Genomic DNA, 54757 nt, shown 5'->3' with positions numbered 1-54757 from the left:
AGCGGGATCAGTCTTATTGTCGCATTTATCCGCGCAATAAACCTGACCCCGCTCTCCCCGGACCTGGATCCGGGGCGGTGTGTGCTAGGACTTACTCAGGTTGAGCTTCGTCTGGCTGAGCTTCGTCCGGCTTGGCATCAGGGCCCGGTTCCAGCTCGACTTCGTCGATGTCGGTCTCCACCACGCGCTGCAGGCCGGACAGCTTGGTGCCGTCTTCGACCGCGATCAGGGTCACGCCCTGGGTGGCGCGGCCCATCTCGCGGATCTCGGACACGCGGGTGCGGATCAAGACGCCGCCGGTGGTGATCAGCATGATCTCGTCGGTCGAATCGACCAGCGTCGCCGCCACCACCTTGCCGTTGCGCTCAGAGGTCTGGATCGCGATCATGCCCTTGGTGCCGCGGCCGTGGCGGGTGTACTCGATGATCGGAGTACGCTTGCCGAAGCCGTTCTCGGTGGCCGTCAGCACCGACTGCTGCTCGTTTTCCGCCACCAGCAGCGCGATCACGCGCTGGCCTTCGTCCAGGTTCATGCCGCGCACGCCGCGGGCGTTGCGGCCCATCGGACGCACGTCGTTCTCGTCGAAGCGCACCGCCTTGCCGGCGTCGGAGAACAGCATCACGTCGTGCTGGCCGTCGGTCAGCGCGGCGCCGATCAGGAAGTCGCCCTCGTCCAGGTCGACCGCGATGATGCCGGCCTTGCGTGGATTGCTGAAGTCCTTCAGCGGCGTCTTCTTCACGGTGCCCAGGCTGGTCGACATGAACACGTAGTGGTCCTCGGGGAAGGTGCGGTTATCGCCGGACAGCGGCAGGATAACGGTGATCTTCTCGTTGTCCGCCAGCGGGAACATGTTGACGATAGGCTTGCCGCGCGAGTTGCGCGAACCCTGCGGCACTTCCCACACCTTGAGCCAGTACATGCGGCCGCGGTTGGAGAAGCACAGGATGTAGTCGTGCGTGTTGGCGATGAACAGCTGGTCGATCCAGTCTTCCTCTTTGGTCGCCATGGCCTGCTTGCCGCGTCCGCCGCGCTTCTGCGCGCGGTACTCGGAGATCGGCTGCGCCTTCATGTAGCCGGTGTGCGACAGGGTCACCACCATGTCCTGCGGCGTGATCAAGTCCTCGGTGCCCAGGTCGGTCGCGTTGTGCTCGATGTTGGAGCGGCGCGGGTCCTTCTGCGGGTCGCCGAATTCGTTGACCACGTGGGTCATCTCGTCGGTGATGATGGTGGTCACGCGCTCCGGCTTGGCCAGGATGTCCAGCAGGTCGGCGATCTCGGCCATCACGTCTTTGTACTCGTTGACGATCTTGTCCTGTTCCAGGCCGGTCAGGCGTTGCAGGCGCATCTGCAGGATTTCCTGCGCCTGGTCGTCGGACAGCTTGTACATGCCGTCGGCCTGCATGCCGTAGTGCTTGGGCAGGTGCTCGGGACGGAAGGCGTCGATGCCGCCGGCGGTGGTGCCGTCGCCGGTACGGGCCAGCATCTCGCGCACCAGCGACGAATCCCAGGAACGGTCCATCAGGCCGGTCTTGGCGACCGGCGGCGTCGGCGCCGCCTTGATGATGGCGATGAAGTCGTCGATGTTGGCCAGCGCCACGGCCAGGCCTTCCAGCACGTGGCCGCGCTCGCGCGCCTTGCGCAGCTCGAACACGGTGCGGCGCGTGACCACTTCGCGGCGGTGCGACAGGAAGCAGCTCAGCATTTCCTTCAGGTTCAGCAGGCGCGGCTGGCCGTCGACCAGGGCCACCATGTTCATGCCGAAGGTGTCTTGCAGCTGGGTTTGCTTGTACAGGTTGTTCAGCACCACTTCCGGCACTTCGCCGCGCTTCAGTTCGATGACCACGCGCATGCCCGACTTGTCGGACTCGTCGCGGATGTCGGAAATGCCTTCGAGCTTCTTGTCGCGCACATTCTCGGCGATGCGTTCCAGCAGCGATTTCTTGTTGACCTGGTAGGGCAGCTCGTCGACGATGATGGCGGTGCGGCCGCCGTCCTTGCCGTATTCCTCGTAGTGGGTCTTGGCGCGCATCACCACGCGGCCGCGGCCGGTGCGGTAGCCGTCGCGCACGCCCGACACGCCGTAGATCGTGCCGCCGGTCGGGAAGTCCGGCGCCGGGATCAGTTCGATCAACTCGTCGATCGTGCACTGCGGATTGCGCAGCACGTGCAGCGCGCCGGCGATCACTTCATGCAGGTTGTGCGGCGGGATGTTGGTCGCCATGCCGACCGCGATGCCGGACGAGCCGTTGATCAGCAGGTTCGGGATGCGGGTCGGCAGCACCGTCGGCTCTTTTTCCTTGCCGTCGTAGTTGGGCTGGAAGTCGACGGTTTCCTTGTCGATGTCGGCCAGCAGCTCGGCGGAGATCTTGTCCAGGCGGCACTCGGTGTAGCGCATCGCCGCGGCGCCGTCGCCGTCGACCGAGCCGAAGTTGCCCTGGCCGTCGACCAGCATGTAGCGCAGCGAGAAGTCCTGCGCCATGCGGACCAGCGTGTCGTAGATCGACGCGTCGCCGTGCGGGTGGTACTTACCCATCGTCTCGCCCACCACACGGGCGCATTTGACGTAAGGGCGATTCCACACGTTGTTCATTTCGTGCATCGCGAACAGAACCCGGCGGTGCACCGGCTTGAGGCCGTCTCGGACGTCAGGCAAGGCGCGGCCCACGATCACGCTCATGGCGTAATCGAGGTAGCTCTTGCGCATCTCTTCTTCGAGGGAAATAGGGATTGTTTCTTTTGCGAATTGATCCATTGGCGGGTCGACTGATCTTTGACTGTGGTTTATTAAGCAATGTATGCCGCACGTACTGCATTTCTAGCGCCTCTCACTACGGACAGGCAAGCGTGCGATTTTAGCATGCGCGCACAGCAACCAGCACAATTCCGGCGCGCCGCCCGCCGCTGCGGGCCACGGCACGTTGTAACGCCATGTAATAGTCATGACACATTACTCAATTATTATCGATAATCACGTTGCAACAAAACAACATTTTGGTCGGAATCAAAAAGGACTCATGTTGTGCCCTTTTCACGCCCAAAGATAGCTTGTGGCAAAATGGATTAGAAGTTAATTGCTCGTTTCGCAATCGGGAGACAGGCGCGCCGTCCCTGCGTGGTAGAATTCGCCCCACGTATCACTACGTCGCGCAGTTTTTCTGCGGATATCACCCCCGAAAGGAAGAAAAATATGAAAAAACTGATTTCGATGTTGGCCGTATCGGCTGCATTCGCTGGCTCGGCTATTGCACAAACCGCGCCTACCGCTCCTCCGTATGCGCCTGTTACCCAGGACATCAAGGCAGCAACCCCTAAGAGCGCCTACGTGCAAGACGCACGCGGCGTGATCGCCCGCGACCCGTTCGGCCTGTGCTGGCGCACCGGCTACTGGACCCCGGCCGATGCCGTTCCAGGTTGCGATCTGCCACTGTGCGTTGAGCCAGAGAAACTGGTGGACGGCAAGTGCGTCGCTCCAGCAGCCCCGGCAGCACCGGCTCCAGTGGCGCCTACCCCGGCACCAGCACCTAAGCCAGTCGCACCAGTGCCAACCGCACAAAAAGTCAGCTTCGCAGCCGACGCGTTCTTCGACTTCGACAAAGCCGTTCTGAAACCAGAAGGCAAGGCGAAACTGGACGACGTGACCTCGAAACTGGGTTCGATCAACCTGGAAGTCATCATCGCCGTCGGCCACACCGACTCCGTTGGTAGCGATGAATACAACCAGAAGCTGTCGGTACGCCGCGCTGAAGCCGTCAAAGCCTACATCATCTCCAAAGGCGTTGAAGCTAACCGCGTGTACACCGAAGGCAAGGGCGAGAAACAGCCAGTTGCAGACAACAAGACTGCAGAAGGCCGCGCCAAGAACCGTCGCGTAGAAATCGAAGTAGTCGGCACCAGCAAGTAATTGCGCGTTCCGTGACTCGAAGCCCCGCTCCGGCGGGGTTTTTTTTTGCCCGCTGCTTTAGAATAGCGGGATTAGTCCCTATGAGCTGAACCGATGAACGCCGATCCCTTAGAACTGCAAAAATTCTCCGACCTCGCCCATCGCTGGTGGGACCCGACCTCCGAGTTCCGTCCGCTGCACGAGATCAACCCGCTGCGCCTGGAGTGGATCAACGCGCGCGCGCCGCTGGCCGGCAAGAAGGTGATCGACATCGGCTGCGGCGGCGGCATCCTGAGCGAATCGATGGCGCGCAAGGGCGCCACCGTGACCGGCATCGACCTGTCGGAAAAAGCGCTGAAGGTGGCCGACCTGCACAGCCTGGAATCGGGCGTGGCGGTGCGCTACAAGCTGATCGCCGCCGAGGAAATGGCGGCCCAGGAGCCGGGCCAGTTCGACGTCGTCACCTGCATGGAAATGCTGGAGCACGTGCCGGACCCGAGCGCCATCGTGCGCGCCGCCGCCACCCTGGTCAAGCCGGGCGGCCATGTGTTCTTCTCCACGCTCAACCGCAATCCCAAGGCCTACCTGTTCGCCATCCTGGGCGCCGAATACCTGCTGCGCATGCTGCCCAAGGGCACCCACGACTACGACAAGTTCATCACGCCGGCCGAGCTGTCGCAATACGTGCGCAGCGCCGGCCTCGACCTGCAGGGCTTCAAGGGCATGGGCTACAACCCGCTGACCAAGATTTACTCCCTGAACGACGACACCAGCGTCAACTACCTGGTCGCCACCACCCGTCCGCTGTAAAGACCGTTTATGACCCAGATCAATCCTCCGCGCGCCATCCTGTTCGACCTCGACGGCACACTGGCCGACACCGCCCCCGACCTGGCGGCCGCCGTCAACCTGCTGCGCACCGAGCGCGGCCTGGAACCGGCAGCCTACGAACTGCTGCGCCCGACCGCCTCGGCCGGCGCGCGCGGCATGATAGGCGCGGCCTTCGGCCTCAAGCCGGAGGACGAGGGCTTCATCCCGCTGCGCGACGGCTTCTTCGCCAACTACCAGGCGGCCATGGCGGTGCACAGCTCGCTGTTCCCCGGCATCGTCGAGCTGCTGGCCGGCATCGAGCAGGCCGGGCTGCAATGGGGCATCGTCACCAACAAGCCGGCGCGCTTCACCGATCCGCTGCTGCCGCAGATCGGCCTGGCGCACGCGGCCTGCGTGGTGTCGGGCGACACCACGGCGCACGCCAAGCCGCACCCGGCGCCGCTGTTCGAGGCGGCCGCCCGCCTCGGTCTGGCGCCCGAGCAGTGCTGGTACGTGGGCGACGACCTGCGCGACATCCAGGCCGGCAAGGCCGCCGCTATGCCCACCATCGCCTGCGGCTGGGGCTACTGCGGCGCGGTCGAACCGCAGGGCTGGCAGGCTGACTATCTGTTTGATAGTCCTTTGCAACTATTGGTACTGCTGCAAGAAACATTGTCCGGCAGATCCGAACTGGCCGCGTAAAATTAGCGATTTTGCATTTGATAACGCTAACTGTTGTATAGACGACTCAATGAAAACGCTACCATTTGAACAAGCACACTAATCGGTTGTTCAACCAGTTTAACTACGTATAATCGGCCCCGACTGCGTAGTATTACTTATTTCCTGCAAGCCACAAACTCGCTGAATGGGAAGGGAGACAGTCACCACTATCTCAACTTTCCTTTCAGGAGTTTTATGACTTTTCCTGAGCTGGCTGCCCCATCGTCGCAGCCTTACTCCGAGCAGTCCGAACCGGGCACGCCGCAAAGCTGGATGGTCGGCGTGGCCAATGCCAAATACCACTGGTACGACCTGGTGGCCGGCTTCCCGCAAAGCCCGGACATCCGCGATCCGATCGGCCGCTACCAGCGCCGCATGCAGTTCGAGCTGGAGGCCGCGTCTACCCAGCGCCACCTGTTCTTCGCCGTGATCCGCCCGCGCGTGCGCTTCGACATCAAGGGCGCGATCCAGTGGGGCTTCTTCTCGCTCAAGCTGACGCTGCCGCTGCTGCTGGGCGCGGACGAGGCCAGGGACAGCATCACCGTCGAGCTCAAGGTGCCGTTCGCGGCCACCATGAAGAAGCCGTCCGTGACGCTGACGCCGAACTTCGTCACCCTGAACTGGGGCGGCCTGATCGAGGCGTTCTCGGTCCACGACATCCTGCAAAACTATGCCCACGCGCTGAAGATCCCGAGCAAGGTGATTTATGTCGGCCAGACCCGCGACGACGAGGCGCGCCTGAGCAAGGGCCGCCTGCCGGCGCTGCAGCGGCTGCACGCGCAGCACAGCGAGCATTTCGACACGCTGCTGCTGGTGCAGCAACTGCAGGTCCAGGTCAGCTGTGCCGGCGGCGATCCGGCCGACGCCCCGCACAACGCCGATCCGGCGGCGGCCGACGCGCTGCAGGACGGGCGCATGGAACTGATCGAAGCGGCGCTGGTCAGCTACTTCGAGGGCGCCGGCGCGCGCAGCCGCAACGCCGAGCAGCGCACCCTGCGCGCCGCCCGCCTGTCCGCATTGCAGGCCGAGCACCAGCTGACGCAATACACCATCGACCTGCAGTACGAGGACTCCGGCCGCTACAACTACCTGTGCTCCGACCATGTGGCCAGCGCCCGCCACCACTTGCTGAGCTGCCACGTCGCCGACGGCCAGGCCATGGTCGCGTCCATGGCGCCGCCAGCGGCCGCCAAGAACGCCAGGAACGCCAGGAACGCCAAGGGCTGAGCGCCGCCAGCCGTGCGCGCATGCCGGCTGGCGTGGTGTTACATTGTGTGTAGAATTGTCACGTCTTTAACTTGCAATATGGAAATATCCGCAGGGACGTACTATACTGTGTGCAACAAATACACGAGACCCTGGAGCGCACGCCATGACGAGCGATTACAAAGCCATAATCGCTGACGAAGACGACTATCCCGATCCGTCGCCGGACGAGTTGGGCGTGGGCGCCTTGTTCGCCGAGGCGCCGGAGCCGTTCCATGACCTGCTGGCCGCGCCGGCCGAGCAGATCGACGAGCTGCTGCCGCTGATGCCGCAGCGTACCGCAGCACCGCAAACCTGGGTGGTGACGGTGGCCGACGCCAAGTTCCACTGGTACGACCTGGTGGCCGGCTTCCCGGAAATCCCCGACATCCGCGACCCGGTCGGCCGCCATCTGCGCCGCATGCAGTTCGACCTGGAGGCGACGATGGAAAAGCGGCTGATCTATTTCGCCGTCAACCGTCCGCGCGTGCGCTTCGACCCGTCGCGCAATACCAGCTGGGGCTTCTTCTCGCTCAAGCTGACGGTGCCCATCCTGGTGGGCGCCGAGGAAAAGCGCGACAGCATCACCATCGAGCTCGAAGTGCCGTTCGCGGCGACGCTGAAAAAGCCCAGCGTAGTGGTCACCGACCGCTTCATCACGCTGAACTGGGGCGGCCTGATCGAGGCGCTGTCGATCCACGACGTGCTGCAGCAATACGAAAATCCGCTGACCTTCCAGAGCAAGGTGCAGTACGTCGGCCAGACCAAGGACCCGCTCGGCCGCCTGGCCCGCGCGCGCCTGCCGGCGGTGCAGAGGGTCCACCAGCAAAACAACGAAGACAACGACATGCTGCTGCTGATCCAGCGCATGAACGTGGAAGTGATTTCCGACGACGGCGACCCGGCCGAGCTGCCCGCCAACGAGAATCCGGTGGCGGCCGACGTGCTGCTCAAAGACCGCATCGACGCCATCGAATGCGCGCTGATCCGCTATTTCGAAGGCCCGCAGATGCACGGCCGCAGCGACAAGGAAGCCGACATCCGCAAGCAGCGTGTGCTCCAGGTCAAGCAGGTCAACAACCTGGAGAGCTTCCGCATCGACCTGCGGCTGGAAGATCCGGGCAAATACCACGACCTGTATTCCAGCCACGCGCCCGTGTCGCGCAGCCACATCATCGACTGCACCATCGCCGCCGACGGCGAGGTGCTGGTCACCCGCGTGCCGGTGCCGGACAAGACCAAGCCTTAAACCGCGGCCGGCGCCTGTTCCACAGGGTGGCCGCGCTCGGGTATGTCAGATGTCACAAAAGGAGCAGCTGGCCCGTCTACGCCTGACGACCACTACTTTTTATCAGCCATGACCGATACCGCCTCCCCCGCCGAACTAGCCACCTTCGCCGCGCTGCGCCCGCGGCTGTTCGCCATCGCCTACCGCATGCTCGGCACCCGCGCCGACGCCGAGGACGTGGTGCAGGATGCCTGGCTGCGCTGGCACGGCAGCGATCGGCAGGCGGTGCAATCGGCCGAGGCCTGGCTGGTGACCGTCGCCACCCGCCTCGCCATCGACCGCCTGCGCGCGCGCATGGCCGAGCGCGCATCGTATGTCGGCTGGTGGCTGCCGGAACCCATCGTGGAACTGGACGAGCACACGCCGGAGAGCAGCGCGGAGCTGGCGAGCGAAGTATCGATGGCCTTCCTGTGGGTGCTGGAGCGCCTGTCGCCGGAGGAACGCGCGGCCTTCCTGATGCGGCAGGTGTTCGACCACGATTACGCCGATATCGCGGGCATGCTGGGCAAGAGCGAATCGGCCTGCCGGCAGATGGTGCATCGCGCGCAGGAGCGGGTGCAGCAGCAGAAGCCGCGCTTCGAGGTGCCGAAGGAGCAGCACCGCGAGCTGCTGGTGCGCTTCATGGAGGCGGCCAAGGTCGGCGACCGCGCGGCCATGAAGGCAATGATGGACGGCGACGTGCAGCTGGTGGCCGACGGCGGCGGCAAGGTCCGGGCCTTCACCCACATCCTGCACGGCGCGGGACGCGTGGCCGGCATCTACTGGGCACTGGAAAACGAGAACCCGAACCGCGTGGTCTATCGCCCGGCGCGGGTCAACGGCACGCCGGGACTGGTGCGCTATGTGGACGGCAAGCTCGAATCGGCGCAGTCGTTCCAGGTGGAGGATGGCCGCATCGTGGCGATCTTCGTCATGCGCAATCCCGACAAGCTGACCGCGCTGCCGCAATTTATTTGAGTTTTTTTCGGCGGGCTGTCACAGAACGCGAAGCCTGGGCGTCTTGAAGGTATGGAGGGCGCAATGGTGCGCCCCCGCAGACCGAAAGGCACTCATCATGAACCACTCCCCACGCATTCCATTCTTCCAACTGGCGCAAACCCAGCTGCACGCCATGATCGCGATGTCCGGCACCATCAAGAAAAGCTCGCTGGGCGCGCGCCTGGTGGAGCTGATCAACCTGCGCGTGTCGCAGATCAACGGCTGCGGCGTGTGCATCGACATGCACTGGCGCGACCTGATCAAGCAGGAGGCCGATCCGCGCCACCTGAACGCCATCGCCGGCTGGCGCGAGGCGCCGTTCTTCAGCGAGCGCGAACGCGCGGCCCTGAACTGGGCCGAGGCGGTCAATGCGATCCCGCACCGTCATCCCAGCGACGACGATTTCGCGCTGCTGCAGCAGCATTTCACCGACAACGAAATCGCCGAGATGAGCTACTCGATCGCCGTGATCAAGGGTTGGAACAGCATCAACGCCAGCCTGCGCAACCAGATCCCGGAAGTGCCGGCGCCCGGCATGTAATCAGGCCTTGAGGACTTGTGCGACCACGGCGCAGACGTGGTCGACGTCTTCCGGCGTCATCGCCGCGTGCAGCGGCAGGGTGACGGTTTCGCGCGCGATGCGCTCGGCGATGGGGAACTGGCCGTCGGTGTAGCCGAAGCCGCGGCCGACGGTGGTCAGGTGGCAGGCTTCGTACGACATGCCGGTGCCGACGCCCTGCTCCTGCAAGGCGGCGCGGAAGCTCTTGCGCGTGAGGCCAAACTGCTGGTACGGGATCAGCACATTGAACATGTTCCAGCTCTGGCGCGGCACGCCTCGCGGCGGCAGCACCACGCCGGGCAGCGGCGGGAATTTTTCGAAGTAGCGTTCGACCAGCGCGGCGCGTTGTTCCAGGAAGCGCGGCAGCTGCTTGAGCTGATGGACGCCGATTACCGCCGACACATCGGACATGTTGAATTTACCTGCAGCCATGGCGACGTCGCGCGTGTCGTCCGGCAGGCGCCGGATGCCGTGGAAGCGCAGCAGGTCCACCAGTTTGGCCTCGTCCTCGCTGGCGACGACGATGGCGCCGCCTTCGATGGTGGTCATGTTTTTGTTCGGGTGGAAGCTGAAGACGGCGATGTCGCCGAAGCCGCCCACCGGCTGGTCTTTCCAGTACGAGCCTTGTACCAGCGCGGCGTCTTCGATCACGCGCAGCTGGTGGCGCTTGGCCAGCGCGTACAAGGCGTCGATGTCGCCGAGCGCGCCGGGGAAGTGGGTCGGCATGATGGCCTTGGTGCGCGGCGTGATGGCCGCTTCCACTTGCGCCAGGTCGATGGCGCGGGTGTGCAGCTCGCAGTCGACGAACACCGGCGTGGCGCCGGCCTTGACGATCATGTTCATCGCGGAGAAGAAGCTTTGTGCGGAGGTGATCACCTCGTCGCCGGGACCGATGCCGCACACTTGCAGCGCGATCTCCATCGCGCCCGTGGCCGACGTCAGCACGCGCGCCGGGCGCCCGCTGAAGCTCTCCGACAGGGCGCGCTCCAGTTCCGTCACATTGGGTCCGGTGGCGATCCAGTTGGAGCGCAGCACGGCGGCTACGGCCTGGATCGTCTCTTCATCGAGTTGGGGTTGGGCGAATTTGAGCATGCGGGAATTCTACCAGCACCGCGCAGTATCATCCCCGCCTTTGCTCTACAAAGCCGCTTCCAGCTCGGCGAGCTTTTTCTCAAGCATAGTCCGCTCCCTCGGGACGCTGATTTTTGGCAGCAGCTGACGCAGGGCCAGTGCATTTGCTTTGGTCAGCGCCTTGTCCGACGCGACGGCAACATCAGGTTTAACGCCAGTCCCTTCCCAATCGCCTTTTGTGATCAGGTTGATCGAGCGTCCCACCGGTATCCCGGCGACCAGGTTCGGGGCGATACGGAACGGTTGGACCGGATGCGCGCCGCCTCCGGTTGTTTCACCAACCACAGTGATGCGCTTGATGGCTTGGAGGTTGTACGTGAAGTCTTCGGCCGCTGAGAAAGTCTCACCGCTGGTCAACACATAGACAGGCTTGTCGACGCCAAAGCGCGCTCCGGGAACGGTTGGATCGCTCCAGAAAGAACGGGTTTCATTCTCAGGCCGGAAATAGATGTCCGACAGATGAACCTTCTTATCGCCAAGCAGGTAACTCGCCACATGCGCCACCATGTGCGGGTCGCCGCCCCGGTTTTCGCGCAGGTCGATGATCATCGCGTTGCCATTGGCCGCCAGATTCATGGCGGCTGTAGCGGCTGCCCTGCCGATATCCGCTTCAAAGAACCCGTTGAACTTGACGTACATGATATTGCCGGGCAGGCGTTCTACCTTTTCAAAGGAGAAGTTCAGGTATTGCCCCACTTCGGTCATGCGCTGCTTAACCTCGGCAGGCACGGGCTGGCTGAGAGAGGGACGAGGACGATCAGGTGGCGCATTGGGGATGTAGCGGATGCTCAGGTGTTTGTCCGGGTGGGCAGCCTGGATATGGGTCGTCAGCAAGCCCGCGAATTCCGCATCCGTCGCAACCTTCTCGTAGTCGCCCTTGAGTAAATGATCGCGGACGGCGGCGGCCATCTTGCTGCCCTCGTCAGCGTAAACATATTTGTCGGACAGGCGTTGGGCCAACAGGTCTACAGCGGCGGTCTTGTCCGCCGCGCTCAACGTCTGCGACCGTTCTTGCGCGCCGGCGGTGGGAAGGGCGATGACGCTGAGGATCAAGACTGCTGCGGGAAGGAGGTGTCGCATGAGGATTGGGCTCCATAAAATGAATAAATCACAAGGTGCAAACGCAGCTTCGCCAGTCCAGCTACATCTGGCGGAACTGCCTGGTAAAAGCTTCACTAACAGCCAAGCGCTCGGTTCGGCCTCGGAGGATCACCTCCAGGCCGGCGCCGCCGCGCACCCCGTTTTCACTGCGCTCGATCCGGTCGACAGCCTGGAGGTTGACGATGGCGCTGCGGTGGATTTGCGCGAACAGCTGCGGGTCCAATTGTTCGAGCAGGGACTTGATAGGCAGCCGGATCAGCGCGTCGCCTTTCTCCGTCACCACCCGTGTGTACTTTTCGTCCGACTGGAAATACAGCACTTCGCTCACCATCACCAGCCGCACCGTATTGCCGCTCGAAGCCTTGATCCACTTGAGGTAGACCGGCGCGCTCTCCTGCTCGAACAGCTTTTCCCACACGGCCGGCGGCGGGCTGGCGGCCGCGCGCGACTTCAGGCGGCGGATCGTCTGCAGCAGGCGCGCGCTCGTCAAAGGCTTGACCAGGTAGTCGGACGCGCCGGCATCGAAAGCGGCCAGCGCATAGTCCGCGTAAGCCGTCACGAACACCACCTGGCAGGACTCGGGGATATGGCGCGCCACCTCCATGCCGTTCAGGCCGGGCATCTGGATGTCCAGGAACACGATGTCCGGTTTGAGCGCATCGATGCCCGCCAGCGCGTCGATGCCGTTTGCGGCCTGGCCGGCGATCTCCAGCTCGGGCCACAGGAGGCGCAGCTGGTCCGTCAGTTCCGCCCGCAACAGAGGCTCGTCTTCGACGATCAGGGCGCGCGGCATCAGGCGTACTCTCCTGCCACCGGCACCGTCAGCACGGCGCGCACGCCTTGTCCGTCGCCGGGCTCCACGACCAGGCTGGCCTCGCGCCCGTACAGCAGCAGCAGGCGCTCGGTGATATTCGCCAGCCCCGTGCCCTGCCCGGCCTGTTCGGTCAAGCCGACGCCGTCGTCGAGCACGGTCACGCTCAGCTGCTGGCCTTCCGCCTTGGCGCTGATGGTGATCAGGCCCGGCCGGCTGGCCCGCTCCAGCCCGTGCTTGACGGCGTTTTCCACCAGCGAGATCAGCATCGCCGGCGGGAACGGCAGGCTGCGCAATTCGTCGTCCAGGTCGACTGCGAAACGCAGGCGCACGCCCATGCGGATGCGCATCACCGCCAGGTAGTCGCTGACCAGATCCATTTCCCGTCCCAGGGTCGAGGACACCGAGCGCATATCCGGCAGCGCGTTCTGCAGGTAGCCGACCAGGTGGTCGAGCATGTCCTGCGCGGCCTGCTGGTTGGTGCGGATCAGGTACTTCAGATTGGCCAGGGTATTGAACAGGAAGTGCGGCTCGACCTGGGCCTGCAAGGCCGACAGGCGCGCCTGCAGCGAGGTGCGTTCCAGCTCGCGTTCACGGCGGGCCGCGTCCAGTGCGCTTGCATGGCGCGCGAGGTACTGGCGCAGCTGGACGCACACCATCTCGGCGGCCTTCAACGACTCGCCCTGCTGGATCGCGAACCAGGCCAGGCCCGGGCGGCAGCGCAGCTCGATGTGGCAGCTGGGCCCCAGATCGGGCGATACCCGCACCTCGACATGGCGCCCCAGCGCCAGCGGACGCCAGCGGGCCAGCACGATGCGGCCCTTGAACGGGTCGTGGAAGAACGCCGGCGGGCCGGAGTAGCCCAGCGCCGTGCCGAGCGCGAGTCCCGACAAGCATTCGGTGCACAGGTCGAAGGTGGTGTAGGGATTGAACGGCGCATCGATGCGGCGCGTCACCGAGGATGCCATCTGCTCGGCACACAGCGCCTTGCCCTCCTCGCCCAGCCGGGCAAGAAAGCTGCGGGCGATCCCGCTCGACATCAGCGCGAACCAGGCCATCACCACCAGCACGCCACCGCCGACCATGTACGGATTCAGCTTGCGGGCCGCCAGTTCGCCCGGCGCGGCCGTGCCGAGGTTCAGCCAGAGCGGCATCAGCGCGACCGCCAGCGACAGGAACAGCAGCGAGCCGGCGTTGAAGCGCAGCGCCGATTGCAGCAGGTAGCGGCGCACCAGGCGGCGGTCGTGCCTGACTTCCGGTACGGGAGGAGCGTTGAAGGGCAGAAATCCGGAAGAGCTCATGACATTCCTCGTGTTGAATTTGCAACGCCATTCTAGCGGCTCCGGTGAGCCTGTCTTCCCCCATGCGACGAATGCCCGCAAATCGGAGAGGAATCCGGCGCCGGCGGGATGAATGCCGCACCGAGGATGGACTCGGCGTTCTTGTCCTGAACTTGGGCCTGCAGCTGGTTTCTTTGCAGCGGCGCTACATGCAGCTCAGACCTGCGGTCGCTGTATGAAACTGAGCCGACCAGGCTCTCTGCCGTGATCAACTGAGCGGGAGCCCAGCCTCCCAATGAATCACGACTCATCCACCACACTTGGGAACACAATCAGCCAGAGCGATTTTTTCGCGAGTCGATTTGCGCAGTTTGGCGCTGCGCCAACGCGAGCCTATAAAAAAAACCCGGCGCTCGCGCGGCGGGTCTTTGTGATCCAAGAGACGGCAACTCAGCGCCTTTCTCTTTCTTCTTTTTCTCGTTCTTCCCGTTCAGCCAATCGATTTTCTTTGGCACGATTCCCTTTCTCAATCAATTCTTGAGCTCGACTTACTTGCTCCTCGGTCATCAGATGACGTTTTTCATTCAGATGTTTTTCAGCATGATCACCAGCGACTTCTGGGACTCTCTTGATTGCCTCAGAGCCGATCTCAACGGCGGCCATTCCTGCATTAGCTACAGATTTCCCCAGCAATTTTGCGGTCGCCGCCAATTTATCACCTGCACTGCCATATGAAAAACTATCGCGAGCCTCGTTAAAAGCCTCTTTCAATTTAAAATATGGCAGCTTCATATCATCTCTTTTCTACTTTTTTCAGATTAAAATCATAACCTGGTTTATCTTTGCGACCTTGGCCTTCTGCAATCTGGATCGCGGTCGATTCGCTTTCGCACTCGGCGGTCTTTGAATAAGATGCGGAACTCGAACCTTTCCGCATTTCGTAGTGAACCACGTATTTCGCCATAAAACCTCCAATGAAAAATAACCCTAGAGCACGCAACCGTTCCAAATAATATCAAATTGCCGGCAGGGAAAAATCACACTTTGTCACAACATATTGCAATTGTCGCTTCAAGAACGGTTTCGGTAGCTTCAGGCTAAAAGCTGCAGACAAAAAACCGCTGACGAATCAACGGCTTTCGGATTTTCAATGGCGGCTGTATCGGAGCGAAGAGCGCGTCCAACCGTTTTGCGCCCCCTCAAATACCCCGTCAAAATCGAAGGTCAAAGCCAATGAAGCAGCGGTACCCTTCGCTTGGGCCCTGCCTTGATTCCATCAATGAATAGGTAAACGTCGATTGCCGTACAACCTCCGAAATCCGGCAGTTCTAGAAATATCACGATTTGGAGCGCAGCGATTTAGTGTAATATTCGAAAGTATTTGTGTGGAAACACTGAAGAAACATTCGACGAACGAGTGTTCCTTGCATACCAGCGTGACTCATAGGCCGCAAGCTTTACATCACCTCGGATACACATTATTTTGCCTAATTTTTAGGAGCCCTTCTCCAATAGGGGGGGGGCGTCAGAGGCGCCGCCTAAGTTCTGGAGATATTTCAATGAATTTTTTGAAGATTACGATGATTGCCGCTTTGTTTGCTGCCGCGCCCACACGTGCCACCGATTTGACTGGGCCTCAGAATAATGCCGTTAGATCGGCAAAGCAGTATCTTAATATGCAAGGGTTCTCACGGAATGGACTTATTCAACAGCTCTCTTCGGATGCCGGGAGTGGTTACAAGATTGCCGATGCTACGGTAGCAGTGGACAGCCTGAACATTGACTGGAATCAAGAGGCGGTGAGGTCTGCGAAGCAGTATCTCAGTATGATGGGCTTCTCCTGCAAAGGCCTCATTCAGCAACTTTCCTCAAGTGCGGGAAGTGGCTACACCGTGAACCAAGCAACTTACGGGGCGAAACAGGCGGGAGCTTGCTAAAAGTTGTTGCAGCAAAGCGTTTCATCGCTCCGATGAAAAATGCAGTATCTGAATGTTAGCAAAGTTCTACGTGGAATTTGATGCTGAGAGGAAAAAAATCGCCTTCGGCGATTTTCCTGATCAGACGAATCGGAGAGGGTTGCGCTTGCAAGCGCAACCCGCTTCGCGCGGTTTCGATTCCCGACCAGCGCCAACAATAGGATTCAAAACAAAGCCCCGCCAGGCTTGCGCCTGGCGGGGCTTTGTTTTGAATCCAGTGGTGGGACGGCGTCAATCGAACTCATTAAATAAATCTATTTAAAATCAATGTGTTAGAGAGAAAACATAAGGGTCTTGAATATAAATATCCCCATCAATACCCCCTCAGCAATAGGAAGGGATGGGACCGGCTTGGTTCCAGATAAAAGCTGCGAATCGGGTCTCGTCGCAGAACCTCAAACAACATGCCTACCGCTCCCAAAACACAATACTCAACCGAAAATCAGCAGGCGTATCGTAGCTAGGTGGATTGAGTTGCCACGTTTTACATTTTCGTCATCGAAACGAGCGCCCATGCGCTGCTGAAACCGATATAGGCCTACCCTGTTACGATACCGACCTCCGTCGGTTTTGTCCGGCACAACAGCACAAGCCTAATGCTGCACTCGCCCTGACAGTACAGACTCGCGCCACTTTGCGATGCTTTCGGCATCAAACCTACTACCGTTAAATTCGATTTGTGTGACCTTTTTGCCGCTTTTTCGCTTCTCCCTCAAATACCCTCGGATCTCCATCCATCGAATTTCCCCATCGGAGTTTCTAATCACCAGCATAACGGGCGCGACTTGGTTTGCCCAATACTCGGAATGCCGAGGATTCTTAATGGTAAATATCTCGCGGCCGTCGACTAATGTACGAATGTACGAATCGCCAGATTTAAGTTGTAGGAAAATGAGCTGTCCTGAGGCCGTCCCATCATCTTTTTTAAATTCAATTTCCATGTCGATGCCATGGTCCCCGACCGATTTCTCGCGAGAGATTTGTCGTGCCAAGGCCACTTTGGACATCACATCGCCGACAAGTAGCCGCTCTTTGCTTTCGTTGTCCATCTCCCCATGTGCGAGACTTTCCAACCGTTTGACCTCGCGATTTGTTTCGTCTGAGCTGTAGAGCTTCTCTAGTTCGTCGAGGAGCTCTACTCGAAAGTCGCAAGTTGCGCATCCAATATCGGCCATGCCGCTGGCGAGGCGCCTCCCCGCTGCGGCCAAATCTGCGATCGGGTGGGCACAATTGGGGCACACGTAATGACGTCGCCTGGTCACATTTCCAGCACGCTGGGTCAGGTGATCGTGAACGTACTTCACGAAAATTATTTTTTCGCCTAGCAATGCTTTCGGATCGCAATAGATTTCAACAGCATCCGCCCCACCACTGAACTGTCGAACCAGCTTCACGCCAATTCGCTGGCCGCTATCTGTTGAAAACTCCGCAGCATCCTGCCAGAGGTGCTCGCGTTTGAATCGATGCGTATGGTCTAACTGGACGACCAGAGTCGAATAAAGCTCATCGGTAATCCCTTCAAAAAGGTAGCTGACCAGCACTGCCGGATGTCCAGTCAACGCTGGTCGGCTCTTCTTGTAATAGCTCGGGAAAACGAGCAAAACATCTTTTTCAGTAAGCTCGCGGGCACAGAGCCCACGCTGCAGCAGTTTCCGGTGCATCGCAAGCAAAACAAATCGCTCGTCCTCGGGATCAATTCGTTCGAAGCCCCCGTATACAAGGTCTCCACTTAATACCCGCTGTTCGCTAACACAGCCAAGTTCACTCGGATCATCGCGCATCGTTGCTATTACTGCTTGACTATAGGCATTAATCAATTCCGGTTGAAACAGCACCCAGGCGCCAAAGTCAAGCTCAGCGACGACACCGGGTCCGGCCAAGAGACTTAGCACTGCCTTCAGTTCGGCGTCGGTGAAATTGATCTCAGATGCTGGCAGGCGAAGGCGCAAGGAATCCCGGAGTTCATTGAACCGCATCAGGACCCGCCCCTCGTCCTTTAGTCGTACTATTTCTTCCTTCAGCCGCTTGAACAATATTGGGGAGGATCGCCACGGGATGCTCGTCCAGTCAATATTGTTTACGATGGCTTCCTTTAGTTGAGCACAGTTCTTCCCCGTCAGCGCGCTAGTTTCCAGGTAATCTGTGTAGCCGTACTGTTGCACGAACTCTTGAATCTCCTTTTGACTTATCGGCACGGCACTGGCGTCTGTCCGACCGGCTACTAACAGTTTAACGACCGGCCTTTCTGAAGAGCGGGATAAGTCACGGTCCCACTGGGCAAGTGCTTGGAACACGTGGGGCTTCTGTGCATCGAAAACGAGTACAGCTAATGCTGTCTCGTCCATATAAAGCTGGTGAATGAGGCGCTGATCAGCCTGGCCACCGAAGTCCCACAGCCAAATTTCGCGATCACCTTGTTGCGTTCCGGTAGCGGGAATCGACCACTGCGTTGCCCAAGCTCCTACGGTTGAGGCAGGGCTTGACTCCCACGTACCGTCAGCCAACCGTTTTGATAGCCCTGTCTTTCCTGCACCGCTGTCGCCGACGAGTAGTACTTTCGCGTTCGTATATTGCACTTGCTCTTCCCTCTGGATGGCGCTAGTGTTGGCCGCCCCCTGAGACTGAGGCATGAGGCGTGAGGGCAGCTGCCATCGATAAAACGTCTCGGAGTCAGCTGCAACGACCCAGCCTTCGCCAAGAGCTATTCCGCATAGGTCGCTAGCGTTGCCTTCCAAGATGGTTATCAAGGTGCCGGTCTCTACTCCCCAAAGTCGCACATCGCGGTCATCCCCAGCCGAGGCAAAAACGCGCTCCTCTGGGTGCCAAGCGAGATGACGAATGGTATCGGTGTGGGCGTCAAAAGTGCTCAGGCATAAGCCGGAATCGAGGTCCCAAAGTTTTACAGTGCAGTCACGTGATCCACTGAGTAACAGTGTGCCTTCCGCATTTGGTTTTAGTACATGCACACTTCCAGTGTGCCCTTCTAAGACGCGAATGCACTGGCCTGTCTTCCAATTCCAAACGCGAACGGTTCCGTCAGCACCGCCTGAGACCAGTGTCGACTTAGCAATAGCAATACAAAAAACATCTCCGATATGCCCCCGTAACTCTCGGGCAAAGGGGGTCGTTTTACTATCCCATACATGGATGGGTTCCCCCTTTGCTGATGAAATCAGCGTCTCACCCGCCAACACCACAGAGGTGATGGCACCGGCGCTTTGCGGAAAGGTTCTCACACATTGTCCAGTCAGCGTGTCCCAAAGGTGAAGGGCTCCGTCATTTGATCCGGACACGAGTAAGGCGTTTTCCGCATTTACGTTCAACGCGAACACCACCGCACGATGACCTGAAAACTGTCGCTTCGCCACATTCGGGGAGTCGAATTCGACTTCCTGAATCGTGCCATCCCGCGAACCGATAATGACGGTTTGGAGGTCGGCAGCAAATACGGCAGATCGCAGGTGGGCTGTTAAATTTGGCTTGTAGCGATTCTTGGGAGACGTCCGGGGGGCGCCTGCGCCGCGCGCGGTCGGTTTAGCCTTCGGCGGCGTGCACACAGCCACCAGTCGCGCTAAAAGATCCGGTTGGCCGTCTACCCATTCCAAAAGCTCGAGATGTCGGAAACTTTCGGGTATCGGAGCGTTTCCAACACGAATAGGGATAAAGCGTCGTTCCTTACTTACCGGATCGCGAAATTTGAGTGAGCGCTTCACAAGCTGACTCCACTCGTCACTTACCGGATGTTGAGGTGCAAAAAACAGCATGACGCGCGACTCATCTATCGCATTTTCAATGTCATGCGATGGCTCGCTCGCTGGACGTCCAACACGATCAATGAAAGCCACGCGTAGAGCGCTAGCACGCAGACTTTTCGCGAACTCTTTTACCGTTTCCTGGTCGGTCTGACTGTAGTTCAGAAAAACATCGAATTTGTAGTTTTTGTCGGTCAAAATTGGCTTTCAAAATGCAGAAGCACGATGGATATTAGCGCTCCCCTCCCCCCAGATTGACCCAGGCCGCTGGAAACAGTTGACCCGCCTTCGTACATGGCAAACTTAGGACCAGGGTGGTAGGTAGCTGCCGAGGGTGGGTCAGTTTCCATCAGCAGCGCGTGTCAATTCGGCGCCAGCGCCAACAGGCAGATCCTATTTCAATTTTACTATGCATTGATACAAGTACAACAAACCCACAAATCGCGCAACTAGTTGAATGTCGGCTTCTGGCCGATTACAGCCGCGTCGACACGGCCTCATTTCTTGTTGCGCCCAGTCGTCGAGTGAATATCACGCCAACAGCCAGCATAACATTCTTGCCACCAAGTAAAATTCACAGTTTGTCACAGCAGGCTGTCTAACTTAGGGCTGAGAACATAACGTCCTGCTCTAACGGCCCAAGTACACCGCCGTAATTTGTTCACGACCGTGGCCCATTTCTTCTGACAATAACAAGCGTGCCGAATGATCCCGTTGTCGTTGCTCCGGCCCCAGCTGAGATGATCGAGGGCCTCCTCGCGCCGGACTTTGCCAGCCGGTGAGCTGGCGGTAACGTTCCTGCGCATAGTTGTGGCGTAGTCCATGAACTCCGTGAATTCCCTCCTTATCGCACTGCGCGCGAAAGCGCTAAAGCTGATCGCGGTAGCGCAAGTTAGCCATGATGAGACTACCGCCAGCAACAAGCCGCTTGGCCTCATTGAGCACGGTGCGTTGTTCCGGCGTGCGAATGGCGATTTCGCGATACTTGCCGCCCTTGGTCCACGTGTCCTTGAGCTTCAGTCGATCGCCGCCGTCGGCCCACGCGGGAACGATCTTGATGCTCTCCTCTCGCCTCAAGCCAAACACGGATTGCAGTCGCAGCGACATCGCCGTGTAGGCATCCGTTATCTTTGCAAGACGCGCATCGTCAAGCACCTTGGCCTTGGAGATGTTGGTGACAAAGGTGCGCTTGTCGATATCGTAGCTGCCGTTATTGCGCGCGATGATGTTGTCCTTGCCGATCTTCTGCGCCCACCATCGCATGGCGCTCATTCGGTTCTTCATCGTGCCGGCGCTGATGCCATCGGCCTTCCACTGCTGCACCAGCGCGTCCACATGCTTGGGACGCAGACTGTCAGCATTCATATGGCGATATCCGAGATCGTGCAACTGATTGGCCACGTGCGAGAGTATCCGCGCGCGGTCGGACTGCGTGGCATAGCTACCATCGCGATTGCGGTCGCACAGCTGCTTGAGTTGATAGTTCAAGTCGCGCATCGCATGCTCCTAAAATCAAACTTGGTGTGATCAAGTCAGGTGAGTGTTTCTGGCCACCGTGCTTGCCGCAGCAAGGACGGTTTGTAAAGGCCCCGGGACACCACTCCCGTGTATGCGGTATGTTCACTGCTTGCCCGCGCCGCATGCGCGTATGGCGCCGCGATCCGCTCCTTGTAGAGGCCTGATCGCGGTGGGACCAGTTATCCAGGGTCCATGGGGTGTGCCTCGCACACGTTGTCGGCCCACGAAGGGCAAGGTTGGCAAGCAGCGTTCTGCTGCGCTGATGGCGGTAGATCCGCTGTCACTGGCCGCCGTCACTGAGAAAACAGCGGCGGAGCCCATATAGCGCTTGGTTGCTAGCGCGTCGTCACTGGCAGCAGGCCGCCAGTAACGACGCGCGGTTTGCACCGCGGACTAGGGCGGCGTATCGACATGCACGCGGCGGCAGAACGCCGCGTGAGGTGGGGACGGTGCGTGAATGCGCACGATGTGACGCGCATCGTCCTCGGGGGAAGGATGCGCAATATGGATGCAGCCCGTCATGGGCTGATCACGGGCTCGCTCAAAGGCGAAGCCAATCTAAGATGCAGCTATGCACGAATGCATTATCTAAGGGCGCGTGACGAGCGCAGACGCTTGGCGCGATGCCAAGTTGCGCGAAGGGCGATCCCTTCGCGTCGAAAAGCATATTGTCCTCCACCTGGCACCGTGCCGACATCACCGGCATAAAATATTCGCCGATTGATTTGTCGAACGCTGATGGGAAAAGGCCCACGATAAACCCGCTCATTTCGACTGGCACTTGCACGGACAACGGCGCATCGTATCGTATCCAAACAAACAAACGAAGGAGGTAATCATGGGACCTACGAATATGCACCTGATACGTTTACCCGAAGTGCTAGCGATCTGCGGACTTTCGCGCAGCACGGTCTACGCTTACGCGAAGCGCGGACAATTCCCTAGCCAGATCAAAATCACACCCAATGCAGCGGGATGGGTGAAAGAGGAAGTGCAGGCATGGGTCGAGAGCCGTGTTCGCGCAAATCGTGGGCCCTAGTGGCGTGCGGCGTCGAGCGGGATAATCTGAGCACCACTTTGCGCGGCGTGCAGCATATCGCCCCACCAACGATAGAGCAGAACCCGCTGCGCGAAACGTTCGCCCCGGTCGTAGGCGCGTACAACTTCGTTGTCGTGGGCGTGATCCAGCGCCAGCTCCACTACATCGCGCTCAAAGCCGTTGTCGCGCGCCAGTGTAGAGAAGGCGCTGCGCCAGCCATGCGGTAAATGCTTGCCAGCCAGGCCAAGTGTCACACGGTAGACCTTCTCGACGGATTCACGGCCTATATGACGTGCTCCCGTTGGTGACGTGAACACGTAGAGATTTTTGCGCGAGCACGTCATGGTCTGCCACTGGCGCATCTCTTCAGCGATCTGCGTGCACAGCGGGATGCGATGATCAATCGCCCTGCTGACTACCTTCATTTTAGAACGCGGAATTATCCAAGTCGGCTGTTCATCGTCGAGATGAAATTCGCTCCACTCTGCCTCAACGATATTTCCGATGCGCGCGGCAGTGAAGGCGCATAGCCTGTGGGCCAGCCGCACGGCGTTCGACAGCCGGGCCAGTTCTGCACGACGCAGGACATCCCCAAGCGATGGCCAATCAAGCAAGGCAGCCATATGGCTGCCGTTCTTCTTGCGCGGCAGGATCTCTTTGACCGGCGCGGCCGGGTTGTCGCGGCATAGCCCTTTTGCCTGCGCGTAGCGAAATACGCCGTTGAGATGCTGCAGGATACGAGAGGCTGTTTCCAACACGTCCCGATTCTGGATCGTCTGAATGGTCGTCGCAACCATGGCCGGGGTGACGGCGCTAATCGGCAGTTTGCCCAGCAAGGGAAAAACGTCGCGCTCGAACGCACGAGCGGACTTGACGTGGTGCGTCTCGCTCCACTCCGTCCGCTTCATGTTCAGCCAATCTCCGGCCACCACTTCGACGGTATGGCCGGCAGCGGTGGCGCGGGATACGCGCGCCAGGCGACGGCTATCAACAGGATCTTTGCCTGCCAAAATTTTTGCCTTGACCTCGCCCCATTCCAGCCGGGCAGCGGCAAGCGATATCAGCGGGTACGGGCCTATGGAATAAACCTTCTCCTTGCCGTCCAGCCGATACTTGATGCGCCAGGTTGGGTTGCCGGCTTGCGTGATGAACAGGTACAGGCCGCCGCCGTCGGCTAGCTTCCGGCCAATTTCAGCTTTGGCAACAAAAGCTTTTATCGCCTTGTCAGTCAATTTACCTGTCGCAATACCCCCGCGCATGGTATTACCCTCCATCTGTTTTTGGAGAATACCCCCACAAAGCCCCCCGCAGTATTGAGCTGGCACAGGAAAACTATGGCTGCCTGGAGACGCCTCCCAGAGGGAGACCCAAAGAAAAACGCCGTCACGAGGACGGCGTTGGAAGGTCTTGCATTGTTCAGTGGTGGAGACGGCGGGAATCGAACCCGCGTCCGCAAGCACTCCACAGACAGTTCTACATACTTAGCACTATCATTTAATTTAACCAGTACAACACGGACGTGCACGTTTTGGACTAGCGATTCACCTTAGATTTAGCGCGGATTGAAGTGACCCCTCACAGCGCGAGTCCCTGTAAATGACTCCACAGCTTTTAACGGCCCACCCCAGGGACGAGGTGTTGTGGAGCTAACAGCAATTAAGCTGCCAGTGCGTACGAGTTATCGTTTGCAGTTAAGTTTTTTCTGGGTGTATTTACGAGGTAACCAGCCCTCGGTATGCCCTGCTCTGCTTTGCAACCCACGTCGAAACCAGGTCGTCCCCACAGAACTCCATTCTACCGCACTTTCCCCACCGACGCACACCCCACCCCTGCGCACGTCAAACGCCCGTCATATTTGCCCGTTATGATGATCGCAGTTCTCACACAGAACGACCATTTAGCGCCTCCCAGAGGCGGCTACTACCGGCGCCGGCGGTCGGGAAATATACCGGCACCAACATCCCCATCCGCTAAAGAACCCCGGTCCTGGCCAGCAGGCCAAAAATCCCAAGGAAACTTGAGATAATCAGCGCAACCAACCAACGGAACTGGGCGTCGCTACGGTCCATGCGCTTCTGGCTTTCATAGATTAGCGTATCGATACGCACGCTGGTCTCGCGGTGCATGTTGTCGATGCGACTGCCAATATCCCTGTGTATGCCATCCAGGCGCGCGGTGGTGTCTCTCTGTAGCTCGTGGATCTGCGCGTCCACAGCCAAGAAATGATCGGCAGTTTCCCGTCTGACCTGTTCAATCCTGGCATCGACCAGCTTGAAATTTTCCGCACTCTCCTTGCGAACCTGCTCGAAATTCTCCTTCGTTTCCTTACGAACTTGTTCAATCTTGACGTCGACGAGCCTGAAATTGTCCGCTGTCTCCTTGCGAACTTGTTCAATCTTCACGTCGACCAGCTTAAAATTATCCCCTGTCTCCTTGCGGACCTGCTCGAAGCTGCCCTTCGCCTCCTTGCGAACCAGCTCAATCTTCGCATCAACCAATTTGAAGTTATCCGCAGTTTCCTTGCACAACTCGTCTATCCGCGCGCTGACTTCGCGGCGTGTTTCATCTATCCGGGCATTGACTTCCCTGAAGCCCATGCCCAGCTCCTGCCTTATCGTTTCAATCCCTGGGTCCATACCCTTATCCTCGACACCGCAATCGCCGTTGTCAAGCTGAGCTAACACGATATTTTTCGCCTTCATCACACGGCCCCTACCCTATCTGGATAGCTTAATGCCGCCTCCACGCCACACTGCTGATCTGCCTCAAGCCCCTCCTTGCGCAGCGTTGTTGCAATGCAGCACACACCGCGCGTTCCGCACGGTTTTTTTGAATCGGAAGCGAACGCTGCATTAAAATGAAAGCCACACTCTCCGCGCCCGACCTCCGCCATGTCCGATGCCGCAGCCCTCGCCGCTCCCTCCCCGAAGAAACGCGGGCGGCCCCAGAAAGGGGAAGGCGGCGGCCTGCGCGCGGAGTTGCTGGAAAAATCGGCCCTGCTGTTCCGCACCAAGGGCTACGACAACACCACCGTGCGCGAGATCGCGGCCGCCGCCGGCATCCAGGCCGGCAGCTGGTTTTACCATTTCAAATCCAAGCAGGACATCCTGGCCGCCATCATGGAGCAAGGCCTGGCCCGCTCGCTGGCCGAGATCGAGGCCATCGCCCGCCAGCCGCTGCCGCCGCGCGACCTGCTGCGCCAGCTGGTCGAGGCCCATCTGCACACGCTGCTGGCGCCCGACCACCATTTCATCGCCGTGCTGCTGTACGAGTGGCGCTCGCTGGACCAGTCGTCACGCGAGCGCATCGTCGCGCTCAAGGACCGCTACGAGGCGGTGTGGGACCAGGCCATCGCCGCGCTGCACCGCTCCGGCGACTGGGCCATGCCTTCGCAATTCGACCGCCTGCTGATCTTCGGCGCGCTGAACTGGACCGTGCAATGGTACCAACCGGGCGGCGGCGTCGACGTCCAGCAACTGGCGCAGCAGGCAATGCGGTTCATCTTGCGCACACCGGCCGCGCTTGAGGCACAATAGGCGTATCTTGAAAGGAATGCCCTATGATCTATGAAATCGCCGAGTTGTACATCAAGCCCGAATCCCACGCCGCCTTCCAGGCCGCGGTGGCCGAGGCGGTCCCGGTGTTCCGGGCCGCCACCGGCTGCCTGTCGATGCGCCTGGACCGCGACATCGAAACGCCGGACACGTATCATCTGGTGGTGGGCTGGCAAACGCTGGACAACCATGTGGTCGATTTCCGGGGCAGCCAGGGCTTCCTGGTGTGGCGTGGGCTGGTGGGCAGCCATTTCGCCCTGCCGCCGAAAGTGGAACATTTTGAAACCGTGGTGGCCGGCTTTTAAGGCCAACACGGCTGTGCAGTCTCAAGACGGAGGCTAATCATGACACGTACCATCCACCGCAATTTCGACCAGGTGACCGACGCCGAAAGCGCCCGCAGCGCGCTGCTGGCCAGCGGCTTCCCGCCGTCCTGCGTCAAGCTGACCAAGCATGTGACGCTGCCGCCGAGCGTGTCCACCAGCATGGTCGGCAATCTGCTCGACGCGCTCACGCCGGGCGGCCCGGCTGCGGCCGCGCACGCGCGCGAGCGCAGCGGCGCCATGCTGACCATCGATATCTACGATGCCGACGAGGGCGCGAAGGCGGACGCCATCATGGGCGAGTTCGGCGCCAACCCGGCCTGAGTTCGCTGCGCGCCTAGTCGGCCAGCGCGCCGCCGGCGGCCGCCTCGGCCTGCTCGCGGCGCATCCATTCGCCCGCGTCCGCCACGGTCAGCGGGCGGGCGTAGAAGAAGCCCTGCAGGGCGTGACAACCGGCGTCGCGCGCGGCCACCGCCTGCTCCAGCGTTTCGATGCCTTCGGCCACCACCTGCAGGTCGAGCGCGGCCGCCAGCTGGCAGATCGCCTTGACCACCGCCACCGCGTCCGGGGCCGGCAGCGGGTCGATCAGGCCGCGGTCGATCTTGACCGTGCTCAGCGGCAGCTGGCGCAACATGCTCAGCGACGAGAAGCCGGTGCCGAAATCGTCCATCGCGACGTCGATGCCCAGCGCGCTGAGCTGCTGCAGCTGCAGCCGGGTGTCGTCCAGGTTGTCGACCGCCGCGCTTTCGGTGATCTCCAGCGTCAGGCAGCGCGGCGGGATGCCGGTGTCGACCAGGATGCGCTCGACCAGCTCCAGAAAGCCGCGGTTGAGCAGCTGCATGGGCGAGACGTTGACCGCCACCGGCACGCAATCGCCCAGGTCGGCGCACCAGGCGGCGATCTGGCGGCAGGCTTGTTCCAGCAGCATGCCGCCCAGTTCCGGGATCAGCCCGGTGCGCTCGGCGATGGCGATGAACTCCACCGGGCTGACCGTGCCCACGCCCGGCCGCAGCCAGCGCGCCAGCGCCTCGAAGCCCAGCAGCCGGCCGCTGACGGCGTCGATCTTGGGCTGGTAGTCCAGGTAGATCTCGTGGTTGCGGATGGCCTTGCGCAGCGCCTGCTCGTTGTCCAGGCTCTTGCTCGACATCTGCTCGAAGCGCTGCTCGGCCATGGCCAGCGCGGTGCCGGGCGTGCGCTTGGCCTGGTACATGGCGGCGTTGGCGGCGCGCAGCAGCGCCTCGGCGTTGCCGGCGTTGTCGGGGAACACCGCCATGCCCATCGAGGCGTCGATGAAGTATTCGCCGGCCGGCACCTTGATCGCCTGCAGGCAGGCGCTGTGCAGGCGCGCGGCGATGTCGTTGGCGTTGCCCTCGTCGGGGTCGACGATGGCGAATTCGTCGCCGCCCAGCCGCATCAGTTCGGCGCGCGCGCCGAGCGCCTCCTTGAGCTTGGCCGCGAAGGCCTTGAGCACGTGGTCGCCCGTCACGTGGCCCTGGCTCTGGTTGAACAGCTTAAAGCGGTCGATGTTGAGCACCACCAGCGTGCAGTGCAGCGAGCCGTCGGCCAGGTAGCAGTATTCCTTCAGGCGCTGGATCAGCACGGTGCGGTTGGGCAGGCCGGTGAGCTTGTCGTGCGTGGCCTGGTGCACCAGCGCGCGGGCGCTGGCGTTGCGTTCGGTGTCGTCGGTGATCAGGATCTGGGTGGCGTTGGCGCCGTCCCACTCCACCCGCCACGCCTCGAAGCGCAGCTCCAGCTCGCGCCCGCCGGCCACCTCGCGCCGCCCCTCCCAGCTGGCGATGTCGAGCTTGCCCTCCTGCAGCTGGCGGTGCTGGCGCTGCAGCTGCTCGTCGCTGAAACTGTCCGGCGGCAGGTCGGCAATGACCATGTAATTGCCCTGCCCCAGCGGCATGCCGTAGATGGCGCGCACCGCCGGGTTGGCGTACAGGATGCGCTTGCCGTCGGTGACGACCACGCCCTGCACCGAGTGTTCGGTCAGCAGCTGGAAGCGGGCCGCCAGCTTGCCGACGTCGCGCAGCGCGCGCTCCAGCGCGGACAGCACATACACGGTGCCGATGCCGGCCCGCAGCAGCACGGCCACGAACAGATTGGGCGCCATGCCCGCTTCGCCATAAAACACCAGCAGCAGCTGGTTCAGGCCGAGCGCGATCAGCAGCGGGCCGACCAGCCGTTCCAGCGGATGGCTGCGCCACAGCCAGCGCGCGGCCAGCGCGCCCAAGCCTGCCAGCACCGCCAGATTCCACAGCGGCCAGTACTGCAGATGGCCGGCGCGTTCCGGCACCAGCACGGCGACGGCGGTGGCCAGCGCGATCAGCACGGCGGCGCCGCGCGGCAGGCGGCGGCCGGCCAGGCCGGTCACGCTGGCGGCCAGCAGCAGCAGGTTGGGGATGGCGCCGGCCAGCATCAGCGCCAGGCCCGGTATGGCATACGGCGCCGGCGCGGCGTCGCGCACCAGGTAGCCGGCCGACAGCAGCGCCGCGCACAACATCGAGCCCCCCATGTCGCGCACATGGGTCTGGCTGCGGTGGCGGCGCCAGACCAGCAGCAGCGCCACCCCGATCACGACCAGCATCGCGGCGTTGGTCAGATACAGGTAGCGCAGGCCGTCCATGTCAGGCCGCCGGGTGGTTGAACACCTGGCGCAGATAGGCCAGGAAGGTTTCGTCCTTGCACAGGGTCTTGCCCGGCGAGTCGGACAGCTTGGCCACCGACTGGCCGTTGCAGCACACCAGCTTCATGACGATGTTCAGCGGCGTCAGGCCGAGGTCGTTGGTCAGGTGGGTGCCGATGCCGAAGCCGGTCATGATGCGGTCGGCGAAGTGGCGGTACAGCGCCATCGCGCTCTGCAGGTTCAGGCCGTCCGAGAACACCAGGCGCTTGGTGTTGGCGTCGATGCGCAGCGCGCCGTAGTGGGCCAGCGCCTTCTCGCCCCACACCACCGGGTCGCCGGAGTCGTGGCGCAGGCCGTCGAACAGCTTGGCGAAGTACAGGTCGAAGTCGTCGAGGAAGGCGTCCATGCCGACCACGTCGGTCAGGGCGACGCCGAGGTCGCCCCGGTATTCCTGCACCCAGGCCTCCAGCGAGGCCTTCTGGAAGTCGCGCAGCCGCACGCCGAAGGCCTGGAACGATTGCATGTATTCGTGCGCCATGGTGCCGATCGGGACCAGGCCGAACTTCATCGCCTGGTAGACGTTGGAGGTGCCCTTGAAGTATTGCGGCACCTCGCGCGCCAGGCGCTGCACCACCTCGTCGTGCCAGGCGCTGGAGTAGCGGCGGCGGGTGCCGAAGTCGGAGAACTCGAACGGGTTGCGCCGCGCCGGCTCGGCGCCGAAGGCCTTCAGCGCGGCGATCTTGGCGCCCAGCCGCGCGCGGCCCTCGGCCAGCGCGGCCTCGCGGTCGAAGCGGCGGAAGTACAGCTCGTTGACGATGTACAGCACGTAGATCTCGAAGCCCATCACGTGCACCTGCGGGCCGGCGGCGTGGATCACCAGCGAGCCGCCGTCGGCGCGCACGTCGATGAACTTGCGCTGGAAGCGGAACACGGTGAGGAAGTCGACGAAGTCGCTCTTGATGTAGCGCAGCGAGCGCAGGTAGGCCAGCTCGTCGTCCCTGAAGCTCATCGAGCACAGGTGGTCGAGCTCGCGCTCGACCTCGGGCAGCAGCTCGGCCAGCGGATAGGCGGTGGCGTTGCGGCAAACGAATTCGTACTCGGTGTGCGAGTTCGGATGGCCGTGCAGCAGCGCCTGCCACATGGTGAACTTGTACAGGTCGGTTTCCAGCAGGCTGCGGACGATGGGCTGGCTCATGCGTCGTCCATTCCCAGCGCGCGGCCGGCGTTGGCCAGCAGCTCGGGCAGCACGTCGGCGGTCTGCCGCAGCTGCACGCCGCGCACCTGCATCGCCTGCAGGAAGGCCTGGTATTGCGGCTCGAAGCCGGCAACCGGGCTGATGCAGTCGGTCAGCAGCACCAGCTTGGACAGCGGCTGGCCGCCGAAGTGTTCGACGATGTGCTCGACCGTGGCCTTGACGCAGTGGCTGCCCGCCTCGCCGGCGATGTAGACCTGATCGGCCTCGGCCAGCGAGGCGATGAACTTGGTGTTGAGCTGGGTGTCGGGATCGTCGGCGTCCGGCACCTCGGCCATGACGGCGGAATAGTGCTCGGTCCACGGATTGGAACCCTTGGCCAGCTTGGCGACGATGCCCAGCGCGGCCTCCTCCCAGGCGCCGTAGGCGGCGCGCACGTCGTCGTGCACGTTGTTGCCCCAGGTGCCGATCTCGCAGTGCACCGGCCACACCATCAGCCGGTAGCGGCCGGCCGCCTCCAGTTTGTCGAGGTAGTTCAGCGCCAGCGGCAGGGCCGCCGGGTGGCGCGGCAGGTATTTCTCGGCGCGCACATCGGCCGCGCTGATCTCGGTGAACGGCGCCACCGGGGCGCCGTCGCGGGCGATCCAGAAGGTCGGGTGGGCGATGTCGAAGCGGTGGTGCGAATCGAGCGTGATGCTGATGGCGGTCAGGCCGGCGCGGCCGCGGTTGATCAGGCCGGCCAGGCGCAGCATGTCCTGGTGGGCGCCGGGCACCGGCAGCGCCGGCGCGCGCGGCGCGCGGGTGGCCGGGTCGAGCGGCAGGTGGCTGGCAGGCAGGTCGCAAAAGTCGTTTTGCGGATCGATCACCAGCAGGTGCAGGTTACGTTTCATTGGAGCTCCGAGGCTTGCTTTACTGTATAGGATTTTGCCCGATAGTGCGGGCCGACAGTGATGATTATCTGCCAAGCCGCACGAATTTGTGCAACCCGGCCGCCGGGGGCGAAAAAAAACTCCCCGCCGGCACCGGCCGACGGGGAGTTTGCACGCGGAGCGGCGCGGTTTAGGCTGCCAGCGCCTCGATCTTGCTGCGGCCCTTGGCGACGGCGGCGGCCACCGCTTCCTCGCCCATGGCCACGCCCTCGGCCACCACGAAGGTGACGTCGGTCATGCCGAGGAAGCCCAGCACAGAGCGCAGGTAGGTGGTCACGTGGTCGTAGGCGGCGGCCGGGCCTTCGCTGTAGACGCCGCCGCTGGCGACGAACACGATCACCTTCTTGCCGTGCACCAGGCCTTCAGGGCCGTTGGCGCCGTACTTGAAGGTGCGGCCGGCGCGCGCCACGTGGTCGATCCACGCTTTCAGGCCGGAAGTGACGGAGAAGTTGTACATCGGCGCGCCGATCACGATGGTGTCGGCGGCCAGCAGCTCGTCCACCAGCGCGTCCGAGGTCTTGATGGTGTGGGCCTGGTCGGCGTTGCGCTGCTCGGCCGGGGTGAAGTAGGCGCCCATCATCTGCTCGGTCAGGTGCGGCACCGGGCTGCTGGCCAGGTCGCGCGTGACCACGGTGCCGGCCGGATTGGCGGCCTGCCATTTGGCCACGTACTCGCCGCCCAGCTGGCGCGACAGGGAACCGTTTTGACGAACACTGCTGTTGATGTGGAGGATGCTTGCCATGATGTCATTACCTTTCGTGTGGGGAGTGATTGCAATCATCATAGAACGAGTTTAATATCGATGAAACTAGCTAAATTTAAATCCTACCTATCGATATATTCGATACCAACTGCAAGGTAATGTATGCGCGACCCCGGCCTCCCCTCCCTCGACCAGCTGCGTGTGTTCATCGCCGTCATCGACCATGGCGGCTTCGCCCATGCGGCGCGGGCGCTGCACCGCACGCAGTCGGTGATCAGCTACACCATCGCCAACCTGGAGGAGCAGCTCAACGTCGAGCTGCTCGACCGCAGCAAGCGCAAGCCGGTGCTGACCGAGGCCGGCAAGGCGCTGCTGGCCGACGCCCGCGCGGTCTCGCTCAAGGTGGACGGCATGCGGGCGCGCGCCAAGGCGCTGTCGGCCGGGCTGGAGGCGGAGGTGTCGCTGGTGGTGGACGTGATGTTCTCGACCTGCAAGCTGGTGCGCATCCTGCACGCCTTCCAGCAGGAGTTCCCGACCGTGGCCATGCGCCTGCGCACCGAGGCGCTGGGCGCCGTCACCCAGCTGGTGCTCGAGCGCGAGTGCCACATCGGCATCAGCGGCTGGATGCCGGGCACGCAGGACATCGTCGAGCGCCAGAGCTGCGGCTTCGTGACCATGGTGCCGGTGGCCGCGCCCGGGCATCCGCTGGCGCAGATCGAGGGCGTGATCCCCAGCGCGGTGCTGCGCGAGCACACCCAGCTGGTGCTGACCGACCGCAGCACGCTGACCAAGGGCCAGGACTTCGGCGTGCTGGCCCTGCGCGACTGGCGGCTGGGCGACCTCAGCTCCAAGCACGCGCTGCTGCGCAGCGGCATCGGCTGGGGCAATATGCCGGTCGAGTTCGTGCAGTGGGATCTGGACGCGGGACGGCTGGTGCAGCTGCACGTGAGCGAGGGCAGCGCGTTCAGCTTCCCGCTGTACGTGATACGGCGCGGCGACGAGGAGCCGGGCCCGGCCACGCGCTGGCTGATGCAGCAATTCCTGGAGGTGGAGCAGTCCGGCACGCCGCCGCCCAACCACGACATGCGGCCGGCGCCGGCGGCGGGCGACCCCAGCGTGAGCCACATGTATCACCGCCTGAGCGATCCGCCCAGGGCGGCCAAGCCGGCCGGCAAGCCGGGGCCACTGCCGCCGAGGAGCGAGACCCCGCCCGGCGTGGCGGCGCCGGCGCCTATTTCACTCCGGCGGCGCTGAGCTTGCCGCGCAGGCGGCGGATCTCTTCCGACAGGTCGACCACCAGCGCGGCGACGTCGTCGTTGGCGTCGAAGTCGCGCTCGATCTGGCACAGCCGGCGCGCGCGCACCAGGTCGGCGCTGGTGAAGCGCCAGGCCACATAGTCGCCGCTGGCGCCGTCAAGCAGGATGCCGGTGCGCACCCGCTGCACCACCCAGTCCGGCTCCACGGCGCAGGCCCGCGCCAGTTCCTCCACCGTCAGCGCGGCGTCGTCCACCAGCACCGCGTCCAGGATCGCTTGTCCCATGGTTCATCCTCCCGCGCGCGGATTGAAGGCCAGTTCGCGCGCCATCGTTCGATACAGTTCGCGTGCCTTGTCGCTGGTGGCCGGCGGCAGCACCACCTCCAGCAGCAGGTATAAATCGCCGGTGTCCTTGCCGGGGATGCCGCGTCCGCGCAGGCGCAGCTTGCGCCCGCTCTGCGAGCCGGCCGGCACCGTGACGGTGACCTTGCCGGACGGCGTGTCGACGTCGATCTCGCCGCCCAGCGCCAGCTCCCACGGCGCCACCGGCACGGTCTCGTAGACGTCGCGGCCGTCGATGCGGTAGCGGGCGTTGGGGCGGAACTGGATTTCCAAGTACAGGTCGCCCGGCCCGGCCGCGCCCGGCTGGCCCTGGCCCGACAGGCGCAGCTGCTGGCCGGCCGTCACGCCCTTGGGAATGTTGACGCTGAGGTTGCGCTCGCGCGTGACGATGCGGTCCTGGGCGTCGCGCTCGGCCACGGTCAGGCCGATGGTGCGGGTGGCGCCGTGGTAGCTGTCGGCCAGGTCGATGCTGATGCTGGCGTGGCTGTCCTCGCCGCGCCGGGGCGGCGCCTGGCGCCGGCGGCCGCCGCCCAGGTTGGCGAACAGGTCGGCGAAGAAGTCGCTGCCCATGGCGTCGCCGCCGAAGCCGCCGCCGTTGCCGTTGCCGAAGCCGCGGCCCCAGTCCGGCGGCGGGCGGAATTCCTGGCCGGCACGGTACTGGTGGCCGCGTCCCAGCTCGTCGTAGGCGGCGCGCTTTTCGGCGTCGCCCAGCACACCGTAGGCCTCGTTCAGCTCCTGGGTCTTGTGCTGGGCGTCCGCTTCCTTGCTGACGTCGGGATGGTATTTCCGCACCAGCTTGCGGTAGGCCTTCTTGATTTCCTCCTCGGTGGCCGTCTTCGGCACGCCCAGAGTCTGGTAGTAGTCCTTGTATTCCACGTTGCGCGCTCCCGTCTTGCGTGTGTCCCAGTCTAGCGCCTATCGCCTTCCGGCGGCGTCCGTTTGTTCACTTCTGTTCGCGTTTGTCCCGGGCGGCCGGCCGCGCTTCGAGCTCGCGCACCGAGGACATCATGTCGTTGAAATTCTTCAGCTCGGCGTACTCGCCCTTTTCCAGCACCAGGCAGCGGCCCTTGTAGTGCTTGTTCTCGCACACTTCCCATATGCCGCTCTGCACGATCACGCTGGAGGTCTTGTCGTTGAAGCCCAGCTTGTCCAGGTCGGGCTCCGAGCCGTGCAGCTGCAGGGCCGGGCCGCCGAAATGCGTGCGCGTGTAGAGCGTGATGTCGCCCGCCTGCGCCGCCGCGGCGGCGCCCAGCAGGGTGGCGCAAACAAATCGCTTCATGGCCGGGTCTCCAAATCGGGGCTGTGGCCTGCATGATAACGCATGCGGGTCAACGCAGCCGGCGCAGCGACGAGATGCGGTTGTTCATATTGTCCAGGTACTCGTAGCGGCCCGGCTCCAGCACGATGCACTGGCCGCCGTAGTCGGCGTGTTCGCACAGCTCCCAGCGGCCTTCGTTGACGATGACCGAGCTGGCCTGGTCGTTGAAGTCGTACTGGTCCAGCGTGCGCACCGCGTCGCGCAGGCCCAGCTTGGCGCCGCCGAAGCCGGACTTGGAGAACAGCACGATCGGTTCGCGGTGGTGGCCGTAGCCGTAGTCGCGGTCGCGGTCGCCACGGCGGTCATCGTCGCGGTAATCCTCGCGGTAGTCGCGGCCGCCGATCTCGCGCACCGACGAGATGACATCGTTGAAGCCGTCCAGCACCGGGTACTCGCCGCGCTCGACCACCATGCAGCGGCCGCGGTATTCCGAGTGCTCGCACAACTGCCAGGTGCCGGAGCGCACCACCACGCTGGAGGCGCGGTCGTTAAAGCCCAGCTGGTCCAGGTCCGGCACGTTGCCGCGCAGCGTCAGCGGCGGGCCGGCGAAGTTGGAGTGGGTGAACAGCGTCAGTTCGCCCGCGTGCGCGGCGCTGGCGGCCAGCAGGGGCGCGGCCAGCACGAGGGCGGCGCGGATCAGACGGTGCAGGAATGGTTTCATGGTGAATATCGCTCAAGTAAAAAGTTAATCAGCCGGTGCCATGCACGGACAACGCTTATGCTAGCGCGTTGGCCGACAGGGCAATATGGCTAATTTGCAAGAAAATGTAATGATACAGCGCGGCGGGCTGGACCGGGCCGGGGTAGAATTGTCGCCCACCCTTTTTCGAGCGCCGCGCATGCCCCACGCCTTCCACCTGCCCGACCTCCGCCGCGAAGCGGCCGCCCTGTGGCGCCTGGCCTGGCCGATGCTGATCGGCCAGCTGGCCACGGTGGGCATGGGCGTGGCCGACGTGGCGATGACCGGCCACGCCAGCGCCGACGAGCTGGCGGCGGTGTCGCTGGGGGCCTCGATTTGGTCCATCATCCTGGTGACGGTCAGCGGCACCATGATGGCGATTAACAGCGTGGTGGCGCACGACGTCGGCGCCGGCGAGCTGGGGCGGATTCCGCACGCGGTGCGCCAGTCGCTGTGGAAGGCGCTGGGCGTGGGCGTGGCGGCCATGCTGCTGGCCAACCTGGCGACGCTGCTGTTCGACCATCTGCAGCTGACACCCTATGTGCAGGGCCAGGCCACGCTGTTCGTGCACGCGATCAGCATCGGCCTGCCGCCGTTCGCCGCCTACCGCGCGCTGTACGGCTACAGCACCAGCATCAACCAGACCAAGCCGGTGATGCTGATCGCCATCCTGGGCCTGTGCTTCAACGTGTTCGTCAACTGGCTGCTGGTGTTCGGCCACTGGGGCTTGCCGAGGCTGGGCGGGGTCGGCTGCGCGGTCGCCACCGGCCTGTGCATGTGGCTGATGCTGGCCGCCATGCTGGCCTGGATGCGCGTCGCGCCGGCCTACCGCGCCACCTATCCGTTCACCCACTGGGAGTGGCCGCACTGGCCGGAGATCCGCTCGATGCTGCGGCTGGGGGTGCCGATCGGGGTCACGTATTTCGCCGAGGTCAGCGCGTTCGGCGCGGTCAGCCTGCTGATCGCGCGCTACGGCGTGGTGCAGATTTCAGCCCACCAGATCGCGCTCAATTTCTCCTCGCTGGTGTTCATGGTGCCGCTCAGCTTCGGCATCGCGCTGATCACCCGCGTCGGCCAGGCGGTGGGCGAAGGCAGTCCGGCGCGGGCGCGCTTCGTGGCCTGGACCGGGGTGTGGATGTCGCTGGCGTTCGCCGTGCTGTCGGCGCTGTTCATCGTGCTGTGCCGGCGCCAGATCGCCGCCGCCTACACCTCCGACCCGGCGGTGCAGGCGCTGTGCGTGCAGCTGCTGCTGTTCGCCGCGCTGTTCCAGCTGTCGGACGCCACCCAGGTGGCGACCTCGTGCGCGATCCGCGGCTACAAGGTCTCGCGCCAGCCGATGCAGATCCAGCTGCTGGCGTTCTGGGGCTTCGCGCTGCCGCTGGGCTGCTGGCTGGGGCTGGCGCCGCAGTGGCTGCCGTGGGCGCCCGCGCAGCCGATGGCGGCGGCCGGTTTCTGGATCGGGCTGGTGGTCGGGCTGACGGTGGCGGCTGTGCTGCTGAGCTGGTCGCTGCAGCGGCTGGCGCTGGCGCGCGTGCTGCAGGCGCGGGCCGCGCAGGCCGCATAGGCCGGCCGGGAACGCCGAAGGAAAAACGGTTTTCCCGCGCGGATTCAGAACATTGCCGTCTCGCCACAAGCGGGCCGGTCTGGTATCGTCTTGGGTTCCGATAACCAAGAGACACTCACTCCATGCGCTTCATCCTCTGCTTCCTCGCCCTGCTGGCCGGCGCCCACGCCTCCGCCGAAAAACTGACCCTGGACCGCCTGCATGCCGACCCGTCGCTGAGCGGCCCCGGCGTGCGCAGCCTGAAGGTGTCGCCGGACGGCGCCCGCGTGACCTTCCTGCGCGGCCGCGACGACAACCAGTTCCAGCTCGACCTGTGGGAATACAACCTCAAGGACAAGACCACGCACCGCCTGGTCGACTCCAAGATCCTGGTGCCGGAGGAGAACCTGTCGGACGCCGAGAAGGCGCGCCGCGAACGCGAGCGCACCGCCAGCCTGAAGGGCATCCTCAGCTACAGCTGGTCGCCGGACGGCAAGCAGCTGCTGGTGCCGATCGCCGGCAACCTGTACCTGATCGACGCCAGCAAGCCGGACGCCGCGCGCCTGGTCGCCTCCGGCAACGTGCTCGATCCGAAGATTTCGCCCAAGGGCCGCTACGTCTCCTTCGTGCGCGACCAGAACCTGTACGTGCTGGACCTGAGCAGCGGCAAGGAGAAGCAGCTCACCAGCGACGGCCAGGGCACCATCCACAACGCCGAGGCCGAGTTCGTGGCACAGGAGGAAATGGGCCAGACCAGCGGCTACTACTGGGCGCCGGACGACAGCGCCATCGCCTACAAGCGCTACGACGAGGCGCCAGTGCCGGTGGTGCGCCGCTTTGAAATCTTCGCCGACCGCACCGACGTGGTCGAGCAGCGCTACCCGGCCGCCGGCGATCCGAACGTGCTGGTGCAGCTGAAGATCGTGTCGCCGGTCAGCGGCGAGATCCGCAACGTCGAGCTCGGCGCCAACGCCGACATCTACCTGGTGCGCGCCGACTGGAGCGGCAGCGCCAAGGCCTTGCTGTTCCAGCGCCAGAGCCGCGACCAGAAGAAGCTGGAACTGGTGTCGGTGGACGCCGCCACGCTGGCGCAAAAGGTCCTGATCACCGAGACCTCGCCGACCTGGGTCAGCATCTTCGACGATCTGCGCTTCCTGGCCAACGACAAGGGCTTCATCTGGTCGTCCGAGCGCAGCGGCCGCAAGCACCTGTACCAGTACGACATGCAGGGCAAGCTGCAGCACGCCATCGGCAAGGGCGAATGGGGCATCGACCGCGTGCTGGCGCTGGACGAGAAAGGCGGCCGCGTGTTCGTGCAGTCGAACCGCGACGCGGTCATCGACAGCCAGACCTACGCGCTCAAGCTCGACGGCAGCACGGCCGACCAGCCGCAGCGCATCACCCAGGGCGACGGCTGGCACGACTCCTCGTTCGCCCGCAACGGCGAGGTGTTCGTCGACACCTACTCCGATCCGGACACGCCGCCGCAGGTGAGCATCCGCCGTCCGGACGGCGCGATGATCAGCTGGCTGGAACACAACGAGCTGAACGCCTCGCACCCGTACGGCAAATACCTGGACGCCCACCTGCACACCGAATACGGCACGCTCAAGGCCAAGGACGGCCAGACGCTGTACTACTCGATGATCAAGCCGAGCGGCTTTGACGCGTCGAAGAAATACCCGGTCTACCTGTCGACCTACGGCGGCCCGCACTCGCAGCACGTGGCTCGCCGCTGGGGCAACTTCTTCGACCAGTACATGGCGCAGCAAGGCTTCGTGGTGTGGCGCCTGGACAACCGCGGCTCCTCGCGCCGCGAGCGCGTGTTCACCGACGCCAACTACCACAACCTGGGCAAGGTGGAGGTCGAAGACCAGATCACCGGCATCGAGTGGCTGGGCAAGCAGAGCTTCGTCGACGCCAAGCGCGTGGGCGTGTTCGGCTGGAGCTACGGCGGCTTCATGACCTTGCGCCTGCTGGCCGAGGCGTCGGACAAGATCGCCATGGGCGTGTCGGTGGCGCCGGTGACCGACTGGTCGCTGTACGACACCCACTACACCGAGCAGTTCATGGGCACGCCGAAGGAGAACGCGGCCGGCTACGCCTCGGGCGGCGTGTACTCGCACCTGGACGGTTTGAAGTCGCCGCTGCTGCTGATGCACGGCATGGCAGACGACAACGTGCTGTTCACCAACACCACGCGCATGATCGACGCGCTGGTCAAGCGCAATGTGCACTTCGAGCTGATGACCTACCCGGGCGCCAAGCACGGCATCTCCGGCCGCGCGCCGCAGCGCCACGTGTACGGCAATATCGAAGCCTTCTTCAAGAAGAATTTGATGCCGGAAACGAAATAAATCGTTTCAGTGTTTTCGGGGGCCTTCGGGCCCTCTTTTTTTTGCCTTGATTGAGCGGCCACAAGGGCCGATTTGTTGACCATTCGATAATGCCCGCTGCGGTGCATTCCGCACCGCCGCACTTACATTCCAGGAGGAATTATGGCTATCGATGTCTACCTGCAAATTGACGGTATCCGCGGCGAATCGGCCGACGACAAACACAAGGATTGGATCGAATGCAAGTCGGTCAGCTGGGCGGTCAGCCAGCCCAAATCGGCCACCGCGTCGACCGGCGGCGGCCACACCGCCGAACGCTGCGAACACCACGACATCACCTTGATGAAGCTGGCCGACCTGGCCTCGCCGGTGCTGCTGCAGACCTGCTCGTCGGGCAAGACCATCCCCAAGGCCAAGTTTGAATTCATGCGCGCGGACGGCCAAGGCGAACGCGTCAAGTACTACGAAATCGAACTGGAGAACGTGCTGATCGGCGCGGTCTCGCCCAGCGTGGAGGAAGGCGACATCCTCAGCGAACATGTGTCGCTGAAATTCTCGAAGGTGAAGTGGCGCTACACGCAGCAGAAGATCAGCGGCGGCGCGGGCGGCAACACCGCCGGCGGCTGGGACTTGAGCACCAACCGCATCGCCGCTTGAGTGTGTGCGTTGAAATAGAAAAAGCCGCGTGGCTTAAGACGGCCTCGGCCGTCTCAAGCGCACGCGGCTTTTTCGTCCCGGCGCGATCAGTTGCGGTTGCCTTTGGTGATGTCCTTGACGGCTTCCTTGGCGTCGCCCAGGCCCTTTTGCAGCTTGCCTTCGGCCTGCTTGTTCAAGCCCTTGGCCTGCTGCTCCGAGCTGCCGACCAGCTTGCCGGCCTCTTCCTGGATTTTGCCGCCGATGTCCTTCGCCGTACCTTTCACTTGATCCTTGTTCATGATGCACTCCTTGGTGGGTGATGAAGCTACAGGACACGCGGACTCGTGCCGCGTGCGAGGCCCCCACTATAGGCAGACACCGCCTGGAGTTCTGTGCGATCGCGCACCCAGTGCGGCAATCAGACCTTGCGCCAGACGCTGGCCAGCCACGGCTGCTGATCGCGTGGCAAACCCGGCGGGCGATAGAAATGTTGGACCGCGATAAATCCCGCTGCCAGCAGGTAACGCTCCCAGGTTTCGTAATCGTAGTAGCTGCCGTAGCGCGGGCCGTTCCAGCCTTCGCGGTTGTCGCCGCGCGGGTTGGAACTGAACAGCACGCCGCCGTTTTTCAGCGCGGCGTGCAGGTCGCGCAACACCTTCGGCAGCGCGGCGCTGGGCACGTGGAACAAGGAGGCGTTGGCGTAGATGCCGTCGAAAAAACCTGCGGGCAAGTCAAGTTGAACGAAGTCCTGCCGCCATGTTTCGCAGCCGCTGTAGGCGCGCGCCATCTCGACGAAGCGAGTCGAGCCGTCGACGCCGATCGCTTCGTGGCCCAGCTCCTTGAAGGTCTTCAAGTCGCGGCCGGGGCCGCAGCCCAGGTCCAGCAGGCGGAATGGCGCGGGGACTTGTATCGCGTCCAGCAAGGCAGCGATGTTCTGGCTGACATCGTGGTCGATGGTGCCGGCGAAAAACTGCTCGGCGTTGCGCTCGTAATGCTGCAGCGTGGTTTGCGTGATCTGCTCGATCGGGTCGGGTTCCATGCCGCCAGTATATACGCCGGCTCGTGTCGGCGATCAGTGACTCAGAAAAGAGACGCTCGCCCCGCAAAATTGTTTCATACATTCCGGGAATCGCTATATAGTTAGCCTATAGCAACGCGCTAATTACCCAGGAGATAAATATGAAACTTGATGCCCTGTTCCAGAATCCAACTGCGTTGCCCACCGCGCCTAAAGTCGTGGAAGAGCTGATCAGCAGTTTCGACAAGGCCAGCGTCTCGACCGAAGAGATCGCGAAAAAACTGTCGACGGATCCGGTGCTGAGCGCCAAGCTGCTGCGACTGGCCAACTCGGCCTACTACCACGTCTCGCGCAGCATCGGCACGGTGGAGGATGCGGTGCTGATGCTCGGCTTCGTCACCGTGCGCACGCTGGTCATCAGCTCCGGCCTGGTCAGCGGCTTCAAGACCGTGCCCGGCCTCGACCTCAAACAATTCTGGCGCTACAGCCTGCACACTGCGGTGTCGGCCAAGTGGATTGCCAAGAAGACCAAGGAAAACACCGACCTCGCCTTCACCATCGGCATGATGCACGCCATCGGCCAGCTGGTGATCCACTCGGCGATGGCCGAGCAGGCGATGGCGCTGGACAAGGTGGCCGGCCCGCTGGATTCGCGCCGCCTGGACGCCGAGCAAGCCTCGTTCGGCTTCACCTTCGCCGACGTCGGCGCCGAGCTGGCCAAGCGCTGGAAATTCCCGCTGACCTTCTCGGAAACCATCCTGGCCTTCCCCGAGCCGCACCACAACGGCGAGCTGAACCGTCTGGCCGCCGTGGTCTCGCTGGCCGCCTGGCGCGCCCGCGTCGAGCAGGCGCAGATGAGCGATGATGAGATCGAGGCCTGCTACCCTGCCGATCTGGCCGAGGAACTGGGCCTGGACGACAACGCCCTGATCGACGAAATGCCGTCGCCGGACGAGTTGAGCGCCGGCCTGGAAGAGCTGGTCAAATAAGCCAACTTGCCATAAACACCATGGGAAGCCGCCGGTTTCACGCCGCGCGGCTTTTTTTTTCGACTTTTTTCAGATATTTTTTCAAAACACCCTAAAGTTCGCATTTAAGGCGACGTTAATCAGGACATGCGGTAATCCGTTTTAACTAAACCAGGGTGAGAACATGACCTCCACCGAAGTCCTCTCGATGTACGAAAACATTGCCGGCTTGTCCAATCAAATGGCTGCCGCCGCGCGTCTGGGGGATTGGGACGGTCTGAGCCGACTGGAAGCGCAATGCGCCACCGCCGCCCGCCCGGCCGATGCCGGCGTGCCCAGCCTGAGCGGCGCCCCGCGCCTGCGCAAGATCGACCTGCTCAAGCAGATCCTGGCCAACGACCGCGCCATCCGCGACGTCACCGAGCCTTGGCTGAACAACGTGCCGGGCATGTCCCGTCAGTAAAAACTTCCACTCCCATGCAAAAAGCGCCCGAGGGCGCTTTTTTTACGTCTGCATGGCGATCAGCCCGCCAGCGCCACCCGCAGCGACAGCGCGATCCCCTGCGCCGCCTGGGTGATCTCGTCCAACGACGGGAAGCTCGGCGCGATGCGGATATGGCTATCCTTGGGATCATTCCCGTACGGGAAAGCCGCGCCGGCCGGCGTCAGCGTGATGCCGGCTTCCTTGGCCAGCGCCACGGTGCGCTTGGCCGAACCCGGCGGCGTCACCAGATCGATGAAATAGCCGCCCAGCGGCCGTGTCCACGTCACGCCCGGCACGTCGGCCAGATAGCGCTCGAACTGCGCCAGCACCGCGTCGAACTTCGGCTTAAGCAGCAGGCGATGTTGTTCCATCAACGCTTCCACCGTCGGCAAATCCTTCAGCAGACGCACATGGCGCAGCTGGTTGATCTTGTCCGGGCCGATGCTGCGGATGCCGGCGTGCTTGGTCCACCAGGCGATGTTGGCCGGCGAAGCCGCCAGCGCGGCGACGCCCGAACCGGCCCAGCTCACCTTGGACGAGGACGCGAACACGATCGCGCGATCCGGATTGCCGGCCTGCGCGCACGCGTCCAGGATGTTGGCCACCGCCAGCTTCTGCTCGCCCAGATGGTGGAAACGGTAAGCATCGTCCCACATCAGGCGGAAGTCCGGCGCCGCCGTCTTCATCGCCGCCAGGCGCGCCACCACCGCATCCGAATACACCACGCCGCCCGGATTGCTGTACTTCGGCACGCACCACATACCCTTGATGCTGGCGTCCTCGGCCACCAGTTTTTCCACCATATCCATGTCCAGGCCGGATTCGGTCATCGGAATGTTGATCATCTTGATGCCGCGCGCCTCGCAGATGGCGAAGTGGCGGTCGTAGCCCGGCACCGGGCACAGGAAGGTCACCGGCTCGCGCACCCACGGCGCATGGCCGGGCGTGCCGTTGAGCAGGCTGTAGATGATCACGTCATGCATCAGCGACAGGCTGGCGCTGCTGTCGACCACGACCTGCGCGGCCGGCACGTCCAGCAGCTGGCCGAACAGCGCGCGCGCTTCCGGCAGGCCGATGGTGCCGCCGTAGTTGCGGCAATCGGTGCCGTCGGCGGCCTTGTAGGTATCCAGCGAAGCCATCAGGGCATTCGACAAATCCAGTTGCTCGGGGGCTGGCTTGCCGCGGGACATGTCCAGCTTCAGGCCGAGTTGTTTGAAAGTTTGGTATTGCTCGTGATGCTGAGACGGAAAATCTGCTGCGGTCATAAGGCTCTTTCAGTATGGGGAAGACGGTGGGCGTCGATTACTATAACCCAGATCGCCTGAGCCCGATAAGAGCCGGCTCGTTATAAGCTTATTACATTTTCATTGCTTTTCCATCATGGATTCCGGCGTGACCTCGTGTAGCGGCGGCGCTTCCACCGGCGTTTCGCCCTCGGCGGCCGGCTTTTTCTTGCGGAATCCCTGCCAGATTTTCAGCGGCCCGCTGCCGCGTTTCTTGCGCAGATAGAAGTAGCCGCCCGCGCCCAGCAACAACGCCAGCGCACCGGCCCCGCCCGCGATCAGCGGCCAATTGCTGGCGGCCGGTTCCGGTGGTTTTTCCTTTTTGTACTTCAGTTTGGGCAGCACGCGCACCTTCTTGACTGGCGCGCCCGCTTCGGCCGAGGCCGACGCAGGCGCCGATTCTGCCCCGCCTGCCGCCGCAGCGCTGGCCGCGGCAGCGGAAGCCGACGCGGAAGCGCTATGCGCCTCCCCGTGTCCCGCGCCGTCCGTGCCGGCGCTGGCGTGGGCACTAGCAGCCGGCGCCGCGTGCGCAGCCGTAGCCGTCCCGTCATGCCCCGATGGCGCGCCCTCATGCCCGGACGCCACAGTCAATGCCCCACTGGCCACCCCGCTCTTTGCCCCCAACTCGCCTTGCAGCAGCTTGACCCTGCCCTCCAGCTCGACCAGCTTGCTGGACAGCTCGACACTATGCGTATCGAGCGCCGCGCATTCCTTCGCGCTGATGCCGGACGGCGCGCACGCCGCCGGCGCCGCCGGCCGCTTCACGCCCTTGGGCAGCGGCAGCGGCGGCAAGGGCAGCAAAGCCTGCGCCACGCCCAGCGGCACCGCGCCGCCGGCCTGATCCACTTCGCCTGCGCCCGCTTTGTCCGCCTTGTCCGCCGCAGCGCGACGCGACGGCGCCGGCGCAGGCCGCCGCGCCGGTGTCAATCCCGCCGCCGACCGCAAGCCGCCCGGATCGCCCACTTCCGACTCGTGCGCGGCCGGCATCGGCGCCGGACGCGTCCTGTCGCGCACCGGCGCGGGGGCTGGCGCAACCGGGGCCGGCGACGGAGCGGCCTCCTGAACCGCCCGCTCCGCGCGCGCCAGCAGCGCCGCCTGCGCCGCCGTCACGGGCGGCAACGGCGGCGGCGCCGGATTCGGGTCCGCCTGCAGCCACACGGTCGCCGCGCGCACGTCCTGGCGCCCGGCCGCGCTCAGCTCCAGGAACAGATGGACATACTCGGCGTCGATGGCGCGGGTGGTGGTCAGGTGCAGGAATTGCCGGCCGTCGCGCCGCACCACGGCCAGGTGCAGCGAGGCCAGCGCCGGATTCATGCTGATGCTGGCGCCGCGATAGACATCCTGCTGCGCCAGCCGCACCTGCAGCGCCGACACCTCGTCCGGCGCCAGCTGCACCAGCTCGATGTCGGCCGCCAGCGGCTGGCCGATGTAGGATCGCACGGCGATATCGCCCAGTTCCGCCGCCGGCGCGGCGGCCGCCAGCAGCAAGGCGCCGGCGCCAATGAGGATCGAGGTCAGGAGAGTGGTGCGCTGCATGTTGGGGTCGCTTGGCCGCGAATTCTTAAAGTGTATCAGCTATAACGGCGGATTTTCCCGGTTTTGTAGCCCCAGGTTAATTTTTCCAGACTGCGCTACACTGGACGGACCTTGGCAAATACACATGATTGCTATCCCCGCGCAAAGGAAAAACCATGAACACCAGAAGTGAACGTGACAGTTTTGGCCCGATCGACGTCCCCGACCACCAGTTGTGGGGCGCGCAAACCCAGCGCTCGCTGGAGCATTTCCGCATCTCCTCGGAGCGCATGCCGCCCGAGCTGATCCACGCGCTGGCCAGCGTCAAGCGCGCCGCCGCCCGCGTCAACCTGGACCTGGGCCTGCTGGAAGGCGCCAAGGCCATCGCCATCACCCAGGCCGCCGACGAGGTATTGGCCGGCAAACACCCGACCGAGTTCCCGCTGGCCGTGTGGCAGACCGGCTCCGGCACCCAGTCCAATATGAACATGAACGAGGTGCTGGCCAACCGCGGCTCCGAGCTGATGGGCGGCGTGCGCGGCGAGGCCCGCAAGCTGCACCCCAACGACGACGTCAACAAGGGCCAGTCGTCGAACGACATCTTCCCCACCGCCATCCACGTGGCCGCCGCGCAGGCGCTGGCCGGCAACGTGCTGCCGGCGCTGCGCCAGCTGCGCGACCGGCTGCACGCCAAGGCCGAGGCCTTCGCCGACATCGTCAAGATCGGCCGCACCCACCTGCAGGACGCCACCCCGCTGACCTTGGGCCAGGAGTTTTCCGGCTACGTGGCCCATCTCGACTTCGCCGAGCGCGCCATCAGCACCGCCCTGCCCGGCGTGCTGCAGCTGGCCGCCGGCGGCACCGCGGTCGGCACCGGCCTCAACGCCCATCCGGAATACGCGCACCGCATCGCGGCCGAGCTGGAGCACACGCTGGCCCTGCCCTTCCGCAGCGCCGACAACAAATTCGCCGCGCTGGCCGGCCACGACGCCCTGCTGTCGGCGCACGGCGCGCTCAAGACGCTGGCCGCCGCGCTGATGAAGATCGCCAACGACGTGCGCTGGATGGCGTCCGGCCCCCGTTCCGGCCTGGGCGAGATCACCATCCCGGAAAACGAGCCGGGCAGCTCCATCATGCCGGGCAAGGTCAACCCGACCCAGTGCGAGGCGCTGACCATGCTGTGCTGCCAGGTGTTCGGCAACGACGTCGCCATCACCGTGGGCGGCGCCTCCGGCAACTTCGAGCTCAACGTCTACAAGCCGCTGATCGCCCACAACTTCCTGCAGAGCGCGCGCCTGCTGGCCGACGGCATGCGCAGTTTCGATGAGCACTGCGTGCACGGTATCGAGCCCAACCGCGCCCGCATCGCCGAGCTGATGGAACGTTCGCTGATGCTGGTGACGGCGCTGGCGCCGCACATCGGCTACGACCAGGCGGCCGCCATCGCCAAGCGGGCCCAGCACGAGGGAAGCACATTGAGGGAGGCCGCGCTGGCGCTGGGCCATGTCAGCGCCGAGCAGTTCGACCAATGGATCGTGCCGCTGGACATGACCCGTCCCGGCGCCAAGGGCTGAGGCGGATCAGAAGCCGTAGGAATAGCGCACGCCGGTCAGCCAGTCCGGCCGGGCGCTGGCGTCGTGGCCGGGGTTGACCCGCCACATGATGGCGCCGGTCAGCTTGCCCTGCCGGCCGTCGCGGCCGAACGTGGTGGTGTAGCCGAATTCCAGGTCGCGCTCGGTGGCGGTCGGCCGCAGGTTCAGCGTCGGCGCGCCGAAGGCCGGGGCGCCGGGGTCGCCGCTCTGGGGCGCCGCGCCGCTGTACTGCAGGGTGCCGGCCCGCACCTTGGCCGGAATCGACAAGGTCACGGCAAAGCGGTCGTGGCTGTTGAACACCTGGCGCGTCGACAAGCCCACGCTGAAGGCCATCGTGCGCACCGACGACACTTGCGCGATCAGGCTGTCGGGATTGCCGATGCCCTCGGTGCGGCCGTAGGACGCCATCAACATCAGCGCGCTGCGCGAACTGAGCGCGTAGCCCAGCGAGGCCGAGGTGAAGGTGGTGGTGGGCCGGGTGTTCATCGCCAGCGCCGGCGCCTGCTGCGACCCCAGCACCGAGCCGGTCTCGCGCAGGATGCCGATGGTCACGATGCCGACCGCGCGCCCCATTTTCTGTTCAAAATCCGCGCTGGTGAGGAAACGCTTGCTGTGCTCGTTGAGCATGGGGCCGAGCGGATCGAGCAGCGCCAGATTGTCCGGCAAGGCGCCGAAATGCAGGCGCGCCCCGCCGTTGAAGATGGCGCCGTAGCGCGCCGCGCCGTCGCCCTGCACCTGCTCGCTGAGGGCGGATTGCCGATCCGCCGCCTCGAACAGCAACGACGAACTGGCCCGCTTTTCAAACGCGGGCGCCAGTTTTTGCGGGACAAAGGGATCGGATGCGGCGGCGCCCGCCAAGCCGGAAAGCGGGCACATCAAGACTGCAACTGGCCAGAAAAGCTTGTTCATGGTGCAACTCGCTGAGGGCAAACCATGCTGCACAAATATTCAGCAGTTAACTCAGGATAGCAACTTTTTTTCTCGACGGCAATCTCAACCGTGCGGTATTCGTGGAGTAAACTGCGGCCCTGTCGGAATGCCGCTACACTACCGGAAGTCAGCGGCAGCATCGATTTCACATCATAGCAACAGAGGATAAAATGCAGAAAGTAAGTTTTGAATTGAGCGGCGAATTCGTTGAGCTAAATCAGTTGCTCAAGCTGGTGGGCCTGTGCGACAGCGGCGGCGCCGGCAAGATGCTGGTGGCCAGCGGCAGCGTCCAGGTCGACGGCAAACAGGAATTGCGCAAGACCGCCAAGATCCGCGCCGGCCAGCAAGTGAGCGTGGGCGACGTGCGCATCAGCGTCGAGGGCGCGTGAAATTTATCTTGCATTTAGGCAATAATGCGTTAAGCTGAAGCGTGTGGCGGACAGGCGCGTTTGACGCAGCGCAAACCGGTGGCTTTGCGCGCCGATATATTGAAATGGCCTGCCGCCCGGCTTATTCAACCAGTTTTCTTATGACCAGGGGAACGTCATGGACGATCCTGCACACAATATGCAAACACAGGAACGCCTGCTCGACGACCTGCGGCAAGTGATCGAAAACGCCGAGGAACTGCTCAAGAACACCGGCCAGCACAACGGCATGCTGTACCAGGCGGCCCGCGCCAAGCTGGCGCAGGCGCTGCTGACCGCCACCGAGGAACTGGCCCGCTTCGAAGACGTCCAGCTCAACCGCATGATGGAACTGACCGCCGCCGCCAACCGCCTGCACAAGGACTTGACCGGCGAGGCCAAGCTGTTGCGCGCCTTCCGGCCGACCTAGGCGCGCCGCCCGGCCAGCCAGGCGTCCAGCGAAAACTTGCCGGGACCGTAGGCCACCAGCGCCAGCAGCATCGCGCCCCAGTAGAAGTGGTCGTTGATCGCGGCCGGGCATTCAAAGGTCAGCAGCTGCGGGTAGGAGATGACCGCCATCGCGTTCACCAGGAACAGCGCCAGCGCCGCCGGCCGCGACAGCAGCCCCACGCACAGCAGCACCGGCAGCGCCAGCTCGCCGGCCGCGCCCATGTAGGCCGCCAAGTCCGGCGGCAGCAGCGGCACCATATACTCTTCGCGGAACAGCGCCAGCGTCGCGCCCCAGTCGCCGACCTTGACCAGGCCGGCCTTGAAGAATTGCCAGCCCACGTACCAGCGCAGCGCCAGGCTCATCAGGGAACCGCCCCACGCGCTCAGGGCCGCGTCGTAGCGGGAGATTTGTTGGTGCAGGCCGAGGATAGTTTTCATCATTGCGCTTTCAAAATTAGTTAGTCGCCGCTAGGCGTCTATCCTGACAATCAATGCGTGATCTATCCATTGCTGCAGATTGCCGGCAATGTCGTAGTCCTCGTCCAGCTCGAAGGCCGCGTCCAGCGCCGCGCCGAACGGGCCGCCGGCCGCCAGCACCGACAAGGCCGCGTGGCTGGCCGCCGTCAGCGGCAGCACCTGGGTTTTCCAGCGCGGCCGCGTGACCAGGCCGTAGTCCGGCGCCGCCAGCTCGGCCGGGAACGGCACGCCGCTGCCAGCCTGGTGCGCCTGCCACAGCGGAATCGCCGCCCACTCCGACGCCAGCAGCGTGCAGGCCGGATGCAGCGCCAGCCGCGCCGTCTCGACCTGCTCCGGCGTCAGCGCCGCCATCTGCTGCGCCGTCACGCCGTCCGCGGACGGCGCGTAGTGGGCGCGGTGCAAGGTCCACTCCAGCGTCGCCATGGCCGGCAGATACGGGTAGTCGGCCACGTGCGGGAAGGCGCGCAGGAAAGCGGCGAAATGCGCGCCGAAGCGGTTCAAGTCGCCGCTGTCGGACGGGTGGGCGCGGCCATAGGCTTGCGCCAGGCCGCCGAAGAATTCCTCGCCCACCAGCAGCTCGATCACCGGATAGGCCGCAGCCAGCGTCTTGCGCCAGGTGGCGCTGAGGTTGCCGCGATACAGCGCATAACGGTGATCGTTGTGCTCGCCCTTGAACAACGCCAGCGCGGCCGGCGTCTGGCGCGCATCGAACAGCGCGCCGGCGAAGGTCTGCTGGCTGGCGGCCAGCGCCGGCGCCGGCTCATCGGCCACCGCCGGCGCGGCCGGGCGCGGCGCATCGGCCACGGTGGTGGTGGCGTATTGGCGATGCAGCGCCTCGGCCTTGTCCGCCTCGCCCAACAGCACGCCCAGCTCGGGGATGTCGGTGTCCCACTCGATCAGGGTCGGCAACGCGCCGAAGCGCTGCAGGGCCGCCTGGTACAGCCGCCAGACCGGCTCGGCCACGGTGTCGCCGTGATGGTCGATCACCGCCTCCGGCGTCACCAGGTGGCCGGCCAGGTGGATCTCGCCCACCATGCCGGGGCGGATCGCGGCGATCGCGGCCAGCGCGTCCTCGCCGTGGTTGCATTGGTTGACGTAGAGATTGTTAATGTCGAGCAGCAGGCCGCAGCCGGTGCGCTCTGCCAGCGCCGCCATGAATTCCGCCTCGCTCATCGCGTCCGCGCGGAAGCGCACATAGGTCGACACGTTTTCCAGCAGCAGCTGGCGCTTGAGCGCGTCCTGGACCCGGCCCACGCGCGCGCACAGCAGGTCGAGCGCGGCCCGGTCCAGGGTCAGCGGCAGCAGGTCGTTGAGTTGCCGGTCGCCGACGGCGCCCCAGCACAGATGTTCGGACACCAGCACCGGCTCCACCCGCGCCACCAGGCCGCGCACGCGGTCGAGATGCTGTTCGGAGTAGCCGCGCGCCGAGCCCAGTCCCAGGCCGACGCCATGCAGGCTGATCGGATAATCGCGCCGCAATTGCTGCAACACGTGCCAGTCCCAGCCGGCTTGATCGAGATAGTTTTCGGTGTGGACTTCGAGCCAGGCGGCGCGCGGCCGCTGCTCGATGAACTGCCGGTAATGCGGAGCCCTCAGCCCCACGCCCACGCCCGGCATCGGCTGCGCTGGACCTGACAGGGACATGGCTCCGCGACCGGCTGCGGCGATTACTTGGCTGGCGCCGCGGTCTTGCCGCCGGCCTTTTCGCAGGTGCCCTTGGCCACGTATTTCCACTCGGCGGCGCCGTTGTCGGTTTTCGACTGGCCGGCGCAGGAGTGCGAACCGTTGGCGGCGGCGCAATCGTTCTGGCCGGCCTTGGCGATGCCGAAGCACTTTTCTTTTTCAGCGGAGGCCGACGCGGTCGCGGCGGTAGCCGTGGCGGCGGAAGCGGCGCATACGGTGGCCAGGGCGGCGGCGATCAGGGCTTGACGTTTGTTCATGGTAAGTCTCCTTCAGGGATGGAAGTTAAGATCAAAGTGCGACACATATCGTCTGCAACTGTACGGTAGTCGGCCAGATGCGGGCCGGCCTTACACTTTTTTCAGATTTTTTTTTCAAGACTGTCGAGCAGACGCAGCGTACCAGCAATAACGCGACGATGCATCATTCTGTTGACTGGTTTTAAATCGGGAGGCCACACCGGGCGCAGGAATGCACCGGCACGCTGCGCACCGGACGGTGCGCAGGACTGTAGCGCGGCGCCTAGCGGGCCGCAACGACGCCGCTCAGGCAGTCGTGTTGATCGTGTTGCCCAGATGCGAAGGCAGGTTCGGCGCCGACGGCACCGGAGGAATCGCCTCGATCAGGGCCGCGGCGCTGGAGGCCTGGATATCCTGGGCCTTCTTCAACACCGCCACGCCGACCGCCTGCTTGGTGCCGGTGTCCGCGATCGTGGTTGCCGCTTGGGCAATACCTGAAATGTCCATGTGATCCTCCATTAAGGCGTATCACTTCTTTTACGGACGTTATGCGGCTAACTTTAGGCGTCGGACGAAACTTTTTTCAAATAGTCCTCCAGCCAGGCTTGCACCGCCTGCGGCCGGTTCACATCCAGCCATTCCATGCCCGGCCGCAGGTCCGCCGGCGCCGGCTGGTCGGAGGCGACCGCGATCACGCGTTCGTCGTGCGGATACAGCGGCGGCTTGCCGGCGGCCGCGCGGTACACCTCCAGCTTGGCGACCGGGTAGGACTTGAAGCCTTCCAGCAGGGTCAGGTCGGCCGGCGAAAGGCGGTCCAGCTGCTCGTCCAGCGACGGCTCCGGCGCGCCACGCAGCTCGCGCACGATCGCCACCCGGAACGGCGACGCCACCATCACCTCGGCCGCGCCCGCCATGCGCAGGCGGGCGCTGTCCTTGTGCGGCGGCTCCAGCTCCAAGTCGTGATGGCTGTGCTTGACGACATTGACCTTCAGCCCGCGTCCGGCCAGGCCGGCGATGAGCACCTCCAGCAGCGTGGTCTTGCCGCTGCCCGAGGTCCCGACCACGGCCAGTACGGTGCGCGTAAGCGCGGGTATGTCTTGTTGCATTGCCTGTCTCCCCACAGCATCTAGTCGCCGCCATTATACGCAGCAACACCGGCGCGGGGATGGCGGCGGATTACTCTTCGTTCAGGGCCTTGAAGCGTTCGCTGCGGGCGCTGCGCGTGCCCAGCATCAGCAAGCCAATGCTGATCAGGCCGGCGACGTAGGTGCCGGTCTCCTGTTGCACAGACGGCGATTGTTCCGCCGCGTGGGCGCGCGGAACGGCAAAGGCGGCAGCGATCAGCAGCGGCAGCAATTTCAGGTGTTTCATCGTATTTCCCGTGCATGAATTTCAATGATGGAAAAATATCATTTCTACATGACGGGCAGATGACAGCTTTCAATACGGAACGCGGTAGCGATAACCCTTGAAATTGAATACCGCCTCGCGCGGCTGCAGCTTTTCCAGGACCAGGCCGGGAGCGACCTCCTCGCCCTCGTGGCGCAGGATTTTATCGATCAGCAGCAGCCGGTCGCCCGGGTTCTTGGAATAAATGTAGCCGCCCACCGCGATGTGGGGAATGGAACGCTGTATCGGCTCCGGTAGGTCGCGCAGGTTCTGGACCGGCTCTTCCGGCGCGGCGGCCGGCTTGTCGGCCACGGCCGCCTGCTCGGCAGCCTCCGCCGGCGGATGCGGACGCGGCACGGGCGTCACGGTCGCCACCGGCGGCGGCAAGGCGGCCGCCTGCGGCGCGTTGACCGCCGCAGACGCCATCGGCGCAGCCAGCGATGTAGTAGCGGGGACAGCAACGGCTGCGGCGGGCTGCGCGGCGGCAGGCGCGGCGGCTGGTTCGGCCGCAGCCACTGGCGCCGGGGCAGCCTGCGGCACACTTGCCAGCTGCGCCGGCGGCTGCCGGCGCAACACCAGCGCCAGCAACACCACGACCGCCACACCCATCGCCAGCAACAACAGCACCAGCGGCTTCTTCAACGCGCCGGCGGCCGTCTGCCGCTCCGTCCCATGCAGCGTCGGCGCGTGCAGCGTGGGCGCGCTGCCCAGCTGACGCTCCGCCTGCGCCTTCTTCAATGCTTCCAAAATATAAGACATATTATTTCCCCGCTCCGGCGCCGGCATCCGCGCCCGCCAGCAGGCGCGGCTCCTGCACGCCGCCCAGCTGATACAGCCGGATGAAAGTTTTAGGACCGGCCACGCCGTCCGCCTTGAGATGCTGCTCGGTCTGAAAGTCGACCAGGCGCGCGCGCAGGCCGGCGCTCAGCGGCTGATCGTCCAGCGGCTTCTTCAGCCCGTAGATCTGCGCCAGCCGCCGCGCCAGCCAGTCCACGTCGGGACCGTGGTCGCCGCCGGAAACCTCGTCGCGCCAGCTGCGCGGCGCGCGCCAGAACGTCGTGAACTCGCCGTCGAAGCGCGCCGCCAGCGCGTCCAGCCCGATGCGCTGCGGCTTGCCGCCCGGCGCGACGATGGTTGCGCCCCCCTCGTCCAGGGCCGTCAGCAACACGTAGTTGGGGGCGGTCGGATCGTCGTGCAGCGCCAGCATGGCCGGCCGGTCCAGCAGACGCAACTCCGCCACCCCGCCCTTGGCCTGCAGGCAGCGCAGATTCAGGCGCGCCGCCGTCGGACAAGGCTCGCCGTCCGGCAGCGCCAGCCCCCAGATCGCCGCCAGCTGGCGCAAGGCCGCCGCGCTGCCGCCGACCGGCGCAACCGCGGCCGGCGATGCGGCCGCAGCCGGCGTCGCAGCCATCACCTTCGACGCCGGCGCGGAACCAGCGGGCGCCAGCTTGGGCGCCGGCGCTGAAGCGGCCTGCGCGGCCGGCAACACCGGCCTGGCGCCGCGCACCGCCAGCTGCCAGGCCGCCACGCTGAGGATCACGCCGCCCAGCACGCCGGCCGCCATCCAAGGCCAGCGCGCCGCGCCGTCCCGGCCACCATGGCCACCCGGCAGCGCATCCGGCCGGGCGAACACCTCGGCCGCCGCCTTGCGCAGGATGTTGCGCGTCACCTGCGGCTGGTTTTCCACATACGCGCCCAGCAAGGCGCGGTCGCACAGCAGATTGATACGGCGCGGCACGCCCTTGGCCAGGCTGTGCACCAGCCCCATCAGCCGGCGCGGAAACGGCGCCACCGCCGCCGCGCCCGCCACCGCCAGCCGGTGTTCGATATACGCCCCGGTCTCCGCCTCGCTCAGCGAGCCCAGGTGATAACGCGCGATCACCCGCTGCGCCAGCTGCTCCAGCTCCGGCCGCGCCACCATCGCGCGCAGCTCCGGCTGGCCGATCAGGATGATCTGCAGCAGCTTGCGCTCGCTGGTCTCCAGGTTGGTCAGCAGGCGCAGCTGTTCCAGCACCTCGGCCGACAGGTTCTGCGCCTCGTCGATGATCAGCACGTTGTTGCGGCCCTGCGCATGGCTGTCGAGCAGATAGGCGTTGATCGCATCCACATAGCCCTTGACGCTGATCCGGCCCTGCGGCGCCAGCGCGATGCCGAACTCGTCGCAGATCGACAGCAGCAGCTCCTCCACCGACAGCTTGGGATTGAAGATGTAGGCCAGCTTGCAATTGTCCGGGATCTGCTCCATGAAGCAGCGGCACACGGTGGTCTTGCCGGCGCCGATCTCGCCGGTCAGCAGCACGAAGCCGCCGCCGCTGCCGACCCCGTACAACAGATGCGCCAGCGCCTCGCGATGGCGTTCGCTCATGAACAGGTAGCGGGGATCGGGCGCGATGGAAAACGGCGACTGTTTCAGATTGAAAAATTGCGTGTACATGAAGACCCTGGCGATGCGCTACTTCAAGCGCTGGCGCACCGGCGGCGGCTGCACCGGCGGCAAGGGCTTGAACTTGGCGCAGTAAATCTTGGATTTGGTATCGAAGTAGACGATGCGGCTGGCCGGCTTGGCCTCGCGCACCGGATACGCCGAGCTGTCGATTCTCGCATAATGCAGGCCGACCTGGGCAATGATGGCGCGCTCCAGCTCCTCCGGCGTGGCCTCGGCCACGGCGCCGACGAAGATGTAGGTGCTGGTGTCGTCGCTGACCATGACCTCGGAAATCGGCGTGCCCCACAGGTTGGCGCCGTCGGTCTTGAACCAGTAGGCGCCGCCGTCGTGCTTGTAGGCCGGGCCGAAG

At 63.7% G+C, this 54757-nt stretch carries 53 protein-coding genes, 1 other RNA gene and 1 pseudogene (1 of these 55 only partly in view); 21 read left to right on the top strand and 34 right to left on the bottom strand.

All coding sequences use genetic code 11. The features are described 5' to 3' along the window. Window positions 1-91 precede the first annotated feature (91 nt). Entirely contained in the window at window positions 92-2752 is a 2661-nt protein-coding gene (gene gyrA / locus AC07WS_RS22030) for a DNA gyrase subunit A (RefSeq protein ID WP_494731145.1), read from the bottom strand. 435 nt (window positions 2753-3187) lie between these two features. Here gyrA and ompA point away from each other — a divergent pair, with 435 nt between their 5' ends. From ompA to AC07WS_RS21995, 7 genes are all read left to right on the top strand, one after another. Next, entirely contained in the window at window positions 3188-3901 is a 714-nt protein-coding gene (ompA, locus tag AC07WS_RS22025) for an outer membrane protein OmpA (RefSeq protein WP_486064858.1), read from the top strand. 93 nt (window positions 3902-3994) lie between these two features. Further along, complete coding sequence (ubiG, locus tag AC07WS_RS22020; protein ID WP_494731144.1) at window positions 3995-4690, top strand: bifunctional 2-polyprenyl-6-hydroxyphenol methylase/3-demethylubiquinol 3-O-methyltransferase UbiG; 696 nt, start codon at window positions 3995-3997, stop codon at window positions 4688-4690. Between the two features lie 9 nt (window positions 4691-4699). Next, entirely contained in the window at window positions 4700-5392 is a 693-nt protein-coding gene (locus tag AC07WS_RS22015; protein ID WP_494731143.1) for an HAD-IA family hydrolase, read from the top strand. 216 nt (window positions 5393-5608) lie between these two features. Further along, window positions 5609-6640: a hypothetical protein gene (locus tag AC07WS_RS22010; RefSeq protein ID WP_494731142.1), complete on the top strand. Its 1032-nt coding sequence runs from the start codon at window positions 5609-5611 to the stop codon at window positions 6638-6640. 145 nt (window positions 6641-6785) lie between these two features. Continuing rightward, complete coding sequence (locus AC07WS_RS22005) at window positions 6786-7907, top strand: hypothetical protein (protein ID WP_494731141.1); 1122 nt, start codon at window positions 6786-6788, stop codon at window positions 7905-7907. Window positions 7908-8015: 108 nt separating this feature from the next. Next, window positions 8016-8903, top strand: a complete 888-nt coding sequence (locus tag AC07WS_RS22000; protein WP_494731140.1) for an RNA polymerase sigma-70 factor — start codon at window positions 8016-8018, stop codon at window positions 8901-8903. 97 nt (window positions 8904-9000) lie between these two features. Beyond that, the gene (locus AC07WS_RS21995) at window positions 9001-9465 is read left to right on the top strand and encodes a carboxymuconolactone decarboxylase family protein (RefSeq protein WP_494731139.1); all 465 of its coding nucleotides are present in this window, start codon (window positions 9001-9003) and stop codon (window positions 9463-9465) included. Here the strand turns inward: AC07WS_RS21995 and AC07WS_RS21990 are convergent, their stop codons facing one another. The 6 genes from AC07WS_RS21990 to AC07WS_RS21965 form a co-directional block, all read right to left on the bottom strand. Beyond that, window positions 9466-10575: a DegT/DnrJ/EryC1/StrS family aminotransferase gene (locus tag AC07WS_RS21990; protein WP_494731138.1), complete on the bottom strand. Its 1110-nt coding sequence runs from the start codon at window positions 10573-10575 to the stop codon at window positions 9466-9468. A 45-nt stretch (window positions 10576-10620) separates the two neighbouring features. Next, the gene (locus AC07WS_RS21985; RefSeq protein WP_494731137.1) at window positions 10621-11667 is read right to left on the bottom strand and encodes a S41 family peptidase; all 1047 of its coding nucleotides are present in this window, start codon (window positions 11665-11667) and stop codon (window positions 10621-10623) included. 88 nt (window positions 11668-11755) lie between these two features. Beyond that, window positions 11756-12508 (bottom strand): LytR/AlgR family response regulator transcription factor, encoded by a 753-nt coding sequence (locus tag AC07WS_RS21980; protein WP_494731136.1) that lies wholly within the window; start codon window positions 12506-12508, stop codon window positions 11756-11758. After that, on the bottom strand, window positions 12508-13827 hold the full coding sequence (locus AC07WS_RS21975; protein WP_494731135.1) for a sensor histidine kinase: 1320 nt from the start codon (window positions 13825-13827) through the stop codon (window positions 12508-12510). The genes AC07WS_RS21980 and AC07WS_RS21975 overlap by 1 nt, the downstream gene beginning before the upstream one ends. A 429-nt stretch (window positions 13828-14256) precedes the next feature. Further along, a complete protein-coding gene (locus tag AC07WS_RS21970; protein ID WP_494731134.1) occupies window positions 14257-14598 on the bottom strand; it encodes a hypothetical protein in 342 nt (113 codons plus the stop codon). Window position 14599: 1 nt separating this feature from the next. Further along, entirely contained in the window at window positions 14600-14770 is a 171-nt protein-coding gene (locus AC07WS_RS21965; RefSeq protein ID WP_494731133.1) for a hypothetical protein, read from the bottom strand. Between the two features lie 595 nt (window positions 14771-15365). Here AC07WS_RS21965 and AC07WS_RS21960 point away from each other — a divergent pair. Next, window positions 15366-15743 carry an Ltp family lipoprotein gene (locus AC07WS_RS21960; protein WP_494731132.1) on the top strand — a complete coding sequence of 126 codons (378 nt, stop codon included), beginning with the start codon at window positions 15366-15368 and terminating at the stop codon, window positions 15741-15743. 632 nt (window positions 15744-16375) lie between these two features. Here the strand turns inward: AC07WS_RS21960 and AC07WS_RS21955 are convergent. Next, window positions 16376-19732 carry a DUF4365 domain-containing protein gene (locus AC07WS_RS21955; protein WP_494731131.1) on the bottom strand — a complete coding sequence of 1119 codons (3357 nt, stop codon included), beginning with the start codon at window positions 19730-19732 and terminating at the stop codon, window positions 16376-16378. A gap of 432 nt (window positions 19733-20164) precedes the next feature. Next, window positions 20165-21031, bottom strand: a pseudogene (locus AC07WS_RS21950) (phage integrase N-terminal domain-containing protein). 859 nt (window positions 21032-21890) lie between these two features. Between AC07WS_RS21950 and AC07WS_RS21945 the strand changes: the two are divergent. After that, window positions 21891-22091 carry a helix-turn-helix transcriptional regulator gene (locus AC07WS_RS21945; protein ID WP_494731130.1) on the top strand — a complete coding sequence of 67 codons (201 nt, stop codon included), beginning with the start codon at window positions 21891-21893 and terminating at the stop codon, window positions 22089-22091. Here AC07WS_RS21945 and AC07WS_RS21940 read toward each other — a convergent pair. The 3 genes from AC07WS_RS21940 to AC07WS_RS21930 form a co-directional block, all read right to left on the bottom strand. Next, entirely contained in the window at window positions 22088-23350 is a 1263-nt protein-coding gene (locus tag AC07WS_RS21940; RefSeq protein ID WP_494731129.1) for a tyrosine-type recombinase/integrase, read from the bottom strand. The two genes, AC07WS_RS21945 and AC07WS_RS21940, sit on opposite strands and share 4 nt — an antisense overlap. 161 nt (window positions 23351-23511) lie before the next feature. Beyond that, window positions 23512-23872: a transfer-messenger RNA gene (ssrA, locus tag AC07WS_RS21935) on the bottom strand. 189 nt (window positions 23873-24061) lie between these two features. Further along, window positions 24062-24793 carry a hypothetical protein gene (locus AC07WS_RS21930; protein ID WP_494731128.1) on the bottom strand — a complete coding sequence of 244 codons (732 nt, stop codon included), beginning with the start codon at window positions 24791-24793 and terminating at the stop codon, window positions 24062-24064. Window positions 24794-24982: 189 nt separating this feature from the next. On the opposite strand from AC07WS_RS21930, the gene AC07WS_RS21925 reads away from it, so the two are divergent. From AC07WS_RS21925 to AC07WS_RS21915, 3 genes are read left to right on the top strand one after another with little or no spacing between them, the layout of a single operon-like run. After that, window positions 24983-25627, top strand: coding sequence for a TetR-type transcription factor C-terminal domain-containing protein (locus tag AC07WS_RS21925; protein WP_494731127.1), 645 nt, complete (start codon window positions 24983-24985; stop codon window positions 25625-25627). Window positions 25628-25650: 23 nt separating this feature from the next. Beyond that, window positions 25651-25950 carry an antibiotic biosynthesis monooxygenase family protein gene (locus tag AC07WS_RS21920; RefSeq protein ID WP_494731126.1) on the top strand — a complete coding sequence of 100 codons (300 nt, stop codon included), beginning with the start codon at window positions 25651-25653 and terminating at the stop codon, window positions 25948-25950. 39 nt (window positions 25951-25989) lie between these two features. Then, window positions 25990-26292 (top strand): hypothetical protein, encoded by a 303-nt coding sequence (locus AC07WS_RS21915; protein WP_494731125.1) that lies wholly within the window; start codon window positions 25990-25992, stop codon window positions 26290-26292. A gap of 13 nt (window positions 26293-26305) precedes the next feature. Here AC07WS_RS21915 and AC07WS_RS21910 read toward each other — a convergent pair whose 3' ends face one another. The 4 genes from AC07WS_RS21910 to AC07WS_RS21895 form a co-directional block, all read right to left on the bottom strand. Next, window positions 26306-28597, bottom strand: coding sequence for a putative bifunctional diguanylate cyclase/phosphodiesterase (locus AC07WS_RS21910; protein WP_494731124.1), 2292 nt, complete (start codon window positions 28595-28597; stop codon window positions 26306-26308). A 1-nt stretch (window position 28598) separates the two neighbouring features. After that, on the bottom strand, window positions 28599-29792 hold the full coding sequence (pncB, locus tag AC07WS_RS21905; protein ID WP_494731123.1) for a nicotinate phosphoribosyltransferase: 1194 nt from the start codon (window positions 29790-29792) through the stop codon (window positions 28599-28601). Next, window positions 29789-30679 carry a cysteine hydrolase family protein gene (locus AC07WS_RS21900; RefSeq protein WP_494731122.1) on the bottom strand — a complete coding sequence of 297 codons (891 nt, stop codon included), beginning with the start codon at window positions 30677-30679 and terminating at the stop codon, window positions 29789-29791. The genes pncB and AC07WS_RS21900 overlap by 4 nt, the downstream gene beginning before the upstream one ends. A gap of 169 nt (window positions 30680-30848) precedes the next feature. Beyond that, a complete protein-coding gene (locus tag AC07WS_RS21895) occupies window positions 30849-31460 on the bottom strand; it encodes an FMN-dependent NADH-azoreductase (protein ID WP_494731121.1) in 612 nt (203 codons plus the stop codon). 123 nt (window positions 31461-31583) lie between these two features. Between AC07WS_RS21895 and AC07WS_RS21890 the strand changes: the two genes are divergently transcribed. Next, window positions 31584-32675 (top strand): LysR family transcriptional regulator, encoded by a 1092-nt coding sequence (locus tag AC07WS_RS21890; protein WP_494731120.1) that lies wholly within the window; start codon window positions 31584-31586, stop codon window positions 32673-32675. On the opposite strand, the gene AC07WS_RS21885 is transcribed toward AC07WS_RS21890, so the two are convergent. From AC07WS_RS21885 to AC07WS_RS21870, 4 genes are all read right to left on the bottom strand, one after another. Next, window positions 32653-32961 (bottom strand): chaperone modulator CbpM, encoded by a 309-nt coding sequence (locus AC07WS_RS21885; protein ID WP_494731119.1) that lies wholly within the window; start codon window positions 32959-32961, stop codon window positions 32653-32655. The two genes, AC07WS_RS21890 and AC07WS_RS21885, sit on opposite strands and share 23 nt — an antisense overlap. A gap of 3 nt (window positions 32962-32964) precedes the next feature. Then, complete coding sequence (locus AC07WS_RS21880; protein ID WP_494731118.1) at window positions 32965-33894, bottom strand: DnaJ C-terminal domain-containing protein; 930 nt, start codon at window positions 33892-33894, stop codon at window positions 32965-32967. Window positions 33895-33961: 67 nt separating this feature from the next. Beyond that, window positions 33962-34297, bottom strand: a complete 336-nt coding sequence (locus tag AC07WS_RS21875) for a beta/gamma crystallin-related protein (RefSeq protein ID WP_494731117.1) — start codon at window positions 34295-34297, stop codon at window positions 33962-33964. Window positions 34298-34346: 49 nt separating this feature from the next. Then, a complete protein-coding gene (locus tag AC07WS_RS21870) occupies window positions 34347-34997 on the bottom strand; it encodes a beta/gamma crystallin family protein (protein WP_494731116.1) in 651 nt (216 codons plus the stop codon). Window positions 34998-35175: 178 nt separating this feature from the next. Here AC07WS_RS21870 and AC07WS_RS21865 point away from each other — a divergent pair, with 178 nt between their 5' ends. From AC07WS_RS21865 to AC07WS_RS21855, 3 genes are all read left to right on the top strand, one after another. Then, complete coding sequence (locus tag AC07WS_RS21865) at window positions 35176-36579, top strand: MATE family efflux transporter (RefSeq protein ID WP_494731115.1); 1404 nt, start codon at window positions 35176-35178, stop codon at window positions 36577-36579. 122 nt (window positions 36580-36701) lie between these two features. Beyond that, a complete protein-coding gene (locus AC07WS_RS21860) occupies window positions 36702-38915 on the top strand; it encodes a S9 family peptidase (protein ID WP_494731114.1) in 2214 nt (737 codons plus the stop codon). A gap of 141 nt (window positions 38916-39056) precedes the next feature. After that, on the top strand, window positions 39057-39551 hold the full coding sequence (locus AC07WS_RS21855; RefSeq protein ID WP_494731113.1) for an Hcp family type VI secretion system effector: 495 nt from the start codon (window positions 39057-39059) through the stop codon (window positions 39549-39551). A gap of 86 nt (window positions 39552-39637) precedes the next feature. Here the strand turns inward: AC07WS_RS21855 and AC07WS_RS21850 are convergent, their stop codons facing one another. Both AC07WS_RS21850 and AC07WS_RS21845 read right to left on the bottom strand, forming a co-directional pair. Then, complete coding sequence (locus tag AC07WS_RS21850; protein WP_008446105.1) at window positions 39638-39829, bottom strand: CsbD family protein; 192 nt, start codon at window positions 39827-39829, stop codon at window positions 39638-39640. A 119-nt stretch (window positions 39830-39948) separates the two neighbouring features. Next, window positions 39949-40569 carry a class I SAM-dependent methyltransferase gene (locus tag AC07WS_RS21845; RefSeq protein WP_494731112.1) on the bottom strand — a complete coding sequence of 207 codons (621 nt, stop codon included), beginning with the start codon at window positions 40567-40569 and terminating at the stop codon, window positions 39949-39951. Window positions 40570-40709: 140 nt separating this feature from the next. Here AC07WS_RS21845 and AC07WS_RS21840 point away from each other — a divergent pair, with 140 nt between their 5' ends. Further along, a complete protein-coding gene (locus tag AC07WS_RS21840; RefSeq protein ID WP_494731111.1) occupies window positions 40710-41537 on the top strand; it encodes an HDOD domain-containing protein in 828 nt (275 codons plus the stop codon). Window positions 41538-41700: 163 nt separating this feature from the next. Beyond that, window positions 41701-41979, top strand: coding sequence for a flagellar protein FliT (locus tag AC07WS_RS21835; protein ID WP_494731110.1), 279 nt, complete (start codon window positions 41701-41703; stop codon window positions 41977-41979). Window positions 41980-42038: 59 nt separating this feature from the next. Here the strand turns inward: AC07WS_RS21835 and AC07WS_RS21830 are convergent, their stop codons facing one another. Both AC07WS_RS21830 and AC07WS_RS21825 read right to left on the bottom strand, forming a co-directional pair. After that, window positions 42039-43265, bottom strand: a complete 1227-nt coding sequence (locus AC07WS_RS21830) for an aspartate aminotransferase type Ic (RefSeq protein WP_494731109.1) — start codon at window positions 43263-43265, stop codon at window positions 42039-42041. Between the two features lie 99 nt (window positions 43266-43364). Next, window positions 43365-44819: a type IV pilus assembly protein FimV gene (locus AC07WS_RS21825; protein WP_494731108.1), complete on the bottom strand. Its 1455-nt coding sequence runs from the start codon at window positions 44817-44819 to the stop codon at window positions 43365-43367. A gap of 155 nt (window positions 44820-44974) precedes the next feature. On the opposite strand from AC07WS_RS21825, the gene fumC reads away from it, so the two are divergent. Continuing rightward, window positions 44975-46372, top strand: coding sequence for a class II fumarate hydratase (fumC, locus tag AC07WS_RS21820; protein WP_494731107.1), 1398 nt, complete (start codon window positions 44975-44977; stop codon window positions 46370-46372). Between the two features lie 6 nt (window positions 46373-46378). Here fumC and AC07WS_RS21815 read toward each other — a convergent pair whose 3' ends face one another. Then, on the bottom strand, window positions 46379-47299 hold the full coding sequence (locus AC07WS_RS21815; RefSeq protein WP_494731106.1) for a hypothetical protein: 921 nt from the start codon (window positions 47297-47299) through the stop codon (window positions 46379-46381). A gap of 191 nt (window positions 47300-47490) precedes the next feature. Between AC07WS_RS21815 and AC07WS_RS21810 the strand changes: the two genes are divergently transcribed. Both AC07WS_RS21810 and AC07WS_RS21805 read left to right on the top strand, forming a co-directional pair. Further along, window positions 47491-47709 carry an RNA-binding S4 domain-containing protein gene (locus tag AC07WS_RS21810; protein WP_494731105.1) on the top strand — a complete coding sequence of 73 codons (219 nt, stop codon included), beginning with the start codon at window positions 47491-47493 and terminating at the stop codon, window positions 47707-47709. Window positions 47710-47866: 157 nt separating this feature from the next. Next, window positions 47867-48157: a DUF883 family protein gene (locus AC07WS_RS21805; protein WP_494731104.1), complete on the top strand. Its 291-nt coding sequence runs from the start codon at window positions 47867-47869 to the stop codon at window positions 48155-48157. On the opposite strand, the gene AC07WS_RS21800 is transcribed toward AC07WS_RS21805, so the two are convergent. From AC07WS_RS21800 to AC07WS_RS21760, 9 genes are all read right to left on the bottom strand, one after another. Further along, the gene (locus AC07WS_RS21800; protein WP_494731103.1) at window positions 48154-48618 is read right to left on the bottom strand and encodes a DoxX family protein; all 465 of its coding nucleotides are present in this window, start codon (window positions 48616-48618) and stop codon (window positions 48154-48156) included. The genes AC07WS_RS21805 and AC07WS_RS21800 overlap by 4 nt on opposite strands. Before the next feature lie 27 nt (window positions 48619-48645). Beyond that, complete coding sequence (gene bufB / locus AC07WS_RS21795; protein ID WP_494731102.1) at window positions 48646-50298, bottom strand: MNIO family bufferin maturase; 1653 nt, start codon at window positions 50296-50298, stop codon at window positions 48646-48648. Between the two features lie 23 nt (window positions 50299-50321). Further along, window positions 50322-50594: a BufA1 family periplasmic bufferin-type metallophore gene (locus tag AC07WS_RS21790; RefSeq protein ID WP_494731101.1), complete on the bottom strand. Its 273-nt coding sequence runs from the start codon at window positions 50592-50594 to the stop codon at window positions 50322-50324. Window positions 50595-50879: 285 nt separating this feature from the next. Then, entirely contained in the window at window positions 50880-51080 is a 201-nt protein-coding gene (locus AC07WS_RS21785; protein WP_117015501.1) for a YjfB family protein, read from the bottom strand. 53 nt (window positions 51081-51133) lie between these two features. Then, entirely contained in the window at window positions 51134-51679 is a 546-nt protein-coding gene (gene mobB, locus AC07WS_RS21780) for a molybdopterin-guanine dinucleotide biosynthesis protein B (RefSeq protein WP_494731100.1), read from the bottom strand. Between the two features lie 70 nt (window positions 51680-51749). Further along, complete coding sequence (locus AC07WS_RS21775) at window positions 51750-51944, bottom strand: hypothetical protein (protein ID WP_494731099.1); 195 nt, start codon at window positions 51942-51944, stop codon at window positions 51750-51752. Window positions 51945-52013: 69 nt separating this feature from the next. Then, window positions 52014-52721, bottom strand: coding sequence for a general secretion pathway protein GspB (locus AC07WS_RS21770; protein WP_494731098.1), 708 nt, complete (start codon window positions 52719-52721; stop codon window positions 52014-52016). A gap of 1 nt (window position 52722) precedes the next feature. Then, the gene (locus tag AC07WS_RS21765; protein ID WP_494731097.1) at window positions 52723-54396 is read right to left on the bottom strand and encodes an AAA family ATPase; all 1674 of its coding nucleotides are present in this window, start codon (window positions 54394-54396) and stop codon (window positions 52723-52725) included. Window positions 54397-54414: 18 nt separating this feature from the next. Then, window positions 54415-54757, bottom strand: the 3' portion of a protein-coding gene (locus AC07WS_RS21760) for a hypothetical protein (protein ID WP_494731096.1). It continues 173 nt past the right edge of the window; 343 of the gene's 516 nt are visible here — the last part of the coding sequence; its start codon lies beyond the right edge, outside the window; its stop codon occupies window positions 54415-54417.

This window comes from Duganella sp. GW821-FHT01E12, assembly GCF_059422325.1.
Note: the sequence above shows the minus strand (reverse complement) of the source record. Positions and strands in the feature narration are given on the sequence as shown.

What these genes read in the sequence shown, in the direction of transcription:
- gyrA (WP_494731145.1), bottom strand. Translation starts at nt 2,752, where the DNA reads ATGGATCAATTCGCAAAAGAAACAATCCCTATTTCCCTCGAAGAAGAG.
- ompA (WP_486064858.1), top strand. Translation starts at nt 3,188, where the DNA reads ATGAAAAAACTGATTTCGATGTTGGCCGTATCGGCTGCATTCGCTGGC.
- ubiG (WP_494731144.1), top strand. Translation starts at nt 3,995, where the DNA reads ATGAACGCCGATCCCTTAGAACTGCAAAAATTCTCCGACCTCGCCCAT.
- AC07WS_RS22015 (WP_494731143.1), top strand. Translation starts at nt 4,700, where the DNA reads ATGACCCAGATCAATCCTCCGCGCGCCATCCTGTTCGACCTCGACGGC.
- AC07WS_RS22010 (WP_494731142.1), top strand. Translation starts at nt 5,609, where the DNA reads ATGACTTTTCCTGAGCTGGCTGCCCCATCGTCGCAGCCTTACTCCGAG.
- AC07WS_RS22005 (WP_494731141.1), top strand. Translation starts at nt 6,786, where the DNA reads ATGACGAGCGATTACAAAGCCATAATCGCTGACGAAGACGACTATCCC.
- AC07WS_RS22000 (WP_494731140.1), top strand. Translation starts at nt 8,016, where the DNA reads ATGACCGATACCGCCTCCCCCGCCGAACTAGCCACCTTCGCCGCGCTG.
- AC07WS_RS21995 (WP_494731139.1), top strand. Translation starts at nt 9,001, where the DNA reads ATGAACCACTCCCCACGCATTCCATTCTTCCAACTGGCGCAAACCCAG.
- AC07WS_RS21990 (WP_494731138.1), bottom strand. Translation starts at nt 10,575, where the DNA reads ATGCTCAAATTCGCCCAACCCCAACTCGATGAAGAGACGATCCAGGCC.
- AC07WS_RS21980 (WP_494731136.1), bottom strand. Translation starts at nt 12,508, where the DNA reads ATGCCGCGCGCCCTGATCGTCGAAGACGAGCCTCTGTTGCGGGCGGAA.
- AC07WS_RS21975 (WP_494731135.1), bottom strand. Translation starts at nt 13,827, where the DNA reads ATGAGCTCTTCCGGATTTCTGCCCTTCAACGCTCCTCCCGTACCGGAA.
- AC07WS_RS21970 (WP_494731134.1), bottom strand. Translation starts at nt 14,598, where the DNA reads ATGAAGCTGCCATATTTTAAATTGAAAGAGGCTTTTAACGAGGCTCGC.
- AC07WS_RS21965 (WP_494731133.1), bottom strand. Translation starts at nt 14,770, where the DNA reads ATGGCGAAATACGTGGTTCACTACGAAATGCGGAAAGGTTCGAGTTCC.
- AC07WS_RS21960 (WP_494731132.1), top strand. Translation starts at nt 15,366, where the DNA reads ATGAATTTTTTGAAGATTACGATGATTGCCGCTTTGTTTGCTGCCGCG.
- AC07WS_RS21945 (WP_494731130.1), top strand. Translation starts at nt 21,891, where the DNA reads ATGGGACCTACGAATATGCACCTGATACGTTTACCCGAAGTGCTAGCG.
- AC07WS_RS21940 (WP_494731129.1), bottom strand. Translation starts at nt 23,350, where the DNA reads ATGCGCGGGGGTATTGCGACAGGTAAATTGACTGACAAGGCGATAAAA.
- AC07WS_RS21930 (WP_494731128.1), bottom strand. Translation starts at nt 24,793, where the DNA reads ATGAAGGCGAAAAATATCGTGTTAGCTCAGCTTGACAACGGCGATTGC.
- AC07WS_RS21925 (WP_494731127.1), top strand. Translation starts at nt 24,983, where the DNA reads ATGTCCGATGCCGCAGCCCTCGCCGCTCCCTCCCCGAAGAAACGCGGG.
- AC07WS_RS21920 (WP_494731126.1), top strand. Translation starts at nt 25,651, where the DNA reads ATGATCTATGAAATCGCCGAGTTGTACATCAAGCCCGAATCCCACGCC.
- AC07WS_RS21915 (WP_494731125.1), top strand. Translation starts at nt 25,990, where the DNA reads ATGACACGTACCATCCACCGCAATTTCGACCAGGTGACCGACGCCGAA.
- AC07WS_RS21910 (WP_494731124.1), bottom strand. Translation starts at nt 28,597, where the DNA reads ATGGACGGCCTGCGCTACCTGTATCTGACCAACGCCGCGATGCTGGTC.
- pncB (WP_494731123.1), bottom strand. Translation starts at nt 29,792, where the DNA reads ATGAGCCAGCCCATCGTCCGCAGCCTGCTGGAAACCGACCTGTACAAG.
- AC07WS_RS21900 (WP_494731122.1), bottom strand. Translation starts at nt 30,679, where the DNA reads ATGAAACGTAACCTGCACCTGCTGGTGATCGATCCGCAAAACGACTTT.
- AC07WS_RS21895 (WP_494731121.1), bottom strand. Translation starts at nt 31,460, where the DNA reads ATGGCAAGCATCCTCCACATCAACAGCAGTGTTCGTCAAAACGGTTCC.
- AC07WS_RS21890 (WP_494731120.1), top strand. Translation starts at nt 31,584, where the DNA reads ATGCGCGACCCCGGCCTCCCCTCCCTCGACCAGCTGCGTGTGTTCATC.
- AC07WS_RS21885 (WP_494731119.1), bottom strand. Translation starts at nt 32,961, where the DNA reads ATGGGACAAGCGATCCTGGACGCGGTGCTGGTGGACGACGCCGCGCTG.
- AC07WS_RS21875 (WP_494731117.1), bottom strand. Translation starts at nt 34,297, where the DNA reads ATGAAGCGATTTGTTTGCGCCACCCTGCTGGGCGCCGCCGCGGCGGCG.
- AC07WS_RS21870 (WP_494731116.1), bottom strand. Translation starts at nt 34,997, where the DNA reads ATGAAACCATTCCTGCACCGTCTGATCCGCGCCGCCCTCGTGCTGGCC.
- AC07WS_RS21865 (WP_494731115.1), top strand. Translation starts at nt 35,176, where the DNA reads ATGCCCCACGCCTTCCACCTGCCCGACCTCCGCCGCGAAGCGGCCGCC.
- AC07WS_RS21860 (WP_494731114.1), top strand. Translation starts at nt 36,702, where the DNA reads ATGCGCTTCATCCTCTGCTTCCTCGCCCTGCTGGCCGGCGCCCACGCC.
- AC07WS_RS21855 (WP_494731113.1), top strand. Translation starts at nt 39,057, where the DNA reads ATGGCTATCGATGTCTACCTGCAAATTGACGGTATCCGCGGCGAATCG.
- AC07WS_RS21850 (WP_008446105.1), bottom strand. Translation starts at nt 39,829, where the DNA reads ATGAACAAGGATCAAGTGAAAGGTACGGCGAAGGACATCGGCGGCAAA.
- AC07WS_RS21845 (WP_494731112.1), bottom strand. Translation starts at nt 40,569, where the DNA reads ATGGAACCCGACCCGATCGAGCAGATCACGCAAACCACGCTGCAGCAT.
- AC07WS_RS21840 (WP_494731111.1), top strand. Translation starts at nt 40,710, where the DNA reads ATGAAACTTGATGCCCTGTTCCAGAATCCAACTGCGTTGCCCACCGCG.
- AC07WS_RS21835 (WP_494731110.1), top strand. Translation starts at nt 41,701, where the DNA reads ATGACCTCCACCGAAGTCCTCTCGATGTACGAAAACATTGCCGGCTTG.
- AC07WS_RS21830 (WP_494731109.1), bottom strand. Translation starts at nt 43,265, where the DNA reads ATGACCGCAGCAGATTTTCCGTCTCAGCATCACGAGCAATACCAAACT.
- AC07WS_RS21825 (WP_494731108.1), bottom strand. Translation starts at nt 44,819, where the DNA reads ATGCAGCGCACCACTCTCCTGACCTCGATCCTCATTGGCGCCGGCGCC.
- fumC (WP_494731107.1), top strand. Translation starts at nt 44,975, where the DNA reads ATGAACACCAGAAGTGAACGTGACAGTTTTGGCCCGATCGACGTCCCC.
- AC07WS_RS21815 (WP_494731106.1), bottom strand. Translation starts at nt 47,299, where the DNA reads ATGAACAAGCTTTTCTGGCCAGTTGCAGTCTTGATGTGCCCGCTTTCC.
- AC07WS_RS21810 (WP_494731105.1), top strand. Translation starts at nt 47,491, where the DNA reads ATGCAGAAAGTAAGTTTTGAATTGAGCGGCGAATTCGTTGAGCTAAAT.
- AC07WS_RS21805 (WP_494731104.1), top strand. Translation starts at nt 47,867, where the DNA reads ATGGACGATCCTGCACACAATATGCAAACACAGGAACGCCTGCTCGAC.
- AC07WS_RS21800 (WP_494731103.1), bottom strand. Translation starts at nt 48,618, where the DNA reads ATGATGAAAACTATCCTCGGCCTGCACCAACAAATCTCCCGCTACGAC.
- bufB (WP_494731102.1), bottom strand. Translation starts at nt 50,298, where the DNA reads ATGTCCCTGTCAGGTCCAGCGCAGCCGATGCCGGGCGTGGGCGTGGGG.
- AC07WS_RS21790 (WP_494731101.1), bottom strand. Translation starts at nt 50,594, where the DNA reads ATGAACAAACGTCAAGCCCTGATCGCCGCCGCCCTGGCCACCGTATGC.
- AC07WS_RS21785 (WP_117015501.1), bottom strand. Translation starts at nt 51,080, where the DNA reads ATGGACATTTCAGGTATTGCCCAAGCGGCAACCACGATCGCGGACACC.
- mobB (WP_494731100.1), bottom strand. Translation starts at nt 51,679, where the DNA reads ATGCAACAAGACATACCCGCGCTTACGCGCACCGTACTGGCCGTGGTC.
- AC07WS_RS21775 (WP_494731099.1), bottom strand. Translation starts at nt 51,944, where the DNA reads ATGAAACACCTGAAATTGCTGCCGCTGCTGATCGCTGCCGCCTTTGCC.
- AC07WS_RS21770 (WP_494731098.1), bottom strand. Translation starts at nt 52,721, where the DNA reads ATGTCTTATATTTTGGAAGCATTGAAGAAGGCGCAGGCGGAGCGTCAG.
- AC07WS_RS21765 (WP_494731097.1), bottom strand. Translation starts at nt 54,396, where the DNA reads ATGTACACGCAATTTTTCAATCTGAAACAGTCGCCGTTTTCCATCGCG.